Source organism: Achromobacter sp. (assembly GCF_049647645.1).
In the GTDB taxonomy this organism is placed as follows: Bacteria; Pseudomonadota; Gammaproteobacteria; order Burkholderiales; family Burkholderiaceae_B; genus Achromobacter.
In genome coordinates, this window is record NZ_JBARYB010000014.1 from 1 (window position 1) to 56,344 (window position 56,344).

Genomic DNA, 56,344 nt, shown 5'->3' on the forward strand with positions numbered 1-56,344 from the left:
GGGTAACCACCGGACGGGTACGGTTGCGCGGGTTGCTGAGCGCGCACGGGCGCGACCGGCATGCGCGGCGCGGCGCCTTGGGAGGGCAACTCAAACAGTACCTGCACCGGACGCTCGAACCACTCCGCGGCCAACGCTTCGATCTGGTGGGAAAAGTTCTTGCGCACCCAATCCAGCTTGAAGCGGTTGGGCGCGGCAACGCGCAGCACCGCCTGCGTTTCGTCGTACGCAAGCGGGACCAGCGGTCGTATCCACGCGCTGATTTGTTGGGGGGGGAGTTCCTGCTCAAGACGACTGACGCAGGTCTGCCAGAATTCTTTCATGTCGCTCTTATTCAAACCTCGATTCTACCTTGCCTGGGCTGGGGTTATCCACAGGGTAGGGCATAACTGTCCGCGTGGCCCAGGCTTAACTGTTTGACAAGACAGGGAAAACTTGCTGAAATGGTGGGCTTTTCCGAATTCTGTCTGTCAGAAGGTTCCACAGAGAGCTTAGCCGCGCTTTGTTGCGGGTGGTGTCTAACGATGCCTACGCCCCATGCAACTGCCTGGTTTTAGCTTCTATAAGTCGCCCGGGGTTTCCCCGGTCAGAGCCCCGTCTACGAGTTGTTTTTTGCACCTGTTGCAAAAATGCTCATTGGATACCCGCTTCCTGAATGCGCGACCAGGAACCCTTCCGGGCAGGTCCCTTCTGACTTTTGTTCTTTTTGTGGATCGTCCATGAAACGTACCTACCAACCTTCCGTTACCCGCCGCAAGCGCACCCATGGCTTTCGCGTGCGCATGAAAACCCGCGCTGGCCGCGCTATCCTGAACGCTCGCCGCGCCAAGGGCCGCAAGCGTCTGGCCGTCTAAGTCCTGGTTTTCCGGTTTTCCGGAATCCTGACGCCTGACCTGCAGTCCATGCCGCGCTCCACGCTTCCGCCGGAGGCGCGGCTGCATCGCCCCTCCGAGTTCGCCGCCGCCCTCAAAGGCCGGCGTCTTGCCCGAGGGGCGTTCTTCATTGTGAGCGCCGCTCCCAATGATCTGCCCCCCGGCCAGGATGCCTGTGCGCGCCTGGGCCTGGTGATCGCCAAGCGGTTCGCCGCCCACGCCAGTACGCGCAACGCCATCAAGCGGGTCATCCGCGAAGCGTTCCGCCATCGGCGCCTGGGGTTGCCGGCAAAAGATTACGTCGTGCGCCTGCATAGCAAGGTTGCGCCCGCCACGCTCACTGCGCTGAAACGCGCGGCCAGAGCCGAAGTGGACGCTCACTTTGAGCGGATCGCGCGATGATCAAGGCTTTACTCATTGCCCCGATCCGGTTCTACAGGTTTTTCCTGAGTCCCTGGATCGGCAGGCAATGCCGCTTTACTCCCACCTGCTCGGCGTATGCGATCGAAGCGATCGAGCGCCACGGCGCCTGGCGCGGCTTCTGGCTGGCGGTCCGGCGCATTGGCCGCTGCCACCCTTGGTCGCCGGGCGGATTGGATCCGGTTCCGCCGGCCAAGGGAACCAATGGCCCCTCGTGCTGTTCCCACAGCCACCGCACCGAGCACGATTGACGCTAAACTGGCGGGCTTTGCTGGCCCGTATTCACCTCAGTAGGCACCATGGATATCCGACGAACCGTCCTCTGGATGATTTTTTCCTTCTCGCTGTTGCTCCTATGGAACAACTGGCAGATCCATAACGGCAAGCCGTCGCTGTTCGGCCCCACGCCGGCGGCCACCACGAGCGAGCCGCAGGCTGCCGCGAACAACGCGACGCCTTCGGTCCCCAGCGCGCCTGTCCCCGCGACCGCCGGCGCATCCGCCGTCCCGGGCGCTGCGGCGCCCGCTGCCGCGCGTTCGGAAGAAGTCGTCATCACGACCGACGTGCTGCGCCTGACGTTCGACACCATGGGCGCCCAGCTGGTGCGCGCCGAGCTGTTGAAGTACCCGGCCACCGGCCAGCCCGACAAGCCCACGGTGCTGCTGGACCGCGCCGCCGGCCTGAACTACGTGGTGCAGACCGGCGTTGTGGGTGCCCCCAACGGCCAGAGCTTCCCCACGCACCAGACGCCTTTCCGCATCGTGTCCTCGGAGCGCCAGCTGACCGGCGACAACCTGGTGGTCGCCTTCGAAGGCGAATCCGGCGGCGTGAAGGTCACCAAGACGTTCACCCTGCATCGCGGCCGCTATGACGTCGACGTGCGCCACGACCTGGCCAACGTCAGCGCCGCCCCCGTGTCGCCCGCCCTGTACCTGCAGCTCGAGCGCGACGGCAACGACCCGGCCGACACATCCAGCTTCTATCACACCTTCACCGGCTTCGCGGTCTACTCGGAACAGGACAAGTTCCAGAAGATCACCTTCAGCGACATCGAGAAGAAGAAGGCCAACTACATCAAACAATCGGACAACGGCTGGATCGCCGTGGTCCAGCACTACTTCGCCACCGCCTGGGTGCCCCCGCAGGGCAAGCCGCGCACCAACGAACTGCTGGAAGTGCAGAAGAACCTGTACGCCGCCCGCAGCATCGAGGCCGTCGGCGAGATCGCCCCTGGCGCCGCCACGCGTGTCGATTCGCACCTGTGGGTCGGTCCGCAAGACCAGAAGGCCATGGCAGCCCTGGCCCCTGGCCTGGAACTGGTGGTCGACTACGGCTGGCTGACCATCATCGCCAAGCCGCTGTTCAAGCTGATGACCTGGCTGCATTCCATCCTGGGCAACTGGGGCTGGACCATCGTCGCGCTGACCGTGCTGATCAAGGCCGTGTTCTACCCCCTGGCCGCCGCCAGCTACCGCTCCATGGCCCGCATGAAGCAAGTGGCTCCGCGCCTGCAGGCCTTGAAGGAAAAGTACGGCGACGACAAGCAGAAACTCAATGCGGCCATGATGGAGATGTACCGCACCGAGAAGATCAACCCGCTGGGCGGCTGCTTGCCGATGGTGGTGCAGATCCCGGTGTTCATCTCGCTGTACTGGGTGCTGCTGGCCAGCGTGGAAATGCGCGGCGCGCCCTGGATCCTGTGGGTGCACGACCTGTCGATCCGCGACCCGTTCTTCATTCTGCCCGCCATCATGATGGCCACCATGTTCCTGCAGATCAAACTGAACCCGACGCCTCCGGACCCCATCCAGGCCAAGGTCATGATGATCATGCCGCTGGTGTTCGGCGGGATGATGTTCTTCTTCCCGGCCGGCCTGGTGCTCTACTGGTGCGTCAACAACACCCTGTCGATCGCGCAGCAATGGTCCATTACGCGCGCCATGCAGCGCAAAGCGGAAGCCGCGGCCAACCGCTAGAACCCGCTCTTGCACAAAAAACCGGTCCCGCGCGGACCGGTTTTTTTTCGTCCTTGCCGAGCCGGCCATACCGATCCGCGATTTTCTTGATAGTTATTCTTTATCAAGTTTTATAGTTCAATCAACTTCACACCGTAAGGCAAGACCCCTATGATGTGTCGGAGATAGCCCTAGGCCGGCAATGCCAGGGTTGTCGCAGATACGGCGCGGGCCGTCAGCGGCCCCCGCATTCCAGGCATTTCATAGGGAGTGTGCTATGACCGACAAGAAGCATCTGACCACCGCCGCAGGCGCGCCCGTGCCAGACAACAACAACACGATGACCGCCGGTCCGCGCGGCCCGGCGCTGTTGCAAGACTTCTGGCTGATGGAAAAACTCGCCCATTTCGACCGCGAACGCATCCCCGAACGCGTCGTGCACGCCAAAGGCTCGGGCGCTTACGGCACCTTCACCGTCACTCACGACATTTCGCGCTATACCCGCGCCAACATCTTTTCCCAAGTCGGCAAGCAGACCCCGCTGTTCCTGCGTTTCTCGACCGTGGCTGGCGAGCGCGGCGCGGCGGATACCGAGCGTGACGTGCGCGGCTTCGCCATCAAGTTCTACACCGAGGAAGGCAACTGGGACCTGGTCGGCAACAACACGCCCGTCTTCTTCATCCGCGATCCGCTGAAGTTCCCGGATTTCATCCACACCCAGAAGCGCGACCCCAAGACCAACCTGCGCAGCGCCACCGCCGCCTGGGACTTCTGGTCGCTCAACCCGGAATCGCTGCACCAGGTCACCACCCTGATGAGCGACCGCGGCATCCCCGCCAACCTGCGCCAGCAGCACGGCTTCGGTTCGCACACGTTCAGCTTCGTCAACAAGGACGGCGAGCGCTTCTACGTGAAGTTCCACTTCAAATCGCAGCAAGGCATCGCCTGTCTGACCGACGAGGAAGCGGCGCAAGTGGTCGCCCATGACCGTGAAAGCTCGCAGCGCGACCTGTTCAACAACATCGAGCAGGGCAATTTCCCGAAGTGGACGCTGAAGGTGCAGATCATGCCCGAGGCCGAAGCCGCGACTTACCACATCAACCCCTTCGACCTGACCAAAGTCTGGCCGCACGGCGACTATCCGCTGATCGAAGTCGGCGTGCTGGAACTGAACAAGAACCCCGAGAACTACTTTGCCGAAGTGGAGCAGGCCGCCTTCACGCCGGCCAACGTCGTGCCCGGCATCGACTTTTCGCCGGACAAGATGCTGCAAGGGCGCCTGTTCTCTTACGGCGACACGCACCGCTACCGCCTGGGCATCAATCACCACCAGATCCCGGTGAATGCGCCGCGCTGCCCGTTCCACAGCTTTCATCGCGATGGCGCGGGCCGCGTCGACGGCAATGCCGGCGGTACGCTGAACTATGAGCCCAACAGCGCGGGCGAATGGAAGGAAACGCCTTCGGCGGGCGAACCGCCGCTGGCGCTGGACGGCCAGGCCGCGGCGCGCTGGAACCATCGCGTGGACGGTGACTACTACTCGCAGCCGGGCGCCTTGTTCCGCCTGATGTCGCCTGCGCAACAGGAGCAACTGTTCGGCAACATCGGCCGCCACATGGCGGGCGTACCCGAGGAAATCCAGCGCCGCCAGCTGGAACACTTCCGCAAGGCCGATCCGGCCTACGCTGCTGGCGTGGCCAAGGCGCTGGGACTGAAGCTGTAATCCGCGACGCGCTTACGTGCAAGGCGGCCCGAACAGGGCCGCCTTTTTTTATCGATGCGCTGTCGCGCCCTGCTTGGCCGTCAGCGTTGCATGCCCCAGCGCCTGACCGTGAAACGCTCCACGGTATCGAACACCAGGTTTTCCACAAGCAGCCCGATGATCACCACCGCTGCCAGTCCGGCGAACACGCGGTCTGTGTATAACTCGTTGCGGTTCTGAAAGATGTACCAGCCCAGTCCGCCCTTGCCGCTGGAAGCTCCGAACACCAGCTCCGCCGCGATCAGCGTGCGCCACGCAAACGCCCAACCGATCCTCAGTCCGGCCAGGATGGCCGGCAGCGCCGCAGGTACCAGGATCTGCAGCACGTAGCGCAGGCCGGTCAGTCCGTAGTTGCGGCCCGCCATGCGCAGGGTCTCCGACACCCCCAGAAAGCCCGCATACGTGTTCAGCGCCAGCGCCCACAACACCGAATGGATCAGCACGAACACCAGGCTGCCTTCGCCCAGGCCGAACCACAGCAGCGCCAGCGGCAATAGCGCGATCGCGGGCAGGGGATTGAACATGGCGGTCAGCGTGGACAGCAGGTCGCGCCCGAAACGCGTCGACACCGCCAACGTGGTCAGCACGAAGGCCAGCGCCACGCCGGCCGCATAACCCTGTGCCAGCACACGCAACGACTGTCCCGCGCGCGCCAGCAGTTCGCCGCCGGCAATGCCCTGCACGAAGGCCACCGCCGTTTGCGACGCGCTGGGCAACAGCAGGTCGTTGTCGGTATAGCGCGCCGCCAATTCCCAGATGCCGGCCAGCAGCGCCAAGATCGCCAGCTTACGCAGGCTGGCGTGCTGCCAAAGGCGTTCATGCCAGGGCAGGGGCGTTTCGGCCGCTTGCGGCGGCAAGGGCGGCAGCTGGTACTCCACTTCGGGGCGGACGGGCACGGCGCCCGCGTACGCAGTGCTCATGCGAGTTTCCTTCAGGCCGCAGCCCGTTCTGCGGGCTGTTCAGCCGGCGCCACGTCGAACAGCAGGTCGTGGATGCGCCTGGAGGCCGACTGGAAGGCGGCGGAGCCCTGGCTATGCAGCCCGAAGGCATGGGCGTTCAATTCCGCGCGCACGCGCCCCGGATGCGGCGACAGCAGCAGCACGCGGCTGCCCAGCACCAATGCCTCTTCGATCGAATGCGTGACGAACAGCAGCGTAAAACGCACGTCTTCCCACAACGCCAACAACTCTTCCTGCATGCGCCGCCGCGTCAATGCGTCCAGCGCCGCGAAGGGCTCGTCCATCAGCAGTACGCGCGGCTGCATGGCCAGGGCGCGGGCAATGGCCACGCGCTGCTTCATGCCGCCAGAGAGGGTGTGCGGATAGGCGTCGGCGAACGCGGACAACCCAACCTTGTCCAGATAGTGCATGGCGCGCTCGTCGGCCTCGCGCCTGCCTAGCTTGCGCGAGGCCACCAGCGGAAACGCCACGTTCTGGCGCAACGTCTTCCACGGCGGCAATTGGTCGAATTCCTGGAACACCACGATGCGGTCGGGCCCGGGACCGCGCACGGTCTTGCCGTCGATGGCGATGCGGCCTTCGGTTGGCTCGATGAAGCCCGCAATCGCCTTGAGCAGCGTGGACTTGCCGCAACCGGATGCGCCCAGCAGGATGAAGCGCTCGGCATCATGCACGTCGAAACTGACCTGATGCGTGGCGCGCACGCGCCGTTCACGTGTCTTGTATTCGATCGACACCTTATCCACAGCCAGCAAAGGCGCGGCCTTTTCGGTGTTATCCACAGGGGCTGCGGCGCTCAGTCCCATCTCAGCTGCCTTGCGCCGTGACGGGATCATCGAAGAAGTAATCGCGCCAGCTTGCCGGCGCGTTCTTGATCGCGCCCACCTTGTGCATGAATTCAGCCAGCGCGTAGGTATTCTGCGGCTCCAGCTTGAATTGCACGTCGGGGTTCTTGATCACCTTGATCAGGAAGTCGCGGTCCAGCTTGGCCCCGGTGACGCGCAGATAGGTGTCGGCAGCCTGTTCCGGATTGGCGGCGGCAAACTGGGCCGCTTCCTTCAGCGCAGCCTGGAACGCCTTGTAGGTCTTGGGATTTTCCTTGCGGAATTTCTCGGTGGCGAACAGCACTGTCGACGAACTGGGTCCGCCCAGCACGTCATAGGAATTGAGCACGATGCGCGCATTGGGATTCCCGGCGAGTTCCTGCTCCTGGAAGGGCGGGTTGCCGAAATGCCCGGTGATTTCCGTACCGCCCGCAATGATGGCGGCGGCCGCGTCCGGATGCGGCAAGGCGACGGATATCTTGTCCAGCTTGTTGAACTGCGCATCGCCCCACAGCCTGGCCGACGCCAGTTGCAGCACACGCGATTGCACCGATACGCCCACCGCCGGCACCGCAATGCGATCCTTGTCGGTAAAGTCGGCGATCGTCTTCACGTTGGGATTGTTGCTGACCAGGTAATAGGGAAAGTTGCCCAGCGAAGCCACGCCCTTCACGTTCTGCTTGCCGCGCGTACGGTCCCAGATCGTCAGCAGCGGTCCCACGCCCGCCCCCGCGATATCCACCGCTCCCGACAGCAGCGCATCGTTCACGGCCGAGCCGCCGGACAGCTTGGCCCACTCGACCGAGATATCCACACCATCGGCCTTGCCGTGCTTTTCAATCAATTGCTGATCGCGCGCCACGTTCAGCAACAGATAAACGATGCCGTATTGCTCGGCGATGCGGATGCGGCCTTCCGCCATGGCCGGCGTCGGCGAAGCCAGCGCCAGCACGGCTAGGGCCAGTGCGAGGCCAGCGCCGGTGGCGGCCTGGACCAAGCGATCACGTAGAACAGAGGAAAAACCCATGGCGTACCCTGTGGATAAATGTTTTGCGCGAAATTGCGGCGGTCCGGACCTCAGAACGGCGCGTCGCCTTCGATGGTGGTGCGGTACAGCTTGCGGCGCAGATGGTCCGGCGTGCCGCCGGCCAGGTGGATCAGGGAACGGTTATCCCAGAACACCAGGTCATGTGGCTGCCACTGGTGGCGGTAGATGTGTTCGGGCCGGATGCTGTGGGCGTACAGCTCGTCCAGGATCTGGCGGCTCTCGTCTTCGGGCAGGCCCTCGATGCGGGTGGTGAAGCCTTCGCTCACGAACAGCGCGCGACGGCCTGTTTCAGGATGGGTGCGCACCACCGGGTGAACCACTTCCTGCACCTGCGACACCTGCTGCGCGCTGAGGTTGGGACGCCACGCACCTTCCTTTTGCAGCTGGCCATACTTGGCCAGATAGGAATGCACGGCGTGCTTGCCTTCGATCGCGTCGCGCAAAGCGGCGGGCAGGGTGTCGTACGCCACATGCATGTCGGCGAACAGCGTGTCGCCCCCTTGCATAGGCAGCTCCTGCGCGTGCAGCAGCGAACCCAGGCTGGGCAGTTCCTTGTACGAGATGTCCGAATGCCAATACTTGCCTGCGTCGCCCAGCCCTATCGGCTTGCCGTCCTCGACGATGTTGGAAACGATCAGGATCTCGGGATGCCCGGGCAGATGGAACTGATGCAGCACGTGGACCATCAGGCGGCCAAAGCGACGGCTGAAATCGATGTGCTGTTGTGGCGTGATGCGCTGGTCGCGGAACACCAGCAGGTGATGGTCCAGATGCGCGCGATGCACCTGGGCGAAATCGGCCGGGGCCAGCTCGCGCGACAGGTCGATGCCGACGACTTCGGCGCCCGTCACGGCCGCCAGGGGGCGGATCGAAAAGGCTTGTGCCGCGGATTCGGCATACGCCTCGGACCGGCGCAGCGCGTTGCTCTGGGACATGGGTCGCTCCTTGCGCGAATGCCGCCGGACAAGCCGGCTCAGGAACGATCCATTATGAAAACGTGCAACCCCTACGCAAACGAATTATTCGGCCTTTGTTCAGGCCTGCGCGTCATATGGCGCGCCACCGCATTGCGGCTATAAGCTTATTCGCGCGAGAGAAACTTGCCGCGCACGGAGCCGATGTGCTGCTCCATCTTGCGTACAGCAGCCTTCTTGTCGCCACGCTCGACCATGTTGTACAAATCTTCCAGTTCCGCCACATTGGGCTTTTCTGCCTTGCCCGCAGGCGGTCGGAACCACAGGCGCATGGAACGGTCCAGCAGGCTGCCAGCGAACTCCGCCAGGATGTCATTGCGGGCGGCTTCGTACAGCGTCTGGTGGAACCTGCGGTCGATCTCCATGCTGCCCAGCCGGTCCTGGCGTTCATGGCATTCCCAGCCTGCCGCCACCAGCGCCTGCAGCCGCTCCAGCAGCGCGGGCGTGGCATTGTCCACAGCCAGGCCGGTCAGATGCGGTTCGACCAGCAGGCGCGCGGCGATCAGCTCCAGAAAGCTGTCTATGGTTTCCGCTTTGACCAGGATGCCCTTGCGCGGCAGGATGTCCACCAGGCCTTCGCGATCCAGCCTGTGTATGGCCAGGTGGATGGGGCTGCGGCCGAGCGACAGCTGTTCGCTCAGTTGCGCGACGTTGATCTGGTCCCCCGCGCGCAGTTCCTGCGTAAGGATCATGCGCTTGATCGCAATGTACGCCTGTTCGCCGAGCGAAGCCGCCGGCGCGGTGTCTTCCTGCAGTCGCTTGGGGGTAGGGGTTTGGGGCATGCGGTGATGGTTGCTGACCACGCGCCGTTACCGGCGCAGACCGCTGCGATTATAGCGACCGATGCGGGCGGGCCAGCGTTTCCTCAGTCGATGCGCACATTGCCATCCTTGATGGCCTGCCCATATTTGGCGGATTCTGCTTTCATGAAGGCCGCAAACGCTTCCGGGGTAGAGGCCGCCGCAACCATGCCCTGCTGTGCCAGGATCTGGCGCACGTCGGCATCCTGCAGCGCTTCCGAGTACATCTGGTTCAGGCGATGCACCCGTTCCGCGGACACGCCATTGCGCGTCAACAGCCCCATCCAGGTTTGCGATTCGAAACCTTGCAGGCCGGCTTCGGCGAAAGTCGGCACGTCGGGCAAGGCCGGCGTGCGGATGTTTCCGGCCACCGCCAGGGCGCGCAGCTTGCCCGCCTGGATATGCGGCGCGACCACGCCCACATCGCCCAGGGTCGCATCCACTTCGCCGCTCAGCACGGCCATGGTAGCCGGCGCCGCCCCCTTGTACGGCACATGCATCATGCCCAGGCCGGCCTGTTTTTTCAGCATCTCGAAGCCCAGGTGGCCCGATGATCCATTGCCGAACGAAGAGAAGGTCGCCTTGTCGCCCTGTTCCTTGGCCCACGCCAGGAATGCCTTGAGATCGCCCGCCGGCACCTTGGGTCCGACCACCAGCACATGCGGGTTGGACGCCAGCTGCGTGACTGGCTGGAAGTCCTTCGCGCTGTCGTAAGGCAACTGGCTCAGCAGATAAGGATTGATGACGAAGCTCGCCGCGATCAACAGGACTGTGTTGCCGTCGGCAGGCTTGCCCAGCAAGGTCTGCGCGCCTATTACCGTGCTGCCGCCCGGACGGTTTTCGACGATGATGTTGGCGCCGGTGTTCTTCGCAATGGTCTTCGCGAGCGCCCGCGCCAACGCATCCGAGGAGCCGCCTGCGGTGTACGGCACGATCAGCGTCATGGGTTGCGACGGGAAAGCGTCGGCGGCGGCAGCGTTCACGCTGGCCAGCGCCAGCGCGGCCGTCAATACGGTTTTCTTCATGATGTTTACCCCTTGATTTTTCAGCGGTGCCGCACGTTTGGCGGCTTATTCCGCGTAGCGCAGGCCCGCACGCACGACGTTGCGCAACGCGCCTATGCCTTCCACCCAACACTCCATGACGTCGCCATCAGCCAGGAACACAGGGGGCTGGCGGGCCGCGCCTATCCCCTCGGGCGTGCCGGTCAGGATGACGTCGCCTGGCAGCAGTGTGAGTCCCTGCGACAGCTCGGCGATGACACGCGCCACGCTGAAGATCTGGTTGCGGGTGTGGCCGTGCTGCATGCGCGCGCCATTGACCTCGCAACCCAGGGCGAGATTCTGCGGATCGCCGATTTCATCCGCGGTGACCAGGACCGGCCCCATCGGGCAGGTCGCGTCCAGGCTCTTGCCCTTGAACCATTGCGCGCCGTGGGCGCGCTGCAGATCGCGCGCGCTGAGGTCATTGGCTACCGTGTAGCCGAACACATGGCCGAGGGCATCGGCTTCGGCGATATCGCGTCCCTCCTTGCCTATCACCACGGCCAGCTCGACTTCCCAGTCCAGCTTGGCCGTATAGGCCTCATGCAGCGGTACGCTGTCGCGGGGACCCACGACCGTGGTGGGCAGCTTGCTGAAGAAGGTGGGGCGCTCAGGCAGCTCGACCTCCTGCCCTTCGCGCTTGCCCTTGCTTTCGTCGTAGTGCTTGAGATAGTTCCAGCCCACGCAGAACACATTGCGCTGCGGGACGATGGGCGCGAGCAGACGCACCGACTCCAGCGGCACAGCCGCGCCGCTGGCCTGTACGACATTGCTTAGCAGCGCCTGTACGTCAGCCACGCCCTGGAAGGGCGTGATGGCCTGGCCGTCCAACCGGCCCAGTACCGGGCCGGACTGGCTGGCATAGCGAACGATTTTCATGGCGTCAGTCCGCCAGACGCGCCTGGCCCTGGATTTCCACCAGGATCTCGGGCTTGGCCAGGGCGGATACCTGCACCAGCGCGCAGGCGGGGAAATCGCCGCTGAAGAATTCGCGGCGCGCTTTCCACACCTGCTGGTTGTCCGCCATGTTGGTCAGGAAGATCGTCATTGTGACCATGTCGTCGATCTGGCCGCCTGCGGCTTCCAGCAGATGCTTCATCTTCGCAAAGATGACCTGGGCCTGCTCATAGGCATTCGCACCCTGGATCGTGGTGCCATCGTTGGCGCGAGCGGTCAGCCCCGACAGATAGGCCGAATCTTTCACGCGCAGGCAGTTGGACCACAGACCGGGCTCGGCTTCGGCGACGTGGGGGCTGGTGATGCGGACTTTATGGACCATGGAATTTCCTGTTCGAAGTAAGGTTGGAACCGCCAATTAAAATAACAGTGATATTTCACAGTTATATCAATGCTAGGCTGGCATGCCAGGATGAGTCAAGGCCAAGCCAAGCTTCCGGGCATACGCATTTACCCTGGGAACAGAAGAATTTCACCGGTGTATCGCGCGGCGAAGCTTGTGGATAAGTCTTTGGATAAGCCTGGTGGCAAGCCAGGGAAAAGCGGTGGATTGTCGGGGGATATCCCGGTGGATAGGCGGTGAATAGCAGGTGGATAGCCTGTGCACAACTTGTGCCTCGCCATGAAAAAAGCGCAGACTCTTGAGAGTCTGCGCCTTTTAAATCAAGGACTTGGGAGGATCAGGACTTCGGCATGAACGCCTGCACCAGTTTCACCCAATAAGTCGCGCCCACCGGCAGCAGGGCGTCGTTGAAGTCGTAATTCGGGTTGTGCAGCTGGCACGGCCCCATGCCGTGATAGCTTTCCATGCGGTGGTCGCCGTCGCCATTGCCCAGGAACAGGTAGGTCCCCGGCACCGCTTCCAGGAAGAAGGAGAAGTCCTCCGCGCCCATGAAGGGCGGCATCTCGCGTTGCACATTTTCAGCACCGAACGCGTCTTCGGCGACCTGGGCGGCGAAGGCGGTTTCCTTTTCCCAGTTGACCAGCGGCGGATACGCGCGCACGAAATCCAGTTCGCCCGTACCGCCGTACACCTGCGGCAAGGTGGTCGCAATGCGCCGCATGTCCGCCTCGATCTTGTCCAGGGTCTCCACCGAATAAGTGCGCACCGTGCCGCGCAGCACAGCTTCGCCGGGAATCACGTTGTAGGCATCGCCCGCATGGATCTGCGTGATCGACAGCACGGCCTGATCCAGCGGATTCTTGCTGCGCGAGATGACCGTCTGCAGGGCGTGCACCATGTCGGCCGCGACGATGATGGGGTCCACCGAAGCATGCGGCTGCGCCGCATGGCCGCCCACGCCCTTGATGACGATGTCCCAGCGGTTGCTGGAGGCCATGGTTGGTCCTGCACGGAACCCGAACTGGTTGACCGGCATGCCAGGCATGTTGTGGATGCCGAACACCGCGTCGCAGGGGAATTTCTCGAACAGGCCGTCCTGCATCATGGCGCGCGCACCGGCGTTGCCGCCTTCCTCGGCCGGCTGGAATATGAACACCACCGTGCCGTCGAAGTCGCGATGTGTGGACAAGTACTGCGCCGCCCCCAGCAACATCGTCGTGTGCCCGTCATGGCCACAGCCGTGCATGCGTCCGCTGATGGTGGACTTGTGCGCGAAGCGGTTGTGCTCCGGCATGGGCAGCGCATCCATGTCGGCGCGCAGGCCTATGGTCTTCTTGCCGCTGCCACCGCGCAATACGCCCACCACACCGGTTTTCCCCAGCCCGGTGTGGACTTCCAGGCCCCAGCCGCGCAAACGCTCGGCCACCAGCGCGGAAGTGCGCGTCTCCTGGAAGGCGAGTTCAGGATGGGCGTGGATATCCCGTCGCAAGGCGGTAAGGTCGCCGTGGGCGCGTTCGATTTCGTCTATGGTTTTCATGGCTGTGGATAAAGCGTAAGAGTAGGGTTTACGTATCGTTCAGATGGCAGGCGCTGAACTGCCCCGGCGCAATTTCCCGCAACAGCGGCCGCTCCGCCTTGCAACGCGCCATGGCATGCGGACAGCGCGGGTGGAACGCGCAGCCCGCCGGCGGATCCAGCGGCGACGGCAGTTCACCCTTGATGGGCTGGTACGTGCGCCGTCCCGGCTGCAGCGTCGGCAATTCCTTCAGCAAGGCCTGCGTGTACGGATGGTTGGCGCGCTGGAAGACCGTATCGGTTGGCGCCAGCTCCACCACGCGGCCCAGGTACATGATGGCCACCCGGTCCGATATGTGGCTGACCACGCTGAGGTTGTGGCTGATGAAAAGATAGGTCAGGTCCAGGTCCGCGCGCAACTGTTCGAACAGATTAAGCACCTGGGCCTGGATCGACACGTCCAGCGCCGCGACCGCCTCGTCGCAGACGATGACCGAGGGCTTGAGCGCCAGGGCTCGCGCAATTCCTACCCGCTGCCTCTGGCCGCCGGAGAATTGATGGGGATAACGTTGTGCAAAAGCCGGATCCAGCCCCACTTGGCGCATCAGCCCGGCCACGTACTCGGCCTTGTCGCGCGCGCGAACCAGGCCATGCGCCACGGGCGCCTCACCGATGATCTCGCGCACCCGCATGCGCGGATTCAGCGAGGCATAGGGATCCTGGAAAATCATTTGCACGCCCAGCTCGTAGGCGCGCCGCTCCGGCCCTGCCATGGCCTTAACCGCCCGGCCCTTGTAGCTGACCTCGCCCGAGGTCGGCGGCAGGATGCCGGACACGATGCGGCCCAGCGTGGATTTTCCGCAGCCGGACTCACCCACGATGCCTATCACTTCGCCCTGCCGCACATCCAGGTCGACACCAGCCACCGCATGCACGACCTGCGTCTTCAAGCCAGCGCCCAACAGGTTGGCGATGCGGCCTGCCAGGTCCACGGGTTGTACAAAGCGCAGCTCAACCTCGCGCAGCGACAGGATGGGAACCGCGGGATCGCGTTCTGCTGCGCTCATTTGATGTCTGGTTCTCCGGCATGCCAGCAACGCACCCATTGCGCCGGGCGGACTTCAACAGGCCGCGGTTCGACCAGACAGGCGTCCGTGGCACGCGGACAGCGACCGCGGAACGCACAGCCTTGCGGCAGGTTGAGCAGCGACGGCGTCATGCCCGGAATCGGAACCAGCGGCTTGCCGCGGGATTCGGGCGTGGGAATGGAAGCAATCAGGCCATGCGTGTAGGGATGCATGGGATGGCTGATGACGGCCTGCGTGGTGCCGGTTTCCACCACACGGCCCGCATACATGACCGCGACGCGATCCGCCAGGCCCGCCACCACGGCAAGATCATGCGTGATCCAGATGAGCGCCGTGCCGGTCTCGCGGCACAGCTTCTGCACTTCGAACAGAATCTGGCCTTGTATGGTCACGTCGAGCGCGGTGGTGGGCTCGTCGGCGATGATCATGCGCGGTGAATTCAACAGCGCGATCGCGATTGCCACGCGCTGCCGCATGCCGCCTGACAGCTGGTGCGGATAGGTTCGCAGCCGTTGCTCGGGTGACGGAATGCCCACCATGGCCAGCGTCTGCAAGGCGCGCTGGCGCGCCTGTTCGCGCGATACCTTGCCATGCGCCTGCACCGCCTCGATCATCTGCGTATCTACGCGCAGCACCGGGTTCAGGGTCATCATCGGATCCTGGAAGATCATCGCGATTTCCCGGCCCCTGATCGCACGCCAGCGCGCGGGCGTTGCACTGCGCAGGTCTTCGCCGTTGAACCGCAAGTCGCCGTCGACGACGCGGCCCGGTTCATCCAGCAGCCCCATCAGCGAGAAGCCGGTGATGCTCTTGCCCGATCCCGATTCGCCTACCAGCCCCAGGATCTCGCCTTCGGCCAACCTCAGGTCCACGCCATCCACCGCCTTCACCACACCGTTGCGCGTGAAGAAATGCGTCTTCAGGCCATGCACCTCAAGGATGGGCGTGGGCGCCGACAAGGACTTTTCCACAGGTGTCTGCATCGCGCCCCCTCAATTCGCGTGGCGCGGATTGAGCACATCGCGCAGATGGTCGCCCACCAGGTTGATGGCGACGATGGCCAGCGCCAGCGCAATGCCCGGGAAAAAAGAAATCCAGTACTGGCCGGAAAGCAGGTATTCGAAGCCGTTGTAGATCAGCATGCCCAGCGACGGTTCCGTCACCGGCACGCCCACGCCCAGGAACGACAGCGTGGCTTCGAGCGCGATGGCGTGCGCCAGATCGATGGTGGCGATCACGATCAAGGGCGGCATACAGTTCGGCAGCACGTGGCGGAACAGCACGCGCCCCCAGGACAACGACATGCAGCGCGCCGCCTCCACGTATTCCTTGCCTCGTTCGACCAATGCCGCGCCGCGCGCCGCGCGCGCGAAATATGCCCACTGCACCACGATCAACGCGATGATCACCTTATCCACACCCTTGCCCAGGATCGCCAGCAGCATCAGCGCCACCAGGATGGCGGGGAACGACAACTGGATATCCACAACCCGCATCAGCAAGGCGTCGATGCGGCCGCCGAAATAGGCCGCCACCAGGCCCACCGTGGCGCCGATGCCGAAGGCCGCCAGCACCGACACGCTGGCCACCAGCAGGCTGGTGCGCATGCCGTACAGAATCGCCGAAAACAAGTCGCGCGCCAGGCCGTCGGTGCCCAACCAATAGCGCATGCTGCCGTCGCCGCTTTCGCTACCCGGCTTGAGCTTGGAATCCATGATGTCCAGCGTCGCCAGGTCATAGGGATTCTGCGGCGCGATCCACGGCGCAAGCAACGCGGCGCCCACGATCAGGACCAGCATGATCAGGCCCAGCGTAGCCAGTTTGCTGGCGAAGAAATCCGACAGGAAACGGCGCCAGGGCGTTTGCTCCTTGGCCTGGACCGGCGGCGCGGCGGCAGTGGAGGGTGTGTTCATCGACGGTTATCCAAGCGTACGCGGGGGTCCAGCACCGTGTAGATGATGTCCACCACCAGATTCAACATGACCAGGAAGAACACGATCAAGAGCAGATACGCCACTACCACCGGACGATCCAGGTTGATGATGGAATCGATCAGCAGCTTGCCCATGCCCGGCCAGGAAAATACCGTCTCGGTCACGACCGCAAACGCCATCACTTGGCCGAACTCAAGACCCGCCACCGTCACCACCGGGATCAGGATGTTCTTGAGCAGATGCACGCCCAGCACGCGTTTTTCAGACAAACCCTTGGCGCGCGCGAACTTGATGTAGTCCATCGGCAAGGCTTCGCGCGTGGCCGCCCGCGTCACGCGGATGATCATCGCGCACTTGGCGATTGCTATCGTGGCTGCTGGCAGCGCCAGGCTCAGCCAACCGTCGAAGGTCAACACGCTAAGCTGCAATGAGCCGATGCTGACGGTCTGGCCGCGCCCGCCTGCCGGCACCCAGCCCAGGATCACCGCGAACACCATGATGAGCATCAGGCCGACCCAGAAGTTGGGCAGCGAAAAGCCCAGCACCGAGCCCGTCATGATGGCGCGCGAACCGACCGCCTTGGGCTTCAAGCCCGCCAGGATGCCGAGCGGTACGCCGATCAGCACCGACAGCAACATGGCCACACAGGCCAGTTCCACGGTGGCCGGCATGCGCTCCAGGATCAGCCGCATGGCCGGTTCGCCCGTCAGGAAGCTATTGCCGAAATCGCCGCGCACCGCCTGGCCCATGAAGATCAGGTACTGCCGCCAGAGCGGCAGGTCCAGGCCCAGCGATGCGCGCACCGCGGCGCGCTGCGCCTCGGTGGCCTCGGGGCTCGCCAGCATCGACACCGGATCGCCCACCATGTAGATGCCGGCGAAGACCAAAGCCGACATGACGAGCATGACGACGATGGTCTGCAGCAGCCTTCTTACGATTGTTGCAAGCACTAGCGCCTTACTTCTTCAGCGTTGCAAACTGGGCGAGCGTGACCTGGTCGGGACGGCCCTGATAGCGGATGTCGCTCTTCATCGCCCATACCGACAGTTCAAAATGCACGGGCAGCATGGCGTAGTCGTCCATGGCGATGTTGCTGGCCTTGGACAACAGGTCCGCACGCTTGGCGTCATCCATGGTGGACGAGGCTTCCTTCACCAGCGCGTCCATCTTGGGATTCGAATAGCGGCTGCGGTTGGTGGTGCCCAGGCCCGCTTCCGGGTTGCGCGTCACCAGCAGCGAAGTCAGCGCGTTGGACATCTCGCCGCTGGTCACGGACCAGCCCGCCAGATAGGCCGAGAACGCATAGCTGTCGCGGTTCTTGAAGAACACCGGGGGCGCCATCGCATCCACGCTGGTCTTCACGCCGATGCGGGTCCACATTGACGCGATCGCTTGCGCCACCTTCGAATCGTTGACATAGCGTCCCGATGGCGAACCCAAGGTGATGGAGAAGCCATTGGGATAGCCCGCTTCCTTCAGCAGCGCCTTGGCCTTTTCCACATCGGCCTTGGGCGCCTTGGAATGCTCCTTGCTGGAACCGAACATGGGGTAGGGCAGCAGATTGCCCGCAGGCAATGCCACGCCGCCCATCACGCGCTCGACCAACGCATCGCGATTGATGGCCAGCGACAGCGCCTCGCGCACGCGCTTGTCCTTCATCGGGTTCTTCTCGGTGCCCTGTATGCCCGGCGAGGGCTCGGCGAACTGGTCCAGCGCCAAGTACACGACCCGCACCGACGGCGTTTCCTCTACATACAGCTTCTTGTCGCCCTTCAGCTTGGGCAGGTCATCGGTCGGGGGATCCTCGATCATGTCGACGTCGCCGGCAAGCAGGGCGGCCACGCGCGCAGCGGCGTTGCTGATGGGACGGTAGACCACGCGATCCCATTCGGGCTTCTTGCCCCAATAATTGTCGTTGCGCGCCAGCACGAATTCGGCGCCGCGCTTCCACGACACGAACTTGTAGGGACCGGTACCGATCAGGCCGTCGCCGCTATTGAGTTCGGTGGTCGTCTTGCCTTCCGCAGCCGGGCCGGACGCCGCCTTCTTGGACATGATGGGCAACTGCGCCAAGTTGACCAGCAGGTTCGGCGCCACCTCCTTGGTGGTGATGCGTACCGTGCTGGCATCGACTGCCTCGGTCTTCTCGACCGAACCCAGGTACAGCGTGAATGGTGAAGGACTATTGGGCACCTTGGGCACGCGCGCATAAGTGAAGACCACGTCTTCCGCGGTGAACGGCGTACCATCGGAGAACTTCACGTTGGGGCGCAGCTTGAAGGTCCACACCTTGCCGTCCACGGTCCAGGACTCGGCCAGCGCGGGTTGCGGCTTGAGTTGCGCGTCGGTGGCAACCAGCGTATCGAAGATGGTCTGGGAGATCTGCGTATTGGGCGTGAGCGCGTGATACTGCGGATCCATCGAGGATGGTTCGGTTTTCAAGGCGATCACCAGATCGCGGGCCATAGCCGAACTGAATGTGCCGAAGGCCAATATCACCGCGGCTGAGCCGCAGGCCAAGACACGCGAAAACCGAGATGCCATTGTGATCTCCCTGGATTGTTTCGGGTTTTGAACCTCCGGGCCACATTAACCAGCAAACAAGGGACGGCGCAACAGTTATATTCCCTTATTGTTCTCGCCTCGCCTTGCCCGAAATATGTCCGCCTACGCCCCCATCGCCGCCATCGCAACCGCCCCCGGAAGAGGCGGTATCGGCGTCGTTCGCATCTCCGGCGCGGACTTGTCCGAACTCATGCGCCGCCTGTTCCAGCGCGACCTCACGCCGCGCCATGCGCACTACCTGCCGTTCAAATCCGACGCCGGTGAATTGCTCGACGAAGGCATTGCCATCTACTTCCGAGCGCCGCATTCCTATACCGGCGAAGACGTGCTCGAACTGCAAGGGCATGGCGGCCCCGCCGTATTGCGCCGCGTGCTGGATAGCTGCCTGACCGCCGGCCGCGACCTGGGTATCCGGCTGGCCGAACCCGGCGAATTCACGCGCCGCGCCTTTCTCAATGACCGCATGGACCTGGCTCAGGCGGAAGCCGTAGCCGATTTGATCGAGGCCTCGTCGGTGGCCGCCGCGCGCGGCGCCATGGCGTCTCTATCGGGCGACTTCTCCGCCCGTGTGAACGACCTGTCGGACCGCATCATCCATTTGCGCATGCTGGTCGAGGCGACCCTGGATTTCCCCGAAGAAGAAATCGACTTCCTGGAGAAGTACCAGGCCCGCCCCACCCTGGAAGCCCTGACTGCCGACCTTGCCAAACTCATCGCGCAGGCGCGCCAGGGCGTGATCCTGCGCGAAGGCCTGCACGTGGTGCTGGCCGGCCAACCCAACGTGGGCAAGTCCAGCCTGCTCAACGCGCTGGCGGGCGACGACATCGCCATCGTCACCCCGATCGCGGGCACGACCCGCGACAAGGTGGTGCAGGAGATCCACATCGACGGCGTGCCGCTGCACATCGTCGACACGGCCGGTCTCAGGGAAACCGAGGACACAGTGGAAAGCATAGGCATTGCGCGCACCTGGCAGGAGATCGAGCGCGCCGACGTCATCCTGCATCTGCAGGATGCCACGCAGCCCGGCGACGAGCTGGACGCCCAGATCACCGCGCGCCTGCCGCCGCGCACGCCGGTGCTCAAGGTTTTCAACAAGGTGGACCTGTTATCCACACCCTTTGCTGCCGGCCCTCAGGAACTTGGCATCTCGGCCAAGCGCGGCGCGGGTCTGGACGCGTTGCGCGCGGAGTTGCTGCGCATTGCCGGCTGGAATCCCGGGGGCGAATCTCCGTGGCTGGCGCGCGAGCGGCATCTGCATGCACTGCAGGACGCTGCGGAGCATCTGGAGTTGGCCGGCGCGCACGCGGAGCAGGATGACAGGGTGCTGGACCTGTTTGCGGAAGAACTGCGGCTGGCGCATGACAGCCTGTCCAGCATCACGGGAAAATTCACCAGCGACGATCTGCTGGGCGAGATCTTTTCGAGCTTCTGCATCGGCAAATAGGCCGCGCTGCGGATGTTGCAGCGCGGCAGCCGCGGTCCTGACATTCAGTGCCTGCGCGCCGCTTCCACCAGGCATTCGGACAAGCGGTCGAAGTGCGACAGCGCGGCCTGGCTCAATTCAACCTGCTTGCGACGCGCATCCTCGGTATCGACGAGCAGTACCCAGCCTTTCTCACGCATGGATTTCAAACGCGCATGCAAGGTCGCGGGCGAACCTATGCTATCCACCGCCATCACGTCGCGCACGGACAAGCGGCGTTCCTCCTGCGATGCGCGCGCGATCAGCGTGAGTATGCGTTCTTCCGTGGGATCGAGCGACGGCAACGAAGGCAGGCCGCGCAGCGCGTCAGCCAAGCGCAGGAAGCGCAGGTAAATATCGGCAGGTCTCTTTTTTTCTTTCATGGATAATGGACGCAGCGACCGATAAGCGGCGGAATTCGAGGTATGGAGAACATTCTAGATCAGGGTAAATGGGCTCTGGTGACGATGGCGCTGTTTCTGGGCAGTCTGGCAGTCAATGAATGGGTTTTCACCAACCTTGAGTTCGTGCGCGGCATCAATTGGATCTATCTGCCAGCGGGTGTGCGCCTGATATGCACGTTGCTATTTGGATTGCCGGCAGCCCTGGGCCTGTTGGCAGGATCCTGGATGGCCTGCTTTTTCTACTATTTTCCCGACGACGTCCTCCGCTCGATCGCGGGCGGCATCATGGCCGCCGCCGCTCCCTATCTGGCTTACCGCTGGGCCAGGTCGGCGTTACGGCTGCAGCCGGACCTGGGCAATCTCACCGCCTGGCGCCTGTTGGTCTGCGCCGTTGCGTATGCGTTGATGAATACGGCGATTCACCATCTCTGGTTCTTTCTGCAGGGAGAAAGGGCTGCGCTCGCGGACGGTTTCATCGCGATGCTGACCGGAGACATTACGGGATCCTTGTTCGTGTTGTACACGCTCAAGATGATCGGGGCCATGGGGCGCTCGCTGCTGCCCCGGCGGCCCACATGACAATGCAAGGTCCTGCGCGCGGGCTCAGCCCGTCACCGCGGCAGGGTTATCCTCGGACTCGCGCTCTTCATTGATCTGGGCGCCAGGCAGCACTTCGGCCTTGCCCAGCACGCGTTCGGCGCGCTCGGCCAACTGACGCATCTCCCGTGCTCTTTTGCCGTGCAACACCCGGCCGAATGCATTGAGGTTGAGCACCATGGTTCTCAACTCCAACAACTCGCTTTCCGACAAGGCGATGCCGCCATCCCTGTGCTGCTCGATCCGGTCCAGCACGCCTGAGCAAGCCTCGTGGAACCTTGCATACTCGTTCCACAAGTTGTCGGGCGCACCATCGGCCGGGAAAGACCTATTAGATGCCATTGACGCTCCTTTGCAGAATCACTCCTCTACTTTCTTCGGGGATCCCACACTATCTTCGGGGTATACACGCGAATTATTAGTTATAAATTTTATAACTAATTCGCACAACAATCCTGAAGCGTCCGGACGGCCTATATTTCCGGAAGCCCTGCCCACGCCTGGCATCGCACTATCCTGGATTCCGCATGCGCCCCGACATACGCCTCGCCACCTCCGACGACCTACCCGACATCGAGCGGATCGTCGCGCAAGCCTACGGACACTATGTCGCCCGCATCGGGGCGATACCCGGGCCGATGCGGGATGATTATTCCGCCCGCGTCGCGCAGGGCACGGTCCATGTGCTGCAGGCACAGGATGCTGTGCACGGCGTCCTGGTCCTGATTCGCGAAGACGATTGCCTGCTGCTGGACAACATAGCGGTGGCGCCGCAAGCTCAGGGCAAAGGCTATGGCCGCGACCTGATGCAGTTCGCCGAAAACGTGGCGCGCCGGATGGGCTATGACTACATTCGTCTGTACACCCAAGAGAAAATGATCGAGAACATCGCTATCTACACGCGACATGGGTATGTGGAAACCCATCGCGCCGAAGAAATAGGATTGAAACGCGTATTTATGAAAAAAGCCCTTATTTAAGGGCTTTTCCGCTTCAGATTCAATACGAATATTTGCTCGCATTATTGAAGATCGATCACTCTTCGCGGCCCCTTGAAACGACGCGTTGAGCTCGCCGATTGCTGGCCAATGATTTCGCGTACACCGAATCCGGCCGTATGCGATGCGCAATCACGTAGCCCGTGATGCAGGCCAACATCAGCGGCAGCATGACCTCATAGCTGAGCGTCATCTCGAAAATCATCAGAATGGACATCAAGGGCGCATAGGTGGTAGCAGCCAGCAAGGCCCCCATGCCCACCACTGCATAGCTGGATACCGCAGACAGGTCCCCGGCTGGAAACAAGGCTTGCAGGCCGGTTCCGTACAAGGCGCCCAACGCCGCCCCCACGAACAGCGTGGGCGTGAAGACGCCGCCCACCGCACCCGAACCGACGCTGGCCGCCGTGGCCAGCGTTTTCAAAAGCAGAATGGCCGCCACCGCCTGCCAGGCCCACTGCGTGTGCAACATGCTGTTGACCACGCTATAGCCATTGCCCCAGACCTCGGGATTCACTACCGACAAGGCCCCGACTATCAGGCCGCCTAATGCCATGCGAACCCACAGCGGCGCGGGCACGCGGCCGAACCCAGCTCGTGCCATGTCCAGGAATCGCAGGAATTGGGGCGCCGCCAGACCGGCGATCACGCCCAATCCCAGATAGTTGATGACTTCCCAGCCCGACACGAGAGTGAAGGGCGGCATATGGAAAACCGCGTCGTAATGCAGGATCTGGCGCGTCACTATGTTTGCCACGACCGACGATACGACCAGCGGCACCAGCGTAGCCGACGCAATCGCGCCATAGACGATCTCGGAAATGAACAAGGCGCCCGCGATCGGCGCGTTATAGGCCGACGTGATCCCCGCAGTGGCGCCGCAAGCTACCAGCAAGCGCAAATGCCTGGGCGGCAATACCAGATACCGTCCCGTCAGGGATGACAACATCGCCGCCAACTGCACCATGGGACCTTCGCGGCCAATGGAGGCGCCGGAACCGATCGAAAAAATCGACGACAGGCTGCGCGCAACCGTCTGGCGAAAGCCTATGACCCCGCGGCCGATGGAAATCGCCTCCATATAGTCCGCCGCGCCGCGTTTGGGCAGCCATCTGGCTGCCATTTGCAGGATGGCGCCGGCAAGAGCGCCGCCGATCGCAGGCATCAGGAAGCGTTGCCAGGGGCTCAGTCCCCGCGCCAGGGACACCATGCCATGGGGAGCGTCCCCGCCGCCCAGCAACATCTGCGTCCAGGCCAACATTTCCCGGAAGACCACGGTGGCCAGCGCCCCCAGCAGTCCCATCAGCGCCGCCGCGCAGAGGGTGGCAGGCAAATTGTCCGCCAACAAACGGCTTCTCAGCCAGATTGCCCAACCCGATTTCTTGATTCTGATTTCTGTCGCCATGGCCGAATTCTACGGCGGAACCTGCTCACTTTTTGTTCAGTTGCCAGTCAAGAATGGCTACACGCCGCCCCTCGAATCCCCCTTTCCGCGAACGCCCTGGAGGGCTTCTGAAGGCCCTCAAAAGGGCAGAAAAGCGGGTAGGCAGGAGGACGTTTTTCGGGGTAAAAGTGCCGTTTTTCAGACCGGTTCGGCAGAAAGGGCCTGTGGATAACTCCTAAGTAGCCGCCTTGTGCACATTGTGTGGAGGCAAGTTGAACAAGCAGGGGTTTCGGACAGGGTCCAAAATCTTGTCCAACTTCAACTTTTTTCCCACACAGAGTTCTTGCACAGGCAAAAACGGCTGCAAGATGATGAAAAAAAAGAGGTTTTCAAGGTTAAGGTAGTTATCCACAGGCCTTATTAATCATTAGTCTTTATATAAAGAGAAATAAAGGAAAAGCCAAACATGTTTTCCCATTCCGCCCAGCCATGCCCCCCCGGACTCCGTCCATGCGCATCCTCCTGATAGAAGACGAAGCCGAACTTGCCCGCTGGCTTTCAAGAAGCCTGGCCAGGCATGCCGGTTTCGTCGTTGAGTGGGCTGATGACGGATTGGTCGCCGACAGAAGGTTGGCGATGGAAGACTTCGATGCGGTCATCCTGGATCTCGGACTTCCGGGCATGGATGGCCATGCTTTGCTGGCGAAGATTCGCGCGCGGGACGACCGTACGCCGGTGCTGGTCTTGACCGCGCGCGATTCGCTGGCCGAAAAAATCGGCACGCTCCACCAGGGAGCGGACGATTTCCTGCCAAAACCGTTTGTTGTGGAAGAGTTGGAAGCGCGATTGATCGCACTCATCCGCCGTAGTCGCGGACGTGAACATCCGCGACTCACCCTGGGAAACCTGGTTTTCGAGACTTCCGCTCAAAAATTCACGGTCGGCGGACAGCCCTTGCAGTTATCCCCACGTGAACACTCGGTCTTGCGGGTACTGATCCAGAAAAGCGGCGAACCGATAAACAAGCAGCAGATCCTGGACCGCATCCTGACGGACGATGCCGACATCAACCTGGAGGCCATCGAGGTCGTGGTACACCGGTTGCGCAAGAAATTGGCGGATACAGGTGTGCAAATCGTGACCATGCGGGGCATGGGGTACTGCCTGGAGAACCTTGTTGACAACTAGAAGTGCGGAAAAAAAGGGATTTTTTGCGGCAAAAAAGCGCAACCGCACCCTGAAAACCCAGCTCCTCTGGTGGCTGATTCCCACGCTGGTTTTTGTGATGATGGGCGCGCTGTGGCTGTCGAACCACCAGTTGCGCAACCAGGTCGACATTGCCTACGACCGCTCGCTCTCCGGAGCGCTGCGCGCGATCGACCACAACATATCCACAGCCAGCGGTGGATTAGCCATGGAGCAGCCGTACCTGATGCTGGAATTTTTCGAGCTGACGGCCAATGGCAGCGTGTTTTACCGGGTAGCCACCGAGGACGGGCTGGCGGAAATCGGCAATCCGGGCCTGCCCATGCCTGCCGAACCCCTGGTTTCGGGCGAGCCGCGCTTTTTTTACGCCGATTACCAGGGCACGCCCGTACGCGTTGCGGCGCTGGCCCGCCCTATGGATCCCCCGCTGTACGCGAATAAAGGGGGGCGGGTTATCGTGCAAGTCGCCGAAGGCCTGGATACCCGGCAGGCGTTCCTGCACCAGGTGCTGCTGCGCTCGGTCGAGCGGGACCTGGCGGTGATCCTGATCAGCGTTCTGGTGATCATCCTGGGGGTTTTCATGGCCTTGCGCCCCCTTGCCAGGCTGCGTCAGGAGGTGGAAGGGCGTTCTGCGGACGATTTAAGCCCTGTGAGCGCTTCCGACATGCCAGGTGAGGTCCTACCCCTAGTCACGGCCGTAAACCTCCACATGGCCCGTTTTGCGGCTCAGGCGAGGGTCCAAAGCCAGTTCCTGGACGACGCATCGCATCAGTTGCGCACTCCCTTGTCGGTTTTGCGGACCCAGACGGCCTATGCCTTGCGCGAAACAGACCCCCAGGAGGTCCGTACAGCCCTTCTGGCGATGCAGGAGGGCTTGGACAGGGCCACACGCACCACCAACCAAATGCTCGCCCTGGCGCGCGCTAAAGACGCCTCGCTGGCCGAAGGCGGTTTCAGCCCCGAAGCGGTGGATCTGGTAGAACTGGCCGACGCGGTCATCCGCAGCCTGCTTCCGACCGCCCGTGCCCGCCAACTCGACATCGGCCTGGAGGCCGAGATCCGACCAGTGATGGTCCAGGGGGCTGAGTGGTTGCTGAGGGAGGCGGTCAGCAACCTGGTCGACAACGCCATCCGCTATACGTCGCCCGCGGGGGAGGTCACCGTGACGATCCAGAGCGGACCCGGGGAAGCCAGGCTGATGGTCGAGGACAGCGGGCCCGGCATGTCCGCCGAAGATATCGCCCGCGCCTGCATCCGCTTCCGGCGGGGAGCCGCAGGGAAAAACAAGCCGGGCGCCGGGCTGGGACTGGCTATCGTCGGGACCATCGCCGAAATCCTGGGTGCGCGTTTGGTACTCGCGAACCGGGTGCCGCTGCCAGGCTTGAGGGCGTCATTGGTGTTTACCCTGGGAAACCAGGAAGATGCTGCGCCGCATCAGGAAAACGGCCGGAATTGAAAGCTTTTGGAAAGCTTCGTTTTTGTACGGTTGCGTCCACTGGGGCCGTTGTCGCGGAAAGAACCGTCTTAGCAGAGCTTCCAGCCATACCTAGACCTATAAATCTCGGAGACGCAAAAAATGCAGACTAGTCTGAAACTACGCCTGGCCGCCGTCGCGGCGCTGGGCGCGATTACCTTGTCGATGGGCGCCGCCCACGCGGCCGACGAGCCGCGTCGCCCGGAATGCATCGCGCCTGCCCAGCCCGGCGGCGGTTTCGACCTGACCTGCCGCCTGGCCACCGAAGGCCTGAAGCACAGCGGCGCGCTCAAGAGCGCCATGCGCATCGTCTACATGCCTGGCGGCATCGGCGCGGTGGCCTACAACAACATCGTGGCCCAGCATCCGAACGAGCCCGGCACCATCGTGGCTTTCTCGGGCGGTTCGCTGCTGAACCTGGCCCAGGGCAAATTCGGCAAGTACAACGTCAACGACGTGCGCTGGCTGGCGGCCATCGGCACCGACTATGGCGTGGCCGTGGTCCGCAACGATTCGCCGTATACCGACCTGAAGAGCCTGATGGACGCCTTCAAGCAGGATCCGACCAAGATCGTGCTGGGCGCCGGCGGCACCGTGGGCAGCCAGGACTGGATGAAGGCCGCGCTGACCGCCAAGGCCGCTGGCGTGGACTTCAAGAAGATGCGTTTCGTGGCATTTGAAGGCGGCGGCGAAGCCGTGACGGCTTTGCGCGGCGGCCATATCCAGGCCTACATGGGCGACGCGGCGGAAGCCTTCACCATGCTCGAAGGCGGCGCTCCCATTCGCGTACTGGCCGTGTTCAACGACCAGCGCCTGCCGGGCAAGCTGGGCACCGTGCCCACCGCCAAGGAACAAGGCTACGACATCGTCTGGCCCATCATCCGCGGCTTCTACGTGGGCCCGAAGGTGTCGGATAGCGATTACCAGTTCTGGGTTGACGCCTTCAACAAAACCACGGCCTCGCCCGAGTTCGACAAGCTGCGCCAGCAGCAAGGTCTGTTCCCCTTCAACAAGACGGGTCCCGAGTTGGATGCCTACGTGAAGAACCAGGTGAAGGTCTACGGCGAGCTGGCCGATTCCTTCGGCTTGATCAAGAAGTAAGCCAAAAGGCATTTCTCCTTATCGCGTTCGTCAGGGTTGCTCCGCCGCCGGCTTTGCCGCGGCGGCCGGGGATCCCTGCGTCGCGCGATGCGACTACAACGGAAAAGTGATCATGAACGATCGAATATTGGGCGTGGGGGCGCTTGCGCTTGCCGCCTTCATGACGGCGGCGGGCTGGGGAATCGAAGCCCCGTTCGCCTACGAGCCGGTGGGCCCGCGCGCCTTTCCGCTGCTGCTGGCGCTGATCATTGGCCTGTGCGGCCTGTGGCTGGTTTACAAGGGCGGCCATCAGGTCGAGGCCAACCCGCCTGGCGCTAACGGCCGCATCGCGCTGATGATGGCGTTCACGGTGGCTTATGCCTTCCTGTTCCAGTGGCTCGGCTTCGTGATCGCGACGTCCTTGATGACGGTATTCGTCGGCCGCTTGTTCGGCGGCGGCTGGATCAAGTGCGCCGTCGGCGGCGTCGTCATGAGCCTTTTCTTTTTTGTGCTGTTCGATAAGGTGCTGGACGTGGTCCTGCCTGGCGGCCTGCTGGAGACCCTGATATGAGCGGCATTCTTGATCATTTGGCGATCGGCTTTGGCGTAGCCTTATCGCTGACGAACATCCTGGTGGCCATGATCGGCTCGTTCATCGGCACCATGGTGGGCGTGCTGCCCGGCCTGGGGCCGGTCAATGGCGTGGCGATGCTGATACCGATCGCCTTCGCCATGAACCTGCCGCCCGAGACCGCGCTGATCCTGCTGGCCGCCGTCTACGTGGGCGCAGAGTATGGCGGCCGTATCACCGCGATCCTGCTGAACGTGCCGGGCGAGGCCAGCGCCATCATGACGACGCTGGACGGCTATCCGCTGGCGCGCCAGGGTATGGCGAGCGTGGCGCTGTCGCTGTCGGCATGGTCCGCATTCTTCGGCGCCATCGTGTCGGTACTGGGCATCATTCTGCTGGCGCCGTTGCTGGCGAAGTGGGCGTTGGCTTTTGGGCCGGCCGAGTACTTCGTGCTGATGATTTTCGCGTTCTGCTGCCTCACCAGCCTGTTGGGCAAACAGCCCATCAAAGGCGTGCTGGCGGCGATGATAGGGCTGTCGATTTCGGTGGTGGGTGTGGACGCGAACTCGGGCGTTTACCGCTATACCTTTGAATCGGTGCATTTGGCCGACGGCATCGATTTCGTGGTGGTCGTGATCGCGCTGTTCGCGGTCAGCGAGATGCTGGAAATGCTGGAAAAGGTCATGGCCGGCCACAGCGTCGAGGTCAAACCCAGCGGACGCAAGCTCTTCAACCTGAAAGAGATGGCTTACACCTGGTGGAGCGTGGTGCGCAGCGCGCTGGTGGGCTTTGGCGTGGGCGTGCTGCCAGGCGCTGGCGCGAGCGTGGCCGCAGCCGTCGCGTACTCGCAAGAAAAGCGCATCATTGAAGCCAAGGATCCTGAGGCCAAATTCGGCAAGGGTGACATGCGTGGTCTGGTTGCGCCGGAAGCTGCCGCCACGGCGTCGGCCATCGGGTCCTTCGTGCCGATGTTGACCTTGGGCGTACCTGGTTCGGGTACCACGGCCGTCATGATGGGGGCGCTGACGCTCTACAACATCACGCCGGGTCCGGTGCTGTTCGAAACCAAGCCTGAACTGGTGTGGGGCCTGATCGCTTCGCTGTTCGTGGCCAACGTGCTGCTGTTCATCATGAACGTGCCGCTGGTGCGCTTCTTCTCCAAGGTTCTGTCGGTACCGGGATGGCTGATGGTGCCGGGCATTCTGTGCATCAGCTACATCGGCGTCTATGCCATCAACGCAGGCACGTTCGACCTGCTGCTGGTGGCGGGCATTGGCGCCTTGGGCTACTTCCTGCGTAAGTTTGGCGTGCCCATGGCTCCGCTGGTGCTGGGGGTCGTGCTGGGCAACATGATGGAGCAGAACCTGCGCCGAGCGTTGTCGATAACCGATGGCGACGTGGCGGTGCTGTTCGCCAGTCCGGTTTCTATCTCGATGTGGGTAGGCGCGGCCGCGGTTGTGATCGTGCCGCAGATCATGCGCCGCATGCGCGCTGCGAAAAAGCTTGCCGCTGGTCCGGTCTGATTCTAGGGCGGCGCGGGTGTTGTAAAGGGCAACAGCCGAGCTGCTGGATCTTGGCCGGAAACTGCAAAGGGCGCCTTATGGGCGCCCTTTTTTTTGCGGAATGAATTAAACGGAAAATGGGGTTCGTATATACGAGCTTTTACTCACATTCTTTATAAAAAGAGCTTTTATATAGAATTCATGTGAAATTCAAGATTCATGATGAATCGCACCGGAAGCGATGTCAGACCTGGGCCAGGCGTTCCAAAGCCGCATCGAGCGTCGCGTCTTTCTTGGCGAAGCAGAAGCGCACGATGCGGTGGTTGGATTCAGGCGCGTCGGGCTGGCGATAGAACGCCGATACCGGTATCACCGTGACGCCATGATTCACCGTCAGGTCGCGCGCGAAGTCGGCTTCGTTCTGCTTGGATATCTGGCTGTAGTCGGCCAGCAGGAAGAAGGTGCCGGGGCTGGGCAGGGCACGGAAACGGGTGTGATTCAGCCCTTTCGCCAGGCGATCGCGCTTGGCCTGGTAGAAGGCCGGCAGGTCCAGGTAAGGCTTGGGATCGCGCATGAATTCGGCCAGGGCGAACTGCATGGGCGAAGGCACGGTGAACACCATGAATTGATGCACCTTGCGTAGTTCCGCGCTGAGCTGACGCGGCGCGCAGCAATAGCCGATCTTCCAACCCGTGGTGTGATAGGTCTTGCCAAAGGACGAGATCACGAAGGCATGCTCGGCCAGCAGCGGGCGGCGCGCGACGCTGGCATGCGGCTTGCCATCGAACACGATGTGTTCGTAGACCTCGTCGGAGACCAGCAGCACGCCGGTATCGCGCACGATGGCTTCCAGTGCGTCCAGGTCGCCATCGTCCAACACCGCGCCCGTCGGATTGTGCGGAAAGTTCAGCATCAACAGACGTGTCTTCGACGTGATGGCATCGCGCACGCGCTGCCAGTCGATGCGGTAGTAGGGATCGGCCTCGGTGGGCGCGCGCAGCGGCACCGGCACCGCGGTGCCGCCCGCCAGGCGGATCGCTGGCAGATAGGAGTCGTAGCAAGGTTCGATGACGACGACTTCGTCGCCGCTGCCCACGGCGGCCAGTACGGTAGCCATTAGCGCTTCGGTCGCGCCGCTGGTGACGGTGATTTCGGTTTCGGGATCGTAAGCATGGCCGTAGAGCTCGCGCGTCTTGGCGGCGATGGCTTCGCGCAGCGGCGCGACGCCCGGCATATAGGGATACTGGTTGTGGCCGTCGGCCATGGCCTTGGTAACCAGGGCGCACAAGGCGGGGTCGGGATCGAAATCGGGAAAGCCCTGGCCCAGGTTGATGGCCTTGTGCTCGATGGCCAGGCGGCTCATCACGGTAAAGATGGTGGTGCCAACGTCGGGGAGTTTGGATCGGATCATGGTGGACGCGAGAGTGAACGTTGCTAGCAGAGAGAGTTTTCGTAAGTATCCCACTAACTCATAATTCGGTTTTCTCATGAGCTTAAGGCGCGGCGGTATCGTGGTTCAGAACATGTTGTGGAGGGTATCGGGCGGTTTGGCGATCGCATTGGCTGGCGCGTTGTTGGCGGTGTGGGCGCATGTTCCGCTGCCGTGGATGCTGGGAGCGTTACTTGTGACCGCGGCGACGCGCATCGCGGGTCTGGGCACTGCGTGTCCCAGGCCGGCGCGCAATGCCGGCCAGTGGGTGATTGGAACTTCCCTGGGTCTGTACTTCACGCCGCAGGTGATAGGCCACATCGGCAGCAATGCGGGGCCCATCATCGTCGGCATGCTGTTCGCGCTAGGCCTGGCATTCATGGGCACGGCAATTCTGCGCCGCTGCACCGACGTCGATTTCAAGACGGCCTGGTTTTCTTCGGCCATCGGCGGCGCCAGCGAAATGGCGAACCTGGCCGAACGTCATGGGGCCCGCATAGACCGTGTGGCAACGGCGCACAGCGTTCGCGTGCTGATGGTGGTGGTCACCGTGCCTTTCATCTTTCAATGGTGGGGCGTGGCGGGGCTGGATCCCACGGTGCCAGGGCCCAAGGTGGTCCATGGTTGGGGACTGGCGGCGCTGGTTGCGCTCACCTGCGTGGGCGGCACGGCTTTCATGAAGCTGCGTTTACCCAATCCCTGGGTCTTGGGGCCTATGTTGGTCGCCATGATACTCACGACCAACGGCATAGAGCTGTCGGCCCTGCCGGACTATGTGCCGAAGATAGGCCAGCTGCTGATCGGCTGGTCGCTGGGCGACCGCTATCGGCCGGATTTCTTTCGTGCGGCGCCGCGTTTCATTGCGGCGGTGGCGGGCTTCACCGTGGCCGCGTTGGCGCTCGCATTCGGCCTGGGTGCTTTGCTGTCGCTGTGGTCCGCTGCGCCTATCCCCACACTGATTCTTGGCACTACGCCGGGCGGCATCGCCGAGATGGCAATCACGGCCAAGGTGCTGCAGCTGGGCGTTCCGGTAGTCACCGCATTCCACGTCATGCGCATGGTTTTTGTCGTGATGGTGACGGGGCCGATCTACGCTTTCCTGGCGCGCAGGCAGAGCCGCAGGGCCTAGTGGAACGAGATCCAGTATTAAAAATACGACATTGGGGTAAACAACAATATGAGCCTGTAATGCGTGCTGAGTATGCTGATTACGCAGTTGATTCAAGCAGCGCGCGGACTCGTTCTGCAGCTAGGCGGCAAGCGGGAACGCAGGTACCACTACCGGTCGTTGAGTTCTCACGGCGTCCTTGATTCATTGCATTTCGAGTTAATTACAGGACGCTAGAAAAAATGGCTCAGAAGGGCAAAGTTAAGTGGTTCAACGCTGACAAGGGTTACGGTTTCATCACGCCGGACGTTGGTGGCACCGATGTTTTCGCACACTTTTCCGCCATCCAGGGCCGCGGCTATCGCAGCCTGAACGAAGGCCAGGAAGTCGAATTCGAAGTCAAGGATGGTCCGAAAGGACCTCAAGCGGCCGAAATTCGCCCGCTCTAAATCGGGAAATCCCAATTTCCCGTCCGCCAGGTTCGACCTGGCTACAACGCCCCAAGACCTTCCGGTCTGGGGCGTTGTTTCATTTGGCGGCGGACGCTCTATCCGCTTGCTCCACACGGAAAGTTAGTAATCACTAACATATTCTCCGGCCGTGGATAAGTTTGTGGATAATTATTTTTGGGCATGTTTATTTTCGTGCTCATCAATGAAGCAACACCCCATCCGTCGCCGGGTTTTGCACAGTTATCCCATCCTCTTTAGAGCGATACCGACCTGCTGCCTGGATGCTTGGCTATATTCAGACGTGCTGGCGGGGCTTATGTCTAAACATGGCTTTTCTCTAGGGAATACAGGTATTTAACGCGGTTTTCGGCCGAATTTGAGGTCCGGGGTGGTCTGCCCCGGGATAATCTCCTCAGTCCGTTCTGGCCCGTTTTAACGCTGTCGGCGAGCGGTTGTTCACAAAGATATCCCCATCCCGGTTATGCACAGAATTACATCTTTTGGTGCTCTCCGGCGGTCCATCTGCCTGTGGATAGAAATGGGGATAGGCATGGAAAGCTCGTGCTTCCAAGGGATCTTCCAACTCCAACGCTACCCTTTGGGTCGAGGCTGAGCTCGATTCCGGATCGTGCAGGCGCGACGGATTTCTGGCCGAATTCGGGTCGGCGAGTTTTCCACAGGGATTCACATGAAAGACAGGTCCTCGCCCAAAAGGATGATGGTGAACCCTTTTGCGTCGGTGCAAGATAGTTGTCTGGTCAAAGAATCTGTACCGGATCGTCCGCGGTATTTGCGTAGCGGCAGACCGCAGACGGAAGCGGGTGGATAACTTTGTGGACAATCCGCTTCCACAATTTTGTGCGGCATTTTGACAGGGGCTGACTGGCGGAGTTCCAGGCCAGTTTTAAAGGCAAGGATTGTGGTGCCTGCTGCAGGCAAACGTCCAAGGCGTTGGGCGATCTTATCCACAAAGTTTTCCACGGCTTTTCGGGTCATCCAGACTTCGTCTCGGATCTGGCTTGGCAAATGCTTGGCAAGCATTCTAAATAGACATAATCGATTGCTGCCATAGGGAAGGGCGTTGTGCATTTGTGCTTTTTCATGGTTCTTGGCACTTTGCCGCTCTAATTGCGCGCACCCGTGTTTGGCTATGGCGCGCAATCTCCTCGATGACTTATCCCCAGAGTTGTTCCACGTGAAACGGCAGATATCGGTAGCTATCGGTTTTGCTAGCTTTGATGATGCTGTGTGAAATCCAATTGCGGTCGGAGCCAGAGATTCTTAAGTCCGCCGACGTGCGGACAAGTTTTGTCCGACCTGACTATTTCTTAGCCTGGCGGCCTGGAGACAGCCTCTGGCTGTCGCAGCTTATACACAGCTAGATTTTCTGAATTGGCGGACGTTGTGCTTTTCAGGTCTTAGCCAGTTTTCGCCGACACGTGAGTAGGCGGCAGTTTTATGGCTCAGATTTGGCCACTCGTTGGTCTAGGGATTGAAGAGCGGAATAGAGTCGGAAAGTTGATATTGGCCAACGGCGATGGGTGCTTTTCTCGGTGTTTGTAGTCGTTCTGGTTTCACGTGAAACAAAAAAAGTACTCTGATTTGGGTAAGGGGTAGGGTAGGGGTGGATATATTGCTTTTTTCTTGGGTAAATATTCATGAAGTTGAACTCAGTCATTGGTGGAATGACGGTGAGCCAATTGAAGATTCTTCGACCATCAAGGCTGATTTTTGTCCGCCATTGTTGATTCTTGATATCGACAGTCAGCGTCCCCGTGTTTCACGTGGAACACCACAGAGGTGGTAGCTGGATTCTGGATGCTGCCATGTCTATTTGGGGCAAATGTTCCACGTGAAACATCGTAGGTCCGCTAAATAAATGTCGATGTTTCACGTGAAACATCAATACTGGCGTGGCTTACTGGATGGAGGGATTCTCCATAGACCGTTAATTTCGTCAGAGATCCTGGTCGGCTGGACGCCGTTTGGGAACGCCGACCTGACCTTTGACGGGCTGTGACGGCGACGATCCAACAGCCCTGAGTTCATGAACAACGTATGTTTCACGTGGAACGTCCGAGCGCATACCCCCGAGAGGCTGCGATCTTCGCAACAGCATTGCGGCCATTCCCTTGGCTGTTTGTGTCGTGCCCTAATACATCGACAGTCCTAGTTGGATTGCTTTGACTCCCCCCCCGGCTGATCGGCGGAAGGCTCCCCGGGTGTTTCACGTGGAACATACCGCTTGGCTGATTGGGGAGGCTGGAGTCTCCTTACCAGGCCAAGGTCCTCCGTATGAGGTGCTCGGCGGGCCTTGCCCAAGTCATCGAAGCATCGGGCCAGCAACTGCAAGGAGAGAAGCAAACGTGGCAATGCGATGTTTCACGTGAAACCTAGCAAGCGAAACGGTGGCAAATGCCGACATATTCATTCCCCCGAGGGCTGTCTCGTTGCCTTTTTTCTACGGCGATTCGGCTCGGAATCTGCTCATGCTGCGTCGAAGCATGTTTCACGTGAAACATGCAATCCCTGCCTCTATAATGAGCACCGAACGCTCTCTTACCTCCCCCCCATCATGGACTATCCCCGCGAATTCGATGTCATCGTTGTCGGTGGCGGCCACGCCGGCACCGAAGCAGCACTGGCTGCTGCCCGCACTGGCGCCAAGACTTTGCTGTTGACGCACAACATCGAAACCCTAGGCCAAATGTCTTGCAATCCCTCCATCGGTGGGATCGGCAAGGGCCACCTTGTGAAAGAGGTGGACGCCCTGGGCGGCGCCATGGCTTTGGCAACGGATGAATCGGGGATCCAGTTCCGCATCCTGAACGGTTCGAAGGGGCCGGCAGTCCGGGCTACGCGCGCGCAGGCCGACCGTGTGCTGTACCGCAAGGCGATCCGGGGCCGCCTGGAAAACCAGCCGAATCTCTGGCTGTTCCAGCAAGCGGTCGAAGACCTGATGGTGGAGGGCGACCGTGTGGCTGGCGCTGTCACCCAAATTGGCCTGAAATTCCGGGCGAAGTCCGTGGTGCTTACCGCGGGTACGTTTCTCAATGGCCTGATTCACGTGGGCTTGCAGAACTATTCGGGTGGTCGCGCTGGAGATCCTCCGGCCATTTCATTGGGTCAGCGCCTAAAGGAACTCAAGCTGCCGCAGGGCCGCCTGAAGACCGGCACGCCGCCGCGCATCGACGGCCGCTCGATCAACTACAGCATCCTGGAAGAGCAGCCTGGCGACCTGAATCCGATTCCCGTGTTTTCGTACATGGGCAACGCCGGCATGCACCCGCGTCAGCTGCCTTGCTGGATCACCCACACCAATGCGCGCACCCACGACATCATCCGCGGCGGCCTGGACCGCTCGCCGATGTATAGCGGCGTGATCGAAGGGGTGGGCCCGCGCTACTGCCCATCCATCGAAGATAAGATCCATCGCTTTGCCGACAAGGAATCGCACCAGGTCTTTCTGGAACCCGAAGGTCTGGACACGCACGAGGTCTATCCGAATGGCGTCTCGACCAGCCTGCCTTTCGATGTGCAGCTGGCCCTGATCCATTCCTTGCCTGGTCTGGAAAACGCGCACATCCTGCGTCCCGGCTATGCCATCGAATACGACTACTTCGATCCACGTGGATTGAAGAGCACGCTGGAAACCAAGGCCATCGCCGGCCTGTACTTTGCCGGACAGATCAACGGCACCACCGGCTACGAAGAAGCGGCTGCCCAAGGCTTGTTGGCGGGCGTCAATGCCGCGTTGCTGGCATTGGATCGCGAGCAATGGACCCCGCGACGTGACGAAGCCTATTTGGGCGTGCTGGTAGACGACCTAGCCACGCGTGGCGTGACCGAGCCCTACCGCATGTTCACATCTCGGGCCGAGTACCGATTGAGCCTGCGCGAAGACAACGCCGATCTGCGTCTGACGGAAATAGGCCGTCGCCTCGGCATCGTCGACGATGCACGCTGGGATGCCTTCAATCGGAAGCGCGACGCCGTGGCTGCCGAGGTCGAACGTCTGAAATCCTCCTGGGTGAATCCGCGTCTGTTGCCAGCGGAAGTAGCCGAGCCGCTGCTGGGCAAGGCGATTGAGCGTGAGTACTCACTTGCAGACCTGCTGAAACGGCCCAATGTTTCCTATGAAGCCTTGATGGCCACTCGCAACGCCGACGGCTCGCTGTTGGCAGGCCCTGGCGTGGCGGCGGACGAGGTGTTGGCCGAGCAGGTCGAGATTCAGGTGAAGTACGCCGGCTATATCGATCGCCAGCAGGTCGAAGTTCAGAAACAGATCGCGCACGAACAGCAGACCATTCCTGCCGATGTCGATTACGACGCGGTGACCAGCCTGTCATTCGAAGTGCGCCAGAAGCTCAAGGCGCACCGGCCGGAGACCGTCGGCCAGGCCGCGCGCATCTCCGGCGTTACTCCCGCTGCAATTTCATTGCTGCTGATCCATCTGAAGCGCCTGCACTACGGCTCGCGCAAGCAAGCGGCATGAGCGCGCACACCGATACGGCCGGCGCGGACATGGCCGGCCGCCTGACTCGCGCATGCGAGCAATTGGGGCTGGAAGCCGATGCCGCCACCATGGCCAAGCTGCTGAATTATCTGTCCCAGATGCAGCGCTGGAACCGCACCTACAACCTCACCGCCATCCGCGATCCGCAGCAGATGCTGATCCAGCATCTGTTCGACAGCCTGGCCGCCGTCGGGCCGTTCAACGAGGCGCTGGGCGCTTCCGGCACACCGGCCAAGGTCTACGACGTCGGATCGGGCGGCGGCCTGCCTGGCGTCGTTCTGGCGATCATGCGGCCGCACTGGTCGGTGACCTGCGTGGACGCGGTCGAAAAGAAGACGGCATTCGTGCGGCAGATGAGCGGCGCGCTGGCTTTGTCCAATCTGCAGGCCAGCCACGCCCGCATCGAAACGCTGGCGCCTGCCGAGTGCAACATTGTCACGTCGCGCGCCTTCGCATCCTTGGACGATTTTGCGCAACTCGCAGGTCGCCATGTACGCAACGATGGTACCCTCGTCGCCATGAAGGGCAAGGTCCCCGAGGACGAAATACAGGCGCTGCATGCGCGCGGAGAATGGCAAGTCGATCACATCCAGCCGTTGCGCGTGCCTGAGCTAGAGGCCGAGCGCTGCCTCATCTGGATGCGCCGTAGTCAAGGAACCCTATGAAGAACATACCCCCCAGCACCACCGCCCGCATTTTCTGCATTGCCAACCAGAAGGGCGGTGTGGGCAAGACGACGACCGCCATCAATCTGGCGGCGGGCCTTGCCACGCACAACCAACGTGTGCTGCTGGTGGATCTGGACCCGCAAGGCAATGCCACGATGGGCAGCGGCATCGACAAGAACTCGCTAGAGTCGAACCTGTACCAGGTACTGATCGGCGAATCGAACATCGAGCAGGCCCGCGTCAAATCCGAATCGGGCGGCTACGACGTGCTGCCCGCCAACCGTGAACTGTCCGGCGCCGAAATCGACCTGGTGCAGATGGACCAGCGCGAACGCCAACTGAAGGCCGCGATCGACACCGTCGCTACCCAGTACGACTTCGTGCTGATCGATTGCCCGCCCACGCTGTCGCTGCTGACCTTGAACGGCCTGGCCGCCGCCCATGGCGTCATCATTCCGATGCAGTGCGAATACTTCGCGCTGGAAGGCCTTTCCGACCTGGTCAATACCATCAAGCGGGTGCACCGGAACATCAACGACGATCTGCGCGTCATCGGTCTGCTGCGCGTCATGTTCGATCCGCGCATGACCCTGCAGCAACAGGTGTCCGCGCAGCTCGAAGCGCACTTCGGCGACAAGGTTTTCAAGACCGTCGTGCCGCGCAACGTGCGCTTGGCCGAAGCGCCCAGCTATGGCATGCCCGGCGTGGTTTACGACCGCGGTTCGCGCGGCGCGCAGGCCTATATCTCGTTTGGCGCCGAAATGATCGAGCGCGTGAGGAAGGACCTGAAGTAGGCCGCAACCATGTCCGCTGTCACGCTCTTTTCCCAGACCGAAGCGCAAGCCTCTGGTATGCCGCGCATCGACGCGCGCGACAGCCTGCGCACGCGTCTGGAAGAGGCCGCGCTGAACGCCACGGCCGTGGGCGCGCAGCTGCTCCATGATGGCTGGCTGGTGCGTTTTGCGCATTCGCCCGTCAAGCGCGTGCGCAGTATCAATGTGCTGGGGTTATCCACACGTCCGCTGGACGAGCGGCTGGCGTATTGTTCATCGTTGTATGCGCGCCATGGCTTGCCCATGGTATTGCGCATCACCTCCATCGGTCCCGATTTTTCCCTCGACGCCGAACTGGAGTCCCGCGGTTATACCTTTACCGACGAGACCCGAGTCATGTGCACGCCGCTCGTTCCCAGGGCCTATGTCCGGGGCGATCTGCATTTCAATTTTGTCGATACCGAGCGCTTCGCGGCGGCGGTCGGGGCCATGCGCAACTCGGAATCCGGACACATCACGGAACATCGGATGCGTCTGCAAGGACTGGCTGTGGATATCTCGCCGGTGCTGGCAACGGACGCGGCGGGGCAGTGCGTTGCCGCGGGCCTGGCCGTCCGCGACGGCGATCTGCTCGGCCTGTTCGACATCGTTACCGACCCGGGGCAGCGACGCAAAGGCTACGCCGCGGCCTTGATTGAACACCTTTTGGCAACTGGCGCCGCAGGCGGCGCCACGACTGCCTATTTGCAGGTCGAGCCGGAGAATACAGCCGCGCGCGCCTTGTATGGCCGCTACGGTTTCAAAGACTGTTACGCGTATTGGTACCGCCTGCCCGCCGAGCAGGCGGACGCCTGAGCCTGGCTCGGGATACAAAAACAGAAGGAAAGAGGATTTAACTATGGCCACGAAGAAACCCAAGGGATTGGGCCGCGGACTGGACGCCTTGCTCGGCGCGGACGCGCCTGCCATCGAGAATATCGGCAAGGTCACCGCCGCCAAGCCCGAGGGTCCGCCGTCCACCTTGCCCATTTCGAAGATGCGCGCCGGCAAGTATCAGCCGCGCACCCGCATGGACGAGGGTGCATTGGGCGAATTGGCCGAATCGATCCGCACACAAGGCATCATGCAACCCATTCTTGTGCGCGCATTGGGCGAAGCCGCGCCTGGCCACTATGAAATCATCGCCGGCGAACGCCGGTTCCGCGCTGCCCAGCTCGCAGGCCTGAAGGAAGTGCCGGTGCTGGTGCGCGAAGTGGCCGACGAGAACGCGGCCGTCATGGCGCTGATCGAAAACATCCAGCGCGAAGACCTGAACCCGCTGGAAGAAGCGCAGGGCGTGCGCCGGCTGCTGGATGAGTTCGGCCTGACGCATGAACAGGCCGCGCAAGCGATCGGCCGCTCGCGCTCGGCCACCAGCAACCTGCTGCGCCTCTTGAATCTGGCTGCGGCGGTGCAGACCATGCTGCTTGCGGGCGATGTGGACATGGGCCATGCGCGCGCGCTGCTCGCCGTGGACGCCGCCACGCAGATTCAGCTGGCCAATCAGATCATCGCGCGCCGCCTGTCGGTGCGCGAAGCCGAAAAGCTGGTCGCCAAGACCGCCAAGGAAGCCGAGTCGTCCACCACGCCGAGAAAGAAGGCCAATGGCGCATCGCGCGACCTGACTCGCCTGGAAGAAGCCCTGTCCGACCATCTGGGTACGCGCGTCGCGCTGAAAGTGGGCGCCAAGGAAAAGGGCCAGATCGTCATCGACTTCCATGGCTGGGAACACCTGAACTCGCTGCTCGAGCGCCAGGGGCTGTCCGGAGTGGTGGATGCCTGAGCGCGCGCTGCCCGTCATTGCGGTACTGGCGACGGGCGGCACGATCGCCGGCGCCCAGGCCGATGCGACTTCCGCCGGCTACAAGGCCGGCTCGTTTTCCGTCAACGACTTGCTGGCCGCCGTGCCGCAGTTGGCCGGCATCGCCCAGATTCGCGCCGAGCAGGTCGCCAATGTCGGCAGCCAGAACATGACGCACGCTGTGTGGCGCGCGCTGGCCGAGCGCGTGGACGTATTGTGCCGCGACGCCTCCGTGGCGGGCATCGTCATCACGCATGGCACGGATACGCTGGAAGAAACCGCGTACTTCCTGAGCCTGGTGGTACGGCACGACAAGCCCGTGGTGCTGGTGGGCGCCATGCGTCCCGCCACCGCGCTGGGCGCCGAAGGTCCGGCCAATCTGTATAACGCGGTGGCGCTGGCGCGCCACCCCGAGGCGCGCGGCCGCGGGCCGCTCGTCGTCATGAATGAAGACGTGCACTACGCCCGCGAGATCCAGAAGATCGCCAGCGCTGGCCTGTGCGCGTTCGCTTCGCCCAACCGCGGCCGCGCGGGCGTCATGCATGGCGGCGCGCCGTTCTTCTATTCGCGCAACACCACCACGCATACGGTGGAAAGCGAGTTTTCACTCGCATTGCTGGAAAAGGCCGGCTGGCCCCGCGTCGATGTCGTCTACGCGCATGCCAACCTGCAGGCCGATCTGATCGATTTCCTCGCTGATGCCGCAGACGGCATCGTGCTCGCCGGCGTCGGCGACGGCAATGCCACGGACCTGGCCATCGAAGGCCTGGGCCGCGCGGCGGCCAGCGGCGTGGCGGTAGTGCGCTCCAGCCGCACGGGCAGCGGTTTTGTCGCGCGCGATGTCGAACTTGATGACGCCCGGTTGGGATTCGTTGCCGCGCGCGACCTGAATCCCCAGAAGGCTCGCATCCTGCTGATGTTGGGCCTTTCGATCACCCGCGATCCAGCAGCGCTGCAGGATCTGTTCGACCGCTATTGAGGCCGTGGCGGCAGGGCCGGCGTATCGTCTTGCTGCGCCAGCCCCAGGTTGGTCTTCAGCATGTCGTAGACCTGCCGCGTCAGCGGATTGATCAAGTCAGGCCTTATCCACAGGAAGTACGTTACGTCCGGCAAGGGTGGCAGCCCTTCCTTTTCACCCAGCACCCGCATTTCCGGGCCCAGCAGTTCCACGCTGCGCGCGGTAACGCCCAGCCCGGCCCGCAATGCCGCCTTTATCCCCACCAGCGTCGGCGCCACATAGTTGGTGTGCCAGCGCACGCGCGCCTGCTCCAGCGCCGTGAGCGCCAGCCGGCGGAAGATGCTGGGTTCATCGGCCAGTACCAGCGGCACCGGCGCGTGCATGTCGTGCACGTAGTCGGCCGAAGCCAGCCACACCGTGGGCGAGGTGCGCAGCGCCACGCCCTCGAAGTCCTGGTCGAAGCGCGTGGATATCGTCAGGTCCAGTTCGCCGGCGCGCAGCGCGTCCATCAGGAAAGGGCTGCGGTCCGTGCGGATCTCGAGCTTCACGCGCGGCGCCGAGCGTGCGATGTGCGTCAGCAGCGTGGGCAGGATGGAGTCCGCCACGTCCAGTGGCGCGCCCAGCCGCAGGTCACCTTCCAGCGGCCCGTCTTGCAGTGCGCGTAGCGCCTCATCGTTGATGGCCAGCATATGGCGGGCGTACTCCACCAGACGCCGTCCATGCGAGGACAGCACCTTGTTGCGGCCCTGCTTTTCGAACAGCGGCTGGCCGATGAGGGACTCCAGCCGTTGCATCTGTTGCGTCACTGCCGACTGCGTCTTGTGCAGCCGATTAGCGGCTTCCGAGAAGGTCTCGTGCCGGGCGATGGCGGTCAGGGTGCGGAGCAGGTCCAGATCCAGGTTGCGCATGGTGGCCTAGAAAGTATTAGGAGTGCTAATGGAATCTTAAGGCAATTTAAATTGTTCCAGCTGAACATGGGGGATACAGTCAACTCAATAACTCATGAAAACAGGGAAAATCCAAGTGAGCCACGCGCATCCTCATCAGGCTGGCATCGCCAGCGCCATCAGAAATATTAAGAAAACTGTAGGAAATAAGGGGCTGAACCGTGACAGCCTGCAGACGGTGTTGGATGAACTGGTAGGCTTGGCCGGCCACACCGACTGGTGGGCAGCCGACCGTTATCCCGCGCCCGAAGACGGCGAGCGCCAGGCCCGCTACCTGATCGCCGAAGACGCCGACAAGAGCTATGCGCTCTATCTGAACGTCATGCGCCCCGGCAAGCAGATCGTTCCGCACAACCACACGACCTGGGCCTGTATCGCGGCCGTGGAAGGTGTGGAATACAACTACACCTACGACCGCAGCGACGACGGTTCGGTAGCCGGCGTCGGCCGGCTGGAAAAGACCGGCACCGTGGTAGTCGGCCCCGGCGCGGGCATCGCGCTGATGCCGGACGACATCCACGCGGTGGAAATCCAGGGCGACAGCATCATCCGCCATCTGCACATGTACGGCCGTGCGCTGGAAACGCTGACCGAACGCCTGGCGTTCGATCTGGAAGCCGGCACCTGCAAAGTCATGCCGATCGGCGTGCAGACCCGCCGCTGACCATGGACAAGCCCTATCGGTCCGCCACGCGCCTGCTGCGCGCCGGTCGCCCTCATCGCGGCTGGGTCAACACACCTGTCACGCGCGCCAGCACCTATGTCTTCGACAGCGTGCAGGCCTGGCGCGACACGCGCAGCCGCCGCGATCAGGAACGCCTGCCGTCCTATGGCGCGCGTGGCACCGATAGCACGCACGCGCTGGAAGACGCCTTGGTGGAACTGGAAGAGGGCTATCGCGCCAAGCTGTATCCCACCGGGCAGGCCGCCATCGCTACCGTGCTGCTGGCCTATCTGCGCGCGGGCGACCACGTGCTGATCACGGATGCGGTGTATGAACCTGTGCGCCGCTTCTGCGCGGAACATCTGTCGCGGCTTGGCATCGCGTACACGTACTACCGGCCGGACGGCGCGGGCATCGATGCGCTCATCCGCCCTGAAACCCGCATGATCTATGCGGAGTCGCCGGGCTCGCTGACCTACGAGATGCCGGATCTGCCGGCTCTGGCCGCGCTGGCCCGCGCGCATGGTTGCTGGCTGGCTGTGGATAACACCTGGGCCTCCGGTTTGCTGCATAAACCGCTCACGCTGGGCGCCGACATTTCCATTCTGGCGGCCACCAAGTACCTAGGCGGACATGCCGACGTGATGATGGGCGCGGTGATCTCCAATGCGCGCGCCTGGAATCCGCTGGAGCGCGCCACCGTGGATCTGGGGCAGACCGTCGGCGCCGATGACGCCTATCTGGTGCTGCGCGGCATGCGCACGCTGCCGTTGCGCATGGCGCAGCACGCCCGCGGCGCCTTGCGCGTGGCCGACTTCCTGCTGGGTCGTTCGGAGATTGCGCGGGTTCTCTGTCCGGCCTTGCCCGGCGATCCTTCCCGCGTCTTGTGGCAACGCGATTGCAGCGGCACCAACGGTCTCTTGACGATTGAATTCGCCAGCGGATTCGGCGAAGCCGATGCCGAGCGCATGATCGACAACTTGCGGCTATTCGGCATCGGTGCATCGTGGGGCGGCTTTGAAAGCCTGGTGATCCCCGTGCGCCTGAGCGCCGCGAGATCGCTGCCGGACTCGACGCCACGCGGCACTATGCTGCGCCTGCATGTGGGCCTTGAGGATATCGATGATCTCATCGCCGATCTCGAGCAAGCGTTATCCACACTCTCTTCCCGCCCTCTTTGAATACCATGACGCACCTCACCCAAAACATTTCCGCCGCCGACATCGATCCGCACACGCTCAAGCAATGGCTGCATGACGGCGCGGAGATCGCGCTGCTGGACGTGCGCGAGCACGGCCAGTATGGCGAGGCGCATTTGTTTTACGCCGCGCCCGTACCCTACAGCCGGCTGGAAGTGGATATCGTGCGCCTGGCGCCGCGGCGCGATGTGCGGATGGCGGTCTACGACGAGGGCGGCGCCGACGACACGGCAGCGCGCGCCGCGCAGGCCTTGGCTGCGCTGGGATACCGCAACGTGCACCGGTTGGCCGGCGGCATCGCGCAATGGCAGCGCGACGGCTATGCCGTGTTCGCCGGCGTGAACGTGCCCAGCAAAACCTTCGGTGAACTGGCCGAAGAAGTTTTCCACACCCCCCGCATTGGCGCGCGCGATCTGGCCGAGCGCCAGCGCCGCGGCGATGATCTGATCGTGCTGGACGGCAGGCCTTTTGCCGAATACCAGAAGATGAGCATACCCGGCGGCATCTGCTGTCCCAACGGCGAATTGGCGCTGCGCGCCCACATGCTGGCGAGCAATCCGCAGACCACCATCGTGGTGAACTGCGCCGGCCGCACGCGCAGCATCATCGGCGCGCAGACGCTGATCAACCTGGGCGTGCCGAATCCCGTCTACGCGCTGGAGAACGGCACCCAGGGCTGGTATCTGGAAGATCTGCAACTAGAGCACGGCGCGCGCCGCCGCTACGACGACGGCATCGTGCCGCAGGACCTGCCCGCGTTGGCGCAGCGTTCCTCGCGCTTGGCCGAAAGCCATGGCGTGCGCATCGTGGATGTGGACGAGGCGCAGGCGTGGTTGCGCGACGCGACCCGCAGCACCTTCCTGTGCGACGTGCGCAGCGCCGAAGAGTACGCGCAAGGCTCCTTGCCCGGCGCACAGCACACGCCGGGTGGCCAGCTGATCCAGGCCACCGATCAATACGTAGCGGTGCGAGGCGCGCGCATCGTGGTGTTCGATGCCGAAGGCGTGCGTGCGCCGGTGGTCGCCAGCTGGTTGAGGCAGATGGGCTGGGACGCCAGCGTGTTGCGGGAAGGCGTGCAGACGCGCCTGGATAACCCTGTGGAAAAGGCGTCGGCGCCGCAACTTCCCATGCTGACCGACGCGCAGCTAGCCGCAGCAATCGCGCAAGGCGAGCAAGTTGTCGATTTACGCCCCAGCATGCGCTTTCGCGCTAGCCATATCGCGGGCGCACGCTGGGCTATCCGTCCGCGCCTGGACAACCTGAGCCTGGACGCTGCGCGTCCCGTGGTCCTGCTGGCTGAGGATGCCGCCTTGGCCGCGTGGGCCGCACAGGATCTGCGCGCGCAGGGTGTGAATGACATCCAGGCCAACGCAGGCGATCCGGCGGGCTGGTCCGCGCAGGGAATCGCATTGGAATCGACGCCCGCCGAGCCCGCCGACGCAGACTGCATCGACTATTTGTTTTTCGTGCATGACCGCCACGACGGCAACAAGGCCGCCGCGCGCCAGTACCTGGCCTGGGAGACCAACCTGGTCAAGCAGATCGACGAACGCGAATTGGCGGGCTACCGCTTTCCGGCCCGCTGATACCGGAACCGCCGCGCTGGCCTGATCAGGCCTCGCGGCACAGCAGACGCATCAATCCGAAAAGTACGCCCCGGCCTTCACGGCCGGGGTGCGGACGGTTCATGCCGAACCGGAATGCCAAGGACGGCCGAGTATCCGGCTGCCAATCACAAGGGGAAATCCAGATGAAGCACCATGCATCGCACGTACGCCAGGCCGCCGCCGCGGCCCTGGCCGGTCTGCTGTGGGGGACCGTAGTCCACGCCCAGGCGCCCGCGCCGCTGCCGGACTATCCCAAGCAGGCCATCACGGTCGTGTCGCCGTTTCCTCCGGGCGGGGGCAATGACGGCGTCGCGCGCCTGATCGCGCAGGAGCTCGGCGCCATCACGGGCCAGAGCGTGGTGGTGGAAAACCGCTCGGGCGCGGGCGGCAATGTCGGCACGGCGCAGGTAGCGCGCGCCAAGCCAGACGGCTACACCCTGGTGATGTCGCAGACCAGCGTGATGGCGGTCAATCCGCGCCTCTACAAGAACGTGGGCTTTGATCCGGTCAAGGACTTTACGCCCATCTCGCAAATCACCTCTGCTCCGCTGGTGTTGGTGGCGCGCAGCGAGAGCCCGTACCGGACCCTGAACGACTATCTGGAAGCCGCGCGCAAGCAGCCCGGCGCCGTGACCTACGCGACGCCCGGCAATGGCACCATGAGCCATCTGATGGGGGCGCTGTTGTCGCAGAAGGCCGGCGTGAAACTGGTGCATGTGCCATACCGCGGCGCCGCACCCGCCATCACCGACCTGATGGGCGGCACGGTGGATATGTTGATAACGTCGCCCGCGTCGGCCGAACCCATGGTCGCCGCCGGCAAGCTGCGCATTCTTGCGCTCAGCCACGAGAACAGCATCGGCATTTTCAAGGGCGCGCCCACGCTCAAGCAGGCGGGCATGGAGGGCATTACCGCCGATGACTGGTATGGACTGTTCGCGCCCGCTGGCACGCCTCCCGAGCGCATCGCCTACCTGGCGCAAGCCGTGGGGCAGGCGATGAAATCGCCCGCCGTGATCGCCAAGATCAACAGCGGCGGCAGTTGGGCGGTGGGCAGCCAGCCCGCCGCGTTCAAGACGCGGCTGCAGGAAGACACCGTGTATTGGGCCGACATGGTGAAGACTGCCGGCGTGTCGCTGGACTGACGCGGCGGGCGCGTTCGCGCTACACCGCAACGACCTTGCCGACTGCGGACTTCAAGGCGGCGTAGGCGGGCGACTTCTGCGCGCTGGTGTTGGTGACCAGGTGGTCGATGCGGTCCGCGCTGCAATAGGACACGCGGCTGCACAGACCGATCTTGCTGAAGTCGGCCAAGAGCACCAGCTGCTTGGCGTTGGCTGCCATGGCGCGCGCCACTTCGGCCTCGCGCAGGTCGTAGTTGGTGGCGCCGAACTCGGCGTCCACGCCCACGGGCGACAGCAGCGCCAGGTCCGCCCGATAGCGATGGATCTCGGCGATCGTGATGTCGCCGGCCGTGGCGCATACCGGGCCGCCCACGGATCCGCCCAGCATGATCAACTGGTTCGCGCCGTTGCCGGCCGTTCCGACCTTCAAGGCCACGTCGAACGAATTGGTGATGACGGTCAGGCCCGACAGCTTGGCCAGTTCGTCGGCCAGCACGCTGGTGGTGCTGCCCGCGTCCAGGAACAGGGTCTGGCCGCTGGATACCAAGCCTGCGGCCGCGCGCGCGATGGCGCGTTTGTATTTGACGCGAGTGTGCACGCGTTCCGCGATGGGCGGCTCGCTGTGCACCGGCACGGCGCCGCCGTGTACGCGGCGCAATTCCCCCATTGCCTCCAGCTCGAGCAGGTCACGCCTGACCGTTTCGCGCGAAACCCCGAGTTCGCCGACGATACGGTCGGTCGATACCTGCTGCAATGAAGACAGCAGGGCGCGGATTCTCTGATACCGCTCTTCTTGCCACATGTTCGATGCTTCCTAATCTATGTCCGGCGCCGCGCGGCTGCGGCGATCAGCGCGCGCAATGCCAGCAGGGAACCTCCCACGACCAGCATGATAAGGGTTGAATAGGCTGCGGCCTGCGAGACGAAGCCGGCTTCGTCCAGGCGCAGGACAGAAACCGGCGCCACGCTGACGGAGGGCGTGACCAGGAAGATCACCGCCGACAGGGTCACCATGGACCGCATGAACAGAAAGAAGAACACGCCCAGCACGGTCGGGCCGATCAGCGGCAGCACCGCGTCGCGCAGCACCCGCAGCGTGCCGCCGCCCAGGCAGCTGACCGCTTCCTCCAGCGCCTGCGGCACCGCCCGCATGCCGGTCATCATCGTCAGGAAGCCTTGCGTGTGGTAGTGGTAGAAGTTGCACAAGGCGATCAGCGCGGCGCTGCCGTATAGCGCGTACAGGGGCGTACCGGGGGCGTTGAAGGCGAAGATGTACGACAGGCCCAGCACCAGGCCCGGAACGCCTACCGGCAGTACCGACACCAGGTACACCAGCTTGGCCCACGCGCGCGGAATCCGGCATACGCCGAAGCTCAGGAAGAACAGCAGCAGCACGCCGCCGCCTGCCGCCGCCAGCGAAAGATACAGGGAGGTCCAGAGCGGCGTGTAGCCGCCGCTGACAGTGATGTCGTAGTGCTTCAGCGTCCACTCCATGCGGTAGGGCCAGAGCCGCATGAAGCTGGCGAAGATCACCGTGGCCACGGTCAGGATGATCGTCCCGCACGCAAGCAGTATGCCGGCGGTGAACGCCGCGTCGCGTCCGCGCGCCGGTTGCGGCGAGACCCGCAGGCCGCTGGGCGAGGCTGAGCCGAACTGGCGTTGCGAGGCGACGCGCTCGATCTGCACCGATATCAGCGAGGGCAGCAGCAGCAGGATGCCGACCACGGAACCCATGCCGAAATTCATCTGCCCGGATACCTGGCTGTAGATCTCGGTGGCCAACACCCGGTAGTTGCCGCCGATTACGGCGGCGTTGCCGAAGTCGGTAATGGTGATGACGAACACCACAAAGGCGGCGCTCAGCAGGCCGAATTTGCAGTTGGGCAGGGTGATGTCGAAAAACTGGCGCGCGCTGGAGGCGCCCATGACTTCGGCCGCGTCGTAATAGCGCGCGTCCATGTTGCGCAAGGCCGCCTGCAGGATCAGCACGGCCTGGGGCAGGGCGTAGAACACGTTGGAGATCAAGAGGCCCCAGAAGCCGTAGATGTCGATTTCCCAGCCGGTCCACCGGTGTACCAGCCCATTGCGTCCCAGCAGAAAGATCAGCCCCAGGCCCTGCACCAGCGACGGCGCCAGCAGCGGCAGCACCAGCGCCAACCGCACGGCAGCCTTGCCGCGCATGCAGCTGCGGTCCAAGCCATAGGCGATGGCAAAGCCCAGTGTGATGCTGACCACCGTGGTGGCGGCGCTCATGACCAGGCTGTTGAGCGTGGCGGTGAGGACGCCGCGGGTGGCGAAGACCTCGGCATAGTTGCCCAGGCCGACCGAGCCGTCCTTCTCGATCAGACTGCGCCAGGCCACGGTAGCCAGCGGATAAAGGAAGAACAGCGCCAGGCCAGCCAGGGGGATACCGACGCAGGTCCACAGCAATACGCGGTCTGCCGACCAGGGCGCGCGGCCGGCGGGCGCCGCGATGGCCGTGCTGGCGTGGGCGGCGCTCAAGCGGCGGCTCCGGTTTGCGTGATGTGATCCGTCATACGCTGACCCAGGCGCACTGGCCCGGCTCCATGTCCAGGCGCACGGGGGCGCCGCGCGACAAGCCGGCGGCGCCATGCTGTTCCACGAGAAGTTCGCGCCCCTGCCAGGCGACCCGCAAGCGGGTGAGATTGCCCATGAAGGTCATGTCCTGCACACGGCCCGGGCCTTGCTCATCCGCGGCGATGCGCAGGCTTTCCGGCCGCAGGCAGGCCTCGTAGCGTTCGCTGGCGCCCTCGGGCCGCGTGGACAGCAGCTGGGGCATGGCTTCGCGCACCCAGTCGGTGGGCAGCAGATTGCTCAGCCCCACGAAGTTCGCCACGAAGCGCGTGCGCGGCCGCAGATACAGGTCGGAAGGCGAGCCGACCTGTTCGATGCGGCCGTCGTTCATGCAGACGATCTTGTCGGCCAGCGTCAGCGCTTCCTCCTGATCGTGCGTCACCATCACGGTGGGGATCTTCAGGCGTCGCTGTACCTCGTGGATCTCGGCGCGCATGTCGGTGCGCACGCGCGCATCCAGCGCGGACAGCGGCTCGTCCAGCAGGATCAGCGCCGGATCCACCGCTAGCGCGCGCGCCAGCGCCACGCGCTGCTGCTGCCCGCCCGACAACTGGTGTGGATAGCGTTCGGCATAGTCGGGCAGTTTGATCAGTGCCAGCAGTTCTTTCACGCGCGTGGCGATGCGGTCGCGCGGCTCGCCGCGGATGCGCAGGCCGTAGCCCACGTTTTCCGCCACGGTCATGTTGGGGAACAGGGAGTACGACTGGAACACGATGCCGAAGCCGCGCTTGCGCGCGGGCAGTGCGCTCAGGTCGCGCCCGCCCAGGGTGATGGTGCCGTGGTCAAAGGGCAGCAGGCCCGCCACGATGCGAAGCAAAGTGGTCTTGCCACAGCCGCTGGGGCCGAGCAGGCAGACGAATTCATGCTCGCCCACGGACAGGTCGATGTCTTGCAGCGCTATCGACGCATCGAACGTCTTGCGTATCCCGCGCAATTCCAGATACATGGCGTCTCCAGGACGGGCGGCGGCCGGCTTGCCACCGGCCGCCGGCCCATCAACGCTTGATGGTTTCCTGCCAGGTCTTGATGGTGGCGTCCCGTTCCGCGGCCGACTTGGGGAAGTCCACGGGATACAGCACGGCGGTCAGGTCCTTGGGCAGGCCCGCGGCCTCGGCGGCCTTGTTGGGGGTGGCGCCAGGGATGGTCACCAGCTCCTTGTATTTGCTGTACAGGCCGCCCGCCTGGGCCGACAGCGTCCAGTCGAGGAAGCGCTTGGCGTCGGCGGGATTCTTGGCCGTCTTCATCAGGCCCGAAGCTTCCAGCTCGTAGCCCACCCACTTGGACGGGATCACCATCTTGATGGGAAAGCCTTCCTCGATGGACTGCATGGCGGGGAAGGCAAACGACACGCCGATGGCGTACTCGCCGGCGCGGGCCATCTTGCAGGGGCGCGAGCCCGACGGCGTGTATTGCGCCACGTTCTTGTCCAGGTCCTTGAGCAGCGCCCAGCCTTTTTCCTTGCCCATGCCTTGCAGCAGCGCGACGATCTGCAGATAGCCGGTGCCCGAGGCCGCGGGGCTGGGGATAACTATTTCGCCCTTGTAGACCGGCTTGGTCAGGTCTTCCCAGGAGGTCGGCATGGGCAGGTTCTTGGACTTGAGCCTGTCCGTGTTGACACAGAATGCGGCGACATAGCCGGTGGCCGCGAACCACTTCTGGTCGGCGCCCTTGTACTGAGCGGGCAGGGCGTCCATGCCCTTGGCCGCATATGGCTCCAGCAGGTTCTGCAGGCGCGGGTCCAGCATGTTGCTGACGGCGAAGCCCCAGATCACGTCCTGCTGCGGGTTGGAGGCCTCGGCGATCAGGCGGGCGCCCAGGTCGCCGGTGGACAGCCGCAGCACATTGACCTTCACGTCTGGCATGGCCGCGTTGGCGGCCTTCAGGTAGGCCGCGATCTCGTCTTCCTCGAGCGCGGTGTAAACGGTGATGGCGCCGGCATGGGCCTGCGTCCAACCTAGGGAAATTACTGCAACCACAAGGCCAAGCTTCTTCATACATTGCATGATGGAACTCCGGTTGGAATACACGGCAACGGTGGCGAGCTACGTAGGCGGGCAGTCTTCTGCAACAAATCTGGCAGGTTGCAGTTTTATGTATGTTTGCAAATTTGTGGCAACGTGTCTAGACTGGAAAAACCTGTATTCAAGGGTTTTTTTGGCGTAGGCGCATCCTCCCGCGCCACGCCTGGAGCTCATCGATGCAAACTTCACCGCCGTTATCCACGCAGCAACTGGCCGCGTACTCCGCATTCGCCCAGGTGCTCGCGGACCGTGTGCGCCCCTTGTCGCGCAAGTGGTTCCGGCACCCGCTGGACGTCGACACCAAGGCCGACGAAAGCCCCGTCACGCAGGCGGACAGGGAGGTCGAGGCCGCCTTGCGCGAGGCCATCGCCCAGCATTACCCCGACCACGGCATCTTCGGCGAAGAGTTCGGCGCCTCGCATGCCGAAGCGGAGTTCGTGTGGTCGCTGGATCCCATCGACGGCACGCGCGCCTTCATTTCCGGCAACCCGCTATGGGGCACCCTGTTGGCGTTGCTGCATCGGGGCAAGTCCGTGCTCGGGGTGATCGACGTCCCCATGCTGGACGAACGCTGGATCGGCGTGGCCGGGGCGGCGGCGCAGTTGAACGGCGTTGCATGCCGCACCAGCGGCTGTGCCGAGCTGCGCCAGGCCATTTTGTACGCCACCTCTCCCGACATCTTTGCCGGCGCGGAACTGGCCGCCTTCGAGGCCCTGACGCAGGCTGCGCGCATGCGCCGCTACGGCGGCGATTGCTACAGCTACGGCCTCCTGGCCAGCGGGCATGTCGACCTGGTGGTCGAGTCCGGCCTGCAACCGTATGACTATCTGGCGCTGATGCCCGTGATCGAAGGGGCGGGCGGCGTCATTACCGATTGGTCGGGGCAGCCGCTCAGCCTCGAATCGCAGGGCCGCGTCGTCGCGGCCGCCACGCCGCAGCTGCATCGCCAGGCGATGCGGGTGCTGGGGGCGGCCATGACCTGAACGCCGCGCCGCCCGCCCGCAGTCCAACGCAACGCTTCAGCCACAAGGTGAAAGAGCATGCATGCACTAGGGGTAGCAACGGTGGAAGACGCGGAGCGGCTGGTGCAAGCCAGCCAGCTCTCGCACATCAAGGTAGGCTTGTCCGACGTCGACGGCGTCATGCTGGGAAAATACTTGCGGCGCGACAAATTCCTGGGCGCGCTGCGCTCGGGGCTGGCGTTCTGCGACGTGGTGTTCGGCTGGGATCTGGATGATCAGCTCTACGACAACACCAAGTACACCGGGTGGCACACGGCCTATCCCGACGCCAAGCTCAGGATCATTCCGCAAAGCGGCCGCCGGCTGCCGCTGGAACAGGGACCAGGCGGCGAAGACATGCTGCTGTTCCTGGCGGAATTCGAGGGCGACGCCGGCGCCATCTGTCCGCGGCGGCTGCTGCACCGGACCTTGGACCGCGCTGCGGGCATGGGTTATGACGTCTACGCCGCGCTCGAATACGAGTTCTTCATGTTCCGCGAAACGCCACACTCCGTGCGCGCCAAGAACTATCGCAACATGGAGAACTGGACGCCGGGAAATTTCGGCTACTCCGTGCTGCGCAGCACCGTCGAAGGCGATTTCTACCGCAAGCTGCTCGACATGTGCGAGCGCATGGACATGCCGATCGAGGGCCTGCACACCGAGACCGGGCCGGGCGTGCTGGAAGCGGCCCTGGCGGTGGACGAGGCTTCGGCCGCGGGCGACAAGGCTTTCCTGTTCAAGACCTTCACCAAGGCGCTGGCGCAGCAGAACGGGCTGATGGCGACCTTCATGGCGAAGTGGTCGCATGATCATCCTGGGCAGAGCGGCCATATCCATCTATCGCTGCGCGACCACAAGACCAACCGCTCCGCCTTCTACGACGAATCCAGGCCGCACGGCATGAGCACGACGCAAACTGCCTTCATGGCCGGCGTGCAGCGCTACCTGCCGGAGTTCATGGCCATGTACGCGCAAACCATCAACAGCTACTCGCGCCTGGTGCCCGGATATTGGGCGCCGCTGGACGCCACCTGGGGCATGGAAAACCGCACCACCGCGCTGCGGCTGATCCCGGGCAGCGACAAATCGCAGCGCGTCGAGGTGCGCATCGGATCGGCCGACGCCAATCCCTATCTGGCCTTGTCGGCCGCACTGGCTTCGGGGCTGTATGGCATCGAACAAGGGTTGACGCCCGAGCCCATGGTGCAGGGCAATGCCTACACGCAGCAGTTTCCGGCGCATCTGCGCCTGCCCAACACGTTGTGGGAATCCGCGCAGCGGCTGCGCGAATCCGAAGCCGCGCGCCATCTGTTCGGCGACGCCTTCGTCGAGCACTACGCGGCCACGCGCGAATGGGAAGAACGGCAGTTCCGGCGCCACGTGACCGACTGGGAGTTGGCGCGCTACTTCGAAATCATCTGAATCCAAACCAAACCGCTTGCGCAGGGCAGACATGACTCAGGAACTCATCACCATCAGTCCCATCGACGGTCGCGAAGTTGTGCGCCGTCCTTATGCCAGCGAGGCGCAGATCGCGCAGGCGCTTGCCGACGCCCAGGCTGCGCAAGCCGCGTGGCAGGCGCTGGGCGTGGAGGCGCGGGGGCGCATCGTGTCCGCGGCGGTCGACCGCTTCGTCGCGGCGAAGGAAGAGATCGCGCGCTCCATAACCATCCAGATGGGGCGGCCGTTGCGCTACACGCCGGGTGAGGTGGCGGGTTTCGAGGCCCGCGCGCGCCACATGATCGCCATTGCTGGCGAAGCGCTGGCGCCCATCCAGGTTCCGGAACAAACCGGCTTTACCCGCTTCATCAGCCGCGAACCGATAGGCGTCGCGTTGACGATAGCGCCGTGGAACTATCCCCTGTTGACGGCGGTGAACAGCATCGTGCCTGCGCTGATGGCGGGCAACGCCGTCATTCTCAAGCATTCCGACCAGACTCCTTTGTGCGCGGAACTTATCGACCGCGCGTTCCGCGAGGCCGGGGCGCCCAAGGGCGTGTTCCAGTATCTGCATGCCAACCACGACATCGTGCACAGGCTGATCCGCGCGCCGGAGATAGGCTACGTCTCGTTCACCGGCTCCGTGCGCGGCGGGCATGCCGTGGAAGAGAGCGCGGCGGGGCGTTTCATAGGCGCAGGCCTGGAACTCGGCGGCAACGATCCGGCCTATGTGCGGGCGGATGCGAAGATCGATCACGCGGTCGAAACCCTGGTGGACGGCGCATTCTTCAATTCGGGCCAGTCCTGCTGCGGCATCCAGCGCATCTACGTGGCGCGCGCCCGGCACGACGAATTCGTCGAGCGCGCCGTCGAACTGACGCGCGGCTATGTCCTGGGGAACCCGCTGCACGCCGATACCACGCTAGGTCCAGTGGTGCGTGCGAAGGCCGCCGACGAGATACGCGCGATCATTGAAGAAGCGGTTTCGGCTGGCGCCAGAAATATGATTGATAGCTCGTATTTCAAGGAAGCGAGCATAGGCTCGCCTTATGTTGCGCCGGCGTTGTTGACACAGGTCGATCATCGCATGCGCATCATGAACGACGAATGCTTCGGGCCCGCGGTCGGCATCATGGCGGTGGACAGCGATGAGGAAGCCATCGGCCTGATGAACGACAGCCCTTATGGGCTGACGGCGGCGGTCTTCACGCAGGATCAGGAGGCCGCCCTGCATATCGGCCGGCAGGTTCGCACCGGAACGTTCTTCATGAACCGCTGCGACTATCTGGATCCCGCGCTGGCGTGGACCGGCGTGAAGAACTCCGGCCGTGGCGTGTCCTTGTCGGTGGTCGGCTACGAACAGCTCACGCAAGCCAAATCCTTTCATCTGCGCAGCGTCTGAGACGACGCCTTCAGGAACCGAACCATGACCGTGCCCAGCGTTAATTGGAACTATCCCACCGCCATCAAGGCCGGCCCCGGCCGTATCAAGGAATTGCCCGAACTTTGCAGCGGACTCGGCATGGCGCGTCCGCTGCTTGTGACGGACCCCGGGCTGGCGGCCTTGCCCATGGTGGCTGGCGCGGTGCAAGCCTGTCGGGACGGCGGGCTGGAATGCGGCCTGTTCCACGAGATCAAAGGCAATCCCACGGGGCGCAATGTCGACGACGGCGTGCGCGCGTTCAAGCATGGCCGCCACGACGGCGTGATCGCATTCGGGGGCGGCTCGGCGCTGGATGCCGCCAAGGCCATCGCGCTGATGGCCGGGCAGACGCGGCCCTTGTGGGACTTCGAGGACATTGGCGACAACTACCTGCGCGTCGACGTGGCCGGCATGGCTCCCGTGGTGGCGGTGCCGACCACCGCAGGCACGGGCTCCGAGGTGGGGCGCGCGTCGGTTATCACGGACGAAACCGCCGAGGTCAAGCGCATCATCTTCCATGCGCGCATGCTGCCGTCCGTCGTGATCCTGGACCCCGAATTGACAGTGGGCCTGCCGCCGAAGATCACGGCGGCGACCGGTATGGACGCGCTGTCCCACAATCTGGAGGCTTACTGTTCGCCATTCTTCCATCCCATGGCGGCGGGCATCGCGATCGAAGGCATGCGCATGGTGAAGGACTACCTGCCGCAGGCGGTGGCCAACGGCGGCGACCTGCAGGCGCGGCTGCAAATGCTGGTGGCTTCAAGCATGGGCGCGACGGCGTTCCAGCGCGGATTGGGGGCCATGCACGCGCTGGCGCATCCGCTGGGCGCGTT

General features: G+C 63.1%; 54 protein-coding genes (1 of these 54 cut by a window edge). 29 read left to right on the top strand and 25 right to left on the bottom strand.

What is annotated here, in order from left to right:
* Positions 1-323 (bottom strand): DnaA N-terminal domain-containing protein (locus tag WBB14_RS01550; RefSeq protein ID WP_424238270.1); only part of this gene is annotated, 323 nt, incomplete at its 3' end.
* Between the two features lie 396 nt (positions 324-719).
* Here WBB14_RS01550 and rpmH point away from each other — a divergent pair.
* The 5 genes from rpmH (at position 720) to WBB14_RS01575 (ending at position 4,970) form a co-directional block, all read left to right on the top strand.
* The gene (rpmH, locus tag WBB14_RS01555) at positions 720-854 is read left to right on the top strand and encodes a 50S ribosomal protein L34 (RefSeq protein ID WP_003816025.1); all 135 of its coding nucleotides are present in this window, start codon (positions 720-722) and stop codon (positions 852-854) included.
* A 48-nt stretch (positions 855-902) separates the two neighbouring features.
* Positions 903-1,274, top strand: a complete 372-nt coding sequence (locus WBB14_RS01560; protein ID WP_013397083.1) for a ribonuclease P protein component — start codon at positions 903-905, stop codon at positions 1,272-1,274.
* Positions 1,271-1,543, top strand: a complete 273-nt coding sequence (gene yidD, locus WBB14_RS01565) for a membrane protein insertion efficiency factor YidD (protein WP_013397082.1) — start codon at positions 1,271-1,273, stop codon at positions 1,541-1,543. Before WBB14_RS01560 ends, yidD begins: the two co-directional genes overlap by 4 nt.
* A gap of 48 nt (positions 1,544-1,591) precedes the next feature.
* Positions 1,592-3,268, top strand: a complete 1,677-nt coding sequence (gene yidC / locus WBB14_RS01570; protein WP_424238271.1) for a membrane protein insertase YidC — start codon at positions 1,592-1,594, stop codon at positions 3,266-3,268.
* 256 nt (positions 3,269-3,524) lie between these two features.
* Entirely contained in the window at positions 3,525-4,970 is a 1,446-nt protein-coding gene (locus tag WBB14_RS01575) for a catalase (protein ID WP_424238272.1), read from the top strand.
* 80 nt (positions 4,971-5,050) lie between these two features.
* On the opposite strand, the gene WBB14_RS01580 is transcribed toward WBB14_RS01575, so the two are convergent.
* The 14 genes from WBB14_RS01580 to WBB14_RS01645 form a co-directional block, all read right to left on the bottom strand.
* Positions 5,051-5,929, bottom strand: a complete 879-nt coding sequence (locus tag WBB14_RS01580) for an ABC transporter permease (RefSeq protein ID WP_424238273.1) — start codon at positions 5,927-5,929, stop codon at positions 5,051-5,053.
* Between the two features lie 11 nt (positions 5,930-5,940).
* Positions 5,941-6,774 carry an ABC transporter ATP-binding protein gene (locus WBB14_RS01585; RefSeq protein ID WP_424238274.1) on the bottom strand — a complete coding sequence of 278 codons (834 nt, stop codon included), beginning with the start codon at positions 6,772-6,774 and terminating at the stop codon, positions 5,941-5,943.
* A gap of 1 nt (position 6,775) precedes the next feature.
* A complete protein-coding gene (locus WBB14_RS01590; protein WP_424238275.1) occupies positions 6,776-7,819 on the bottom strand; it encodes an ABC transporter substrate-binding protein in 1,044 nt (347 codons plus the stop codon).
* A gap of 50 nt (positions 7,820-7,869) precedes the next feature.
* Entirely contained in the window at positions 7,870-8,775 is a 906-nt protein-coding gene (locus WBB14_RS01595) for a TauD/TfdA dioxygenase family protein (protein WP_424238276.1), read from the bottom strand.
* A 146-nt stretch (positions 8,776-8,921) separates the two neighbouring features.
* Entirely contained in the window at positions 8,922-9,596 is a 675-nt protein-coding gene (locus tag WBB14_RS01600; protein WP_424238277.1) for a GntR family transcriptional regulator, read from the bottom strand.
* Positions 9,597-9,679: 83 nt separating this feature from the next.
* Positions 9,680-10,639, bottom strand: a complete 960-nt coding sequence (locus WBB14_RS01605) for a Bug family tripartite tricarboxylate transporter substrate binding protein (RefSeq protein WP_424238278.1) — start codon at positions 10,637-10,639, stop codon at positions 9,680-9,682.
* A gap of 45 nt (positions 10,640-10,684) precedes the next feature.
* Positions 10,685-11,536, bottom strand: a complete 852-nt coding sequence (locus WBB14_RS01610; RefSeq protein WP_424238279.1) for a fumarylacetoacetate hydrolase family protein — start codon at positions 11,534-11,536, stop codon at positions 10,685-10,687.
* A 4-nt stretch (positions 11,537-11,540) separates the two neighbouring features.
* A complete protein-coding gene (locus WBB14_RS01615; RefSeq protein ID WP_424238280.1) occupies positions 11,541-11,936 on the bottom strand; it encodes a RidA family protein in 396 nt (131 codons plus the stop codon).
* A gap of 358 nt (positions 11,937-12,294) precedes the next feature.
* Positions 12,295-13,494: a M20 aminoacylase family protein gene (locus tag WBB14_RS01620; protein WP_424238281.1), complete on the bottom strand. Its 1,200-nt coding sequence runs from the start codon at positions 13,492-13,494 to the stop codon at positions 12,295-12,297.
* A 28-nt stretch (positions 13,495-13,522) separates the two neighbouring features.
* Positions 13,523-14,539, bottom strand: coding sequence for an ABC transporter ATP-binding protein (locus WBB14_RS01625; RefSeq protein ID WP_424238282.1), 1,017 nt, complete (start codon positions 14,537-14,539; stop codon positions 13,523-13,525).
* Entirely contained in the window at positions 14,536-15,543 is a 1,008-nt protein-coding gene (locus tag WBB14_RS01630; protein WP_424238283.1) for an ABC transporter ATP-binding protein, read from the bottom strand. Before WBB14_RS01630 ends, WBB14_RS01625 begins: the two co-directional genes overlap by 4 nt.
* Positions 15,544-15,552: 9 nt before the next feature.
* Complete coding sequence (locus tag WBB14_RS01635) at positions 15,553-16,473, bottom strand: ABC transporter permease (RefSeq protein WP_424238284.1); 921 nt, start codon at positions 16,471-16,473, stop codon at positions 15,553-15,555.
* Complete coding sequence (locus WBB14_RS01640; RefSeq protein WP_424238285.1) at positions 16,470-17,444, bottom strand: ABC transporter permease; 975 nt, start codon at positions 17,442-17,444, stop codon at positions 16,470-16,472. The genes WBB14_RS01635 and WBB14_RS01640 overlap by 4 nt, the downstream gene beginning before the upstream one ends.
* A gap of 7 nt (positions 17,445-17,451) precedes the next feature.
* Complete coding sequence (locus WBB14_RS01645) at positions 17,452-19,038, bottom strand: ABC transporter substrate-binding protein (protein WP_424238286.1); 1,587 nt, start codon at positions 19,036-19,038, stop codon at positions 17,452-17,454.
* 115 nt (positions 19,039-19,153) lie between these two features.
* Between WBB14_RS01645 and mnmE the strand changes: the two genes are divergently transcribed.
* The gene (gene mnmE, locus WBB14_RS01650; RefSeq protein WP_424238287.1) at positions 19,154-20,506 is read left to right on the top strand and encodes a tRNA uridine-5-carboxymethylaminomethyl(34) synthesis GTPase MnmE; all 1,353 of its coding nucleotides are present in this window, start codon (positions 19,154-19,156) and stop codon (positions 20,504-20,506) included.
* Between the two features lie 44 nt (positions 20,507-20,550).
* On the opposite strand, the gene WBB14_RS01655 is transcribed toward mnmE, so the two are convergent.
* Positions 20,551-20,907, bottom strand: coding sequence for a winged helix-turn-helix domain-containing protein (locus WBB14_RS01655; protein ID WP_424238288.1), 357 nt, complete (start codon positions 20,905-20,907; stop codon positions 20,551-20,553).
* Positions 20,908-20,949: 42 nt separating this feature from the next.
* Between WBB14_RS01655 and WBB14_RS01660 the strand changes: the two genes are divergently transcribed.
* Complete coding sequence (locus WBB14_RS01660) at positions 20,950-21,507, top strand: hypothetical protein (protein WP_424238289.1); 558 nt, start codon at positions 20,950-20,952, stop codon at positions 21,505-21,507.
* A gap of 24 nt (positions 21,508-21,531) precedes the next feature.
* Here the strand turns inward: WBB14_RS01660 and WBB14_RS01665 are convergent, their stop codons facing one another.
* A complete protein-coding gene (locus tag WBB14_RS01665) occupies positions 21,532-21,867 on the bottom strand; it encodes a hypothetical protein (RefSeq protein ID WP_424238290.1) in 336 nt (111 codons plus the stop codon).
* Between the two features lie 185 nt (positions 21,868-22,052).
* Between WBB14_RS01665 and WBB14_RS01670 the strand changes: the two genes are divergently transcribed.
* Positions 22,053-22,505 carry a GNAT family N-acetyltransferase gene (locus WBB14_RS01670; RefSeq protein WP_424238291.1) on the top strand — a complete coding sequence of 151 codons (453 nt, stop codon included), beginning with the start codon at positions 22,053-22,055 and terminating at the stop codon, positions 22,503-22,505.
* A gap of 55 nt (positions 22,506-22,560) precedes the next feature.
* On the opposite strand, the gene WBB14_RS01675 is transcribed toward WBB14_RS01670, so the two are convergent.
* Positions 22,561-23,928 (bottom strand): ClcB-like voltage-gated chloride channel protein, encoded by a 1,368-nt coding sequence (locus WBB14_RS01675; RefSeq protein ID WP_424238292.1) that lies wholly within the window; start codon positions 23,926-23,928, stop codon positions 22,561-22,563.
* 489 nt (positions 23,929-24,417) lie between these two features.
* On the opposite strand from WBB14_RS01675, the gene WBB14_RS01680 reads away from it, so the two are divergent.
* The 5 genes from WBB14_RS01680 (at position 24,418) to WBB14_RS01700 (ending at position 29,761) form a co-directional block, all read left to right on the top strand.
* The gene (locus WBB14_RS01680) at positions 24,418-25,095 is read left to right on the top strand and encodes a response regulator (protein ID WP_424238293.1); all 678 of its coding nucleotides are present in this window, start codon (positions 24,418-24,420) and stop codon (positions 25,093-25,095) included.
* On the top strand, positions 25,085-26,569 hold the full coding sequence (locus WBB14_RS01685; RefSeq protein ID WP_424238294.1) for a sensor histidine kinase: 1,485 nt from the start codon (positions 25,085-25,087) through the stop codon (positions 26,567-26,569). Before WBB14_RS01680 ends, WBB14_RS01685 begins: the two co-directional genes overlap by 11 nt.
* Before the next feature lie 120 nt (positions 26,570-26,689).
* Positions 26,690-27,688 (top strand): Bug family tripartite tricarboxylate transporter substrate binding protein, encoded by a 999-nt coding sequence (locus tag WBB14_RS01690; protein WP_207467257.1) that lies wholly within the window; start codon positions 26,690-26,692, stop codon positions 27,686-27,688.
* 112 nt (positions 27,689-27,800) lie between these two features.
* Positions 27,801-28,238, top strand: coding sequence for a tripartite tricarboxylate transporter TctB family protein (locus tag WBB14_RS01695; RefSeq protein ID WP_424238295.1), 438 nt, complete (start codon positions 27,801-27,803; stop codon positions 28,236-28,238).
* The gene (locus tag WBB14_RS01700; RefSeq protein WP_424238296.1) at positions 28,235-29,761 is read left to right on the top strand and encodes a tripartite tricarboxylate transporter permease; all 1,527 of its coding nucleotides are present in this window, start codon (positions 28,235-28,237) and stop codon (positions 29,759-29,761) included. The genes WBB14_RS01695 and WBB14_RS01700 overlap by 4 nt, the downstream gene beginning before the upstream one ends.
* 223 nt (positions 29,762-29,984) lie before the next feature.
* On the opposite strand, the gene WBB14_RS01705 is transcribed toward WBB14_RS01700, so the two are convergent.
* A complete protein-coding gene (locus WBB14_RS01705; protein WP_424238297.1) occupies positions 29,985-31,151 on the bottom strand; it encodes a pyridoxal phosphate-dependent aminotransferase in 1,167 nt (388 codons plus the stop codon).
* Between the two features lie 112 nt (positions 31,152-31,263).
* Between WBB14_RS01705 and WBB14_RS01710 the strand changes: the two genes are divergently transcribed.
* Together WBB14_RS01710 and WBB14_RS01715 are read left to right on the top strand one after the other, a co-directional pair.
* Positions 31,264-32,298 carry an AbrB family transcriptional regulator gene (locus WBB14_RS01710; RefSeq protein ID WP_424238298.1) on the top strand — a complete coding sequence of 345 codons (1,035 nt, stop codon included), beginning with the start codon at positions 31,264-31,266 and terminating at the stop codon, positions 32,296-32,298.
* Between the two features lie 221 nt (positions 32,299-32,519).
* On the top strand, positions 32,520-32,726 hold the full coding sequence (locus WBB14_RS01715) for a cold-shock protein (RefSeq protein ID WP_006216596.1): 207 nt from the start codon (positions 32,520-32,522) through the stop codon (positions 32,724-32,726).
* A gap of 687 nt (positions 32,727-33,413) precedes the next feature.
* On the opposite strand, the gene WBB14_RS01720 is transcribed toward WBB14_RS01715, so the two are convergent.
* Positions 33,414-33,890, bottom strand: coding sequence for a hypothetical protein (locus WBB14_RS01720; RefSeq protein ID WP_424238299.1), 477 nt, complete (start codon positions 33,888-33,890; stop codon positions 33,414-33,416).
* A 1,414-nt stretch (positions 33,891-35,304) separates the two neighbouring features.
* Between WBB14_RS01720 and mnmG the strand changes: the two genes are divergently transcribed.
* Genes mnmG through WBB14_RS01750 form a run of 6 tightly spaced genes read left to right on the top strand, consistent with a single transcriptional unit; the run spans position 35,305 to position 41,505 of the window.
* Positions 35,305-37,224 carry a tRNA uridine-5-carboxymethylaminomethyl(34) synthesis enzyme MnmG gene (mnmG, locus tag WBB14_RS01725; protein WP_424238316.1) on the top strand — a complete coding sequence of 640 codons (1,920 nt, stop codon included), beginning with the start codon at positions 35,305-35,307 and terminating at the stop codon, positions 37,222-37,224.
* A complete protein-coding gene (rsmG, locus tag WBB14_RS01730) occupies positions 37,221-37,910 on the top strand; it encodes a 16S rRNA (guanine(527)-N(7))-methyltransferase RsmG (protein ID WP_424238300.1) in 690 nt (229 codons plus the stop codon). The genes mnmG and rsmG overlap by 4 nt, the downstream gene beginning before the upstream one ends.
* Complete coding sequence (locus tag WBB14_RS01735; protein WP_332011400.1) at positions 37,907-38,707, top strand: AAA family ATPase; 801 nt, start codon at positions 37,907-37,909, stop codon at positions 38,705-38,707. Before rsmG ends, WBB14_RS01735 begins: the two co-directional genes overlap by 4 nt.
* Positions 38,708-38,716: 9 nt before the next feature.
* Entirely contained in the window at positions 38,717-39,541 is an 825-nt protein-coding gene (locus WBB14_RS01740; protein ID WP_424238301.1) for a GNAT family N-acetyltransferase, read from the top strand.
* Between the two features lie 43 nt (positions 39,542-39,584).
* Positions 39,585-40,508: a ParB/RepB/Spo0J family partition protein gene (locus tag WBB14_RS01745; protein ID WP_424238302.1), complete on the top strand. Its 924-nt coding sequence runs from the start codon at positions 39,585-39,587 to the stop codon at positions 40,506-40,508.
* Positions 40,501-41,505: an asparaginase gene (locus WBB14_RS01750; RefSeq protein WP_424238303.1), complete on the top strand. Its 1,005-nt coding sequence runs from the start codon at positions 40,501-40,503 to the stop codon at positions 41,503-41,505. The genes WBB14_RS01745 and WBB14_RS01750 overlap by 8 nt, the downstream gene beginning before the upstream one ends.
* Here WBB14_RS01750 and WBB14_RS01755 read toward each other — a convergent pair.
* Positions 41,499-42,392: a LysR substrate-binding domain-containing protein gene (locus WBB14_RS01755; RefSeq protein WP_424238304.1), complete on the bottom strand. Its 894-nt coding sequence runs from the start codon at positions 42,390-42,392 to the stop codon at positions 41,499-41,501. The genes WBB14_RS01750 and WBB14_RS01755 overlap by 7 nt on opposite strands.
* A 115-nt stretch (positions 42,393-42,507) precedes the next feature.
* Between WBB14_RS01755 and WBB14_RS01760 the strand changes: the two genes are divergently transcribed.
* The 4 genes from WBB14_RS01760 (at position 42,508) to WBB14_RS01775 (ending at position 47,046) form a co-directional block, all read left to right on the top strand.
* Positions 42,508-43,095 (top strand): hypothetical protein, encoded by a 588-nt coding sequence (locus tag WBB14_RS01760; RefSeq protein WP_424238305.1) that lies wholly within the window; start codon positions 42,508-42,510, stop codon positions 43,093-43,095.
* 2 nt (positions 43,096-43,097) lie between these two features.
* On the top strand, positions 43,098-44,276 hold the full coding sequence (gene metC / locus WBB14_RS01765) for a cystathionine beta-lyase (RefSeq protein WP_424238306.1): 1,179 nt from the start codon (positions 43,098-43,100) through the stop codon (positions 44,274-44,276).
* 5 nt (positions 44,277-44,281) lie between these two features.
* The gene (locus WBB14_RS01770; protein WP_424238307.1) at positions 44,282-45,880 is read left to right on the top strand and encodes a rhodanese-like domain-containing protein; all 1,599 of its coding nucleotides are present in this window, start codon (positions 44,282-44,284) and stop codon (positions 45,878-45,880) included.
* Positions 45,881-46,044: 164 nt separating this feature from the next.
* Positions 46,045-47,046 (top strand): Bug family tripartite tricarboxylate transporter substrate binding protein, encoded by a 1,002-nt coding sequence (locus WBB14_RS01775; RefSeq protein WP_424238308.1) that lies wholly within the window; start codon positions 46,045-46,047, stop codon positions 47,044-47,046.
* A gap of 19 nt (positions 47,047-47,065) precedes the next feature.
* On the opposite strand, the gene WBB14_RS01780 is transcribed toward WBB14_RS01775, so the two are convergent.
* Genes WBB14_RS01780 through WBB14_RS01795 form a run of 4 tightly spaced genes read right to left on the bottom strand, consistent with a single transcriptional unit; the run spans position 47,066 to position 51,623 of the window.
* Positions 47,066-47,827, bottom strand: coding sequence for a DeoR/GlpR family DNA-binding transcription regulator (locus WBB14_RS01780; protein WP_013397042.1), 762 nt, complete (start codon positions 47,825-47,827; stop codon positions 47,066-47,068).
* A 17-nt stretch (positions 47,828-47,844) separates the two neighbouring features.
* A complete protein-coding gene (locus tag WBB14_RS01785) occupies positions 47,845-49,527 on the bottom strand; it encodes an ABC transporter permease subunit (RefSeq protein WP_424238309.1) in 1,683 nt (560 codons plus the stop codon).
* Positions 49,528-49,558: 31 nt separating this feature from the next.
* Complete coding sequence (locus WBB14_RS01790; protein WP_424238310.1) at positions 49,559-50,566, bottom strand: ABC transporter ATP-binding protein; 1,008 nt, start codon at positions 50,564-50,566, stop codon at positions 49,559-49,561.
* A 49-nt stretch (positions 50,567-50,615) separates the two neighbouring features.
* Positions 50,616-51,623: an ABC transporter substrate-binding protein gene (locus WBB14_RS01795; protein ID WP_013397039.1), complete on the bottom strand. Its 1,008-nt coding sequence runs from the start codon at positions 51,621-51,623 to the stop codon at positions 50,616-50,618.
* A gap of 194 nt (positions 51,624-51,817) precedes the next feature.
* Between WBB14_RS01795 and hisN the strand changes: the two genes are divergently transcribed.
* The 4 genes in view from hisN to WBB14_RS01815 are tightly spaced (at most 57 nt apart) and all read left to right on the top strand, a layout consistent with a single transcriptional unit that may run on beyond the window.
* A complete protein-coding gene (hisN, locus tag WBB14_RS01800; protein WP_424238311.1) occupies positions 51,818-52,624 on the top strand; it encodes a histidinol-phosphatase in 807 nt (268 codons plus the stop codon).
* A 57-nt stretch (positions 52,625-52,681) separates the two neighbouring features.
* Entirely contained in the window at positions 52,682-54,067 is a 1,386-nt protein-coding gene (locus tag WBB14_RS01805) for a glutamine synthetase family protein (RefSeq protein WP_424238312.1), read from the top strand.
* A gap of 31 nt (positions 54,068-54,098) precedes the next feature.
* Positions 54,099-55,487 (top strand): aldehyde dehydrogenase family protein, encoded by a 1,389-nt coding sequence (locus tag WBB14_RS01810; protein WP_424238313.1) that lies wholly within the window; start codon positions 54,099-54,101, stop codon positions 55,485-55,487.
* Positions 55,488-55,511: 24 nt separating this feature from the next.
* On the top strand, positions 55,512-56,344 hold the 5' portion of the coding sequence (locus tag WBB14_RS01815; protein ID WP_424238314.1) for an iron-containing alcohol dehydrogenase. Its footprint extends 331 nt past the window's final position; 833 of the gene's 1,164 nt are visible here — the first part of the coding sequence; it begins with the start codon at positions 55,512-55,514; its stop codon lies off the right edge, out of view.

What these genes read in the sequence shown, in the direction of transcription:
- rpmH (WP_003816025.1), top strand. Translation starts at nt 720, where the DNA reads ATGAAACGTACCTACCAACCTTCCGTTACCCGCCGCAAGCGCACCCAT.
- WBB14_RS01560 (WP_013397083.1), top strand. Translation starts at nt 903, where the DNA reads ATGCCGCGCTCCACGCTTCCGCCGGAGGCGCGGCTGCATCGCCCCTCC.
- yidD (WP_013397082.1), top strand. Translation starts at nt 1,271, where the DNA reads ATGATCAAGGCTTTACTCATTGCCCCGATCCGGTTCTACAGGTTTTTC.
- yidC (WP_424238271.1), top strand. Translation starts at nt 1,592, where the DNA reads ATGGATATCCGACGAACCGTCCTCTGGATGATTTTTTCCTTCTCGCTG.
- WBB14_RS01575 (WP_424238272.1), top strand. Translation starts at nt 3,525, where the DNA reads ATGACCGACAAGAAGCATCTGACCACCGCCGCAGGCGCGCCCGTGCCA.
- WBB14_RS01580 (WP_424238273.1), bottom strand. Translation starts at nt 5,929, where the DNA reads ATGAGCACTGCGTACGCGGGCGCCGTGCCCGTCCGCCCCGAAGTGGAG.
- WBB14_RS01585 (WP_424238274.1), bottom strand. Translation starts at nt 6,774, where the DNA reads ATGGGACTGAGCGCCGCAGCCCCTGTGGATAACACCGAAAAGGCCGCG.
- WBB14_RS01590 (WP_424238275.1), bottom strand. Translation starts at nt 7,819, where the DNA reads ATGGGTTTTTCCTCTGTTCTACGTGATCGCTTGGTCCAGGCCGCCACC.
- WBB14_RS01595 (WP_424238276.1), bottom strand. Translation starts at nt 8,775, where the DNA reads ATGTCCCAGAGCAACGCGCTGCGCCGGTCCGAGGCGTATGCCGAATCC.
- WBB14_RS01600 (WP_424238277.1), bottom strand. Translation starts at nt 9,596, where the DNA reads ATGCCCCAAACCCCTACCCCCAAGCGACTGCAGGAAGACACCGCGCCG.
- WBB14_RS01605 (WP_424238278.1), bottom strand. Translation starts at nt 10,639, where the DNA reads ATGAAGAAAACCGTATTGACGGCCGCGCTGGCGCTGGCCAGCGTGAAC.
- WBB14_RS01610 (WP_424238279.1), bottom strand. Translation starts at nt 11,536, where the DNA reads ATGAAAATCGTTCGCTATGCCAGCCAGTCCGGCCCGGTACTGGGCCGG.
- WBB14_RS01615 (WP_424238280.1), bottom strand. Translation starts at nt 11,936, where the DNA reads ATGGTCCATAAAGTCCGCATCACCAGCCCCCACGTCGCCGAAGCCGAG.
- WBB14_RS01620 (WP_424238281.1), bottom strand. Translation starts at nt 13,494, where the DNA reads ATGAAAACCATAGACGAAATCGAACGCGCCCACGGCGACCTTACCGCC.
- WBB14_RS01625 (WP_424238282.1), bottom strand. Translation starts at nt 14,539, where the DNA reads ATGAGCGCAGCAGAACGCGATCCCGCGGTTCCCATCCTGTCGCTGCGC.
- WBB14_RS01630 (WP_424238283.1), bottom strand. Translation starts at nt 15,543, where the DNA reads ATGCAGACACCTGTGGAAAAGTCCTTGTCGGCGCCCACGCCCATCCTT.
- WBB14_RS01635 (WP_424238284.1), bottom strand. Translation starts at nt 16,473, where the DNA reads ATGAACACACCCTCCACTGCCGCCGCGCCGCCGGTCCAGGCCAAGGAG.
- WBB14_RS01645 (WP_424238286.1), bottom strand. Translation starts at nt 19,038, where the DNA reads ATGGCATCTCGGTTTTCGCGTGTCTTGGCCTGCGGCTCAGCCGCGGTG.
- mnmE (WP_424238287.1), top strand. Translation starts at nt 19,154, where the DNA reads ATGTCCGCCTACGCCCCCATCGCCGCCATCGCAACCGCCCCCGGAAGA.
- WBB14_RS01655 (WP_424238288.1), bottom strand. Translation starts at nt 20,907, where the DNA reads ATGAAAGAAAAAAAGAGACCTGCCGATATTTACCTGCGCTTCCTGCGC.
- WBB14_RS01660 (WP_424238289.1), top strand. Translation starts at nt 20,950, where the DNA reads ATGGAGAACATTCTAGATCAGGGTAAATGGGCTCTGGTGACGATGGCG.
- WBB14_RS01665 (WP_424238290.1), bottom strand. Translation starts at nt 21,867, where the DNA reads ATGGCATCTAATAGGTCTTTCCCGGCCGATGGTGCGCCCGACAACTTG.
- WBB14_RS01670 (WP_424238291.1), top strand. Translation starts at nt 22,053, where the DNA reads ATGCGCCCCGACATACGCCTCGCCACCTCCGACGACCTACCCGACATC.
- WBB14_RS01675 (WP_424238292.1), bottom strand. Translation starts at nt 23,928, where the DNA reads ATGGCGACAGAAATCAGAATCAAGAAATCGGGTTGGGCAATCTGGCTG.
- WBB14_RS01680 (WP_424238293.1), top strand. Translation starts at nt 24,418, where the DNA reads ATGCGCATCCTCCTGATAGAAGACGAAGCCGAACTTGCCCGCTGGCTT.
- WBB14_RS01690 (WP_207467257.1), top strand. Translation starts at nt 26,690, where the DNA reads ATGCAGACTAGTCTGAAACTACGCCTGGCCGCCGTCGCGGCGCTGGGC.
- WBB14_RS01695 (WP_424238295.1), top strand. Translation starts at nt 27,801, where the DNA reads ATGAACGATCGAATATTGGGCGTGGGGGCGCTTGCGCTTGCCGCCTTC.
- WBB14_RS01700 (WP_424238296.1), top strand. Translation starts at nt 28,235, where the DNA reads ATGAGCGGCATTCTTGATCATTTGGCGATCGGCTTTGGCGTAGCCTTA.
- WBB14_RS01705 (WP_424238297.1), bottom strand. Translation starts at nt 31,151, where the DNA reads ATGATCCGATCCAAACTCCCCGACGTTGGCACCACCATCTTTACCGTG.
- WBB14_RS01710 (WP_424238298.1), top strand. Translation starts at nt 31,264, where the DNA reads ATGTTGTGGAGGGTATCGGGCGGTTTGGCGATCGCATTGGCTGGCGCG.
- WBB14_RS01715 (WP_006216596.1), top strand. Translation starts at nt 32,520, where the DNA reads ATGGCTCAGAAGGGCAAAGTTAAGTGGTTCAACGCTGACAAGGGTTAC.
- mnmG (WP_424238316.1), top strand. Translation starts at nt 35,305, where the DNA reads ATGGACTATCCCCGCGAATTCGATGTCATCGTTGTCGGTGGCGGCCAC.
- rsmG (WP_424238300.1), top strand. Translation starts at nt 37,221, where the DNA reads ATGAGCGCGCACACCGATACGGCCGGCGCGGACATGGCCGGCCGCCTG.
- WBB14_RS01735 (WP_332011400.1), top strand. Translation starts at nt 37,907, where the DNA reads ATGAAGAACATACCCCCCAGCACCACCGCCCGCATTTTCTGCATTGCC.
- WBB14_RS01740 (WP_424238301.1), top strand. Translation starts at nt 38,717, where the DNA reads ATGTCCGCTGTCACGCTCTTTTCCCAGACCGAAGCGCAAGCCTCTGGT.
- WBB14_RS01745 (WP_424238302.1), top strand. Translation starts at nt 39,585, where the DNA reads ATGGCCACGAAGAAACCCAAGGGATTGGGCCGCGGACTGGACGCCTTG.
- WBB14_RS01750 (WP_424238303.1), top strand. Translation starts at nt 40,501, where the DNA reads ATGCCTGAGCGCGCGCTGCCCGTCATTGCGGTACTGGCGACGGGCGGC.
- WBB14_RS01755 (WP_424238304.1), bottom strand. Translation starts at nt 42,392, where the DNA reads ATGCGCAACCTGGATCTGGACCTGCTCCGCACCCTGACCGCCATCGCC.
- metC (WP_424238306.1), top strand. Translation starts at nt 43,098, where the DNA reads ATGGACAAGCCCTATCGGTCCGCCACGCGCCTGCTGCGCGCCGGTCGC.
- WBB14_RS01770 (WP_424238307.1), top strand. Translation starts at nt 44,282, where the DNA reads ATGACGCACCTCACCCAAAACATTTCCGCCGCCGACATCGATCCGCAC.
- WBB14_RS01775 (WP_424238308.1), top strand. Translation starts at nt 46,045, where the DNA reads ATGAAGCACCATGCATCGCACGTACGCCAGGCCGCCGCCGCGGCCCTG.
- WBB14_RS01780 (WP_013397042.1), bottom strand. Translation starts at nt 47,827, where the DNA reads ATGTGGCAAGAAGAGCGGTATCAGAGAATCCGCGCCCTGCTGTCTTCA.
- WBB14_RS01790 (WP_424238310.1), bottom strand. Translation starts at nt 50,566, where the DNA reads ATGTATCTGGAATTGCGCGGGATACGCAAGACGTTCGATGCGTCGATA.
- WBB14_RS01795 (WP_013397039.1), bottom strand. Translation starts at nt 51,623, where the DNA reads ATGCAATGTATGAAGAAGCTTGGCCTTGTGGTTGCAGTAATTTCCCTA.
- hisN (WP_424238311.1), top strand. Translation starts at nt 51,818, where the DNA reads ATGCAAACTTCACCGCCGTTATCCACGCAGCAACTGGCCGCGTACTCC.
- WBB14_RS01805 (WP_424238312.1), top strand. Translation starts at nt 52,682, where the DNA reads ATGCATGCACTAGGGGTAGCAACGGTGGAAGACGCGGAGCGGCTGGTG.
- WBB14_RS01810 (WP_424238313.1), top strand. Translation starts at nt 54,099, where the DNA reads ATGACTCAGGAACTCATCACCATCAGTCCCATCGACGGTCGCGAAGTT.